This window comes from Vibrio sp. V04_P4A5T148, assembly GCF_963875605.1.
Classification (GTDB): Bacteria; Pseudomonadota; Gammaproteobacteria; order Enterobacterales; family Vibrionaceae; genus Vibrio; species Vibrio anguillarum.
On record NZ_CAWNMS010000058.1, the window covers coordinates 24,605 to 81,455 of the forward strand.

61 protein-coding genes and 1 pseudogene (1 of these 62 only partly in view) are annotated in these 56,851 nt (G+C 45.3%); 31 read left to right on the forward strand and 31 right to left on the reverse strand.

Going from position 1 to position 56,851, the window contains the following annotated elements:
• The coding region (locus AACT18_RS12265) for a M66 family metalloprotease (protein ID WP_254920011.1) at positions 1–1,675 on the reverse strand (1,675 nt) is incomplete at its 3' end.
• 619 nt (positions 1,676–2,294) lie between these two features.
• Between AACT18_RS12265 and AACT18_RS12270 the strand changes: the two genes are divergently transcribed.
• Entirely contained in the window at positions 2,295–3,494 is a 1,200-nt protein-coding gene (locus tag AACT18_RS12270) for an HNH endonuclease signature motif containing protein (RefSeq protein WP_094125733.1), read from the forward strand.
• Between the two features lie 89 nt (positions 3,495–3,583).
• Here the strand turns inward: AACT18_RS12270 and queD are convergent, their stop codons facing one another.
• Complete coding sequence (queD, locus tag AACT18_RS12275; RefSeq protein WP_010320709.1) at positions 3,584–3,943, reverse strand: 6-carboxytetrahydropterin synthase QueD; 360 nt, start codon at positions 3,941–3,943, stop codon at positions 3,584–3,586.
• A gap of 305 nt (positions 3,944–4,248) precedes the next feature.
• Here queD and AACT18_RS12280 point away from each other — a divergent pair, with 305 nt between their 5' ends.
• From AACT18_RS12280 to AACT18_RS12290, 3 genes are all read left to right on the forward strand, one after another.
• Positions 4,249–5,880, forward strand: coding sequence for a methyl-accepting chemotaxis protein (locus tag AACT18_RS12280; RefSeq protein WP_017048608.1), 1,632 nt, complete (start codon positions 4,249–4,251; stop codon positions 5,878–5,880).
• A gap of 154 nt (positions 5,881–6,034) precedes the next feature.
• Positions 6,035–7,435: an asparagine--tRNA ligase gene (gene asnS / locus AACT18_RS12285; RefSeq protein WP_026028293.1), complete on the forward strand. Its 1,401-nt coding sequence runs from the start codon at positions 6,035–6,037 to the stop codon at positions 7,433–7,435.
• Between the two features lie 246 nt (positions 7,436–7,681).
• A complete protein-coding gene (locus AACT18_RS12290) occupies positions 7,682–7,981 on the forward strand; it encodes a hypothetical protein (RefSeq protein ID WP_017043621.1) in 300 nt (99 codons plus the stop codon).
• A 65-nt stretch (positions 7,982–8,046) separates the two neighbouring features.
• On the opposite strand, the gene AACT18_RS12295 is transcribed toward AACT18_RS12290, so the two are convergent.
• Genes AACT18_RS12295 through AACT18_RS12335 form a run of 9 tightly spaced genes read right to left on the reverse strand, consistent with a single transcriptional unit; the run spans position 8,047 to position 16,861 of the window.
• Entirely contained in the window at positions 8,047–9,120 is a 1,074-nt protein-coding gene (locus AACT18_RS12295) for a protein-glutamate methylesterase/protein-glutamine glutaminase (RefSeq protein ID WP_013856766.1), read from the reverse strand.
• 34 nt (positions 9,121–9,154) lie between these two features.
• The gene (locus AACT18_RS12300) at positions 9,155–9,673 is read right to left on the reverse strand and encodes a chemotaxis protein CheD (RefSeq protein WP_094124926.1); all 519 of its coding nucleotides are present in this window, start codon (positions 9,671–9,673) and stop codon (positions 9,155–9,157) included.
• The gene (locus AACT18_RS12305; protein ID WP_094124927.1) at positions 9,673–10,551 is read right to left on the reverse strand and encodes a CheR family methyltransferase; all 879 of its coding nucleotides are present in this window, start codon (positions 10,549–10,551) and stop codon (positions 9,673–9,675) included. The genes AACT18_RS12300 and AACT18_RS12305 overlap by 1 nt, the downstream gene beginning before the upstream one ends.
• A complete protein-coding gene (locus AACT18_RS12310) occupies positions 10,535–11,083 on the reverse strand; it encodes a chemotaxis protein CheW (protein WP_228209078.1) in 549 nt (182 codons plus the stop codon). The genes AACT18_RS12305 and AACT18_RS12310 overlap by 17 nt, the downstream gene beginning before the upstream one ends.
• A 15-nt stretch (positions 11,084–11,098) precedes the next feature.
• Positions 11,099–12,718 carry a methyl-accepting chemotaxis protein gene (locus AACT18_RS12315; RefSeq protein ID WP_094143476.1) on the reverse strand — a complete coding sequence of 540 codons (1,620 nt, stop codon included), beginning with the start codon at positions 12,716–12,718 and terminating at the stop codon, positions 11,099–11,101.
• 35 nt (positions 12,719–12,753) lie between these two features.
• Entirely contained in the window at positions 12,754–14,949 is a 2,196-nt protein-coding gene (locus tag AACT18_RS12320) for a chemotaxis protein CheA (RefSeq protein ID WP_094124740.1), read from the reverse strand.
• Positions 14,950–14,966: 17 nt separating this feature from the next.
• Positions 14,967–15,278 carry an STAS domain-containing protein gene (locus AACT18_RS12325; RefSeq protein WP_013856760.1) on the reverse strand — a complete coding sequence of 104 codons (312 nt, stop codon included), beginning with the start codon at positions 15,276–15,278 and terminating at the stop codon, positions 14,967–14,969.
• A 9-nt stretch (positions 15,279–15,287) separates the two neighbouring features.
• Positions 15,288–15,671, reverse strand: coding sequence for a response regulator (locus AACT18_RS12330; RefSeq protein ID WP_013856759.1), 384 nt, complete (start codon positions 15,669–15,671; stop codon positions 15,288–15,290).
• Between the two features lie 17 nt (positions 15,672–15,688).
• Positions 15,689–16,861: a methyl-accepting chemotaxis protein gene (locus tag AACT18_RS12335; RefSeq protein ID WP_094124739.1), complete on the reverse strand. Its 1,173-nt coding sequence runs from the start codon at positions 16,859–16,861 to the stop codon at positions 15,689–15,691.
• 862 nt (positions 16,862–17,723) lie between these two features.
• Between AACT18_RS12335 and AACT18_RS12340 the strand changes: the two genes are divergently transcribed.
• The 3 genes from AACT18_RS12340 to AACT18_RS12350 all read left to right on the forward strand — a co-directional run bounded on the left by AACT18_RS12340 (position 17,724) and on the right by AACT18_RS12350 (position 21,798).
• On the forward strand, positions 17,724–18,914 hold the full coding sequence (locus AACT18_RS12340) for an amino acid aminotransferase (protein WP_088721173.1): 1,191 nt from the start codon (positions 17,724–17,726) through the stop codon (positions 18,912–18,914).
• Positions 18,915–19,183: 269 nt separating this feature from the next.
• Positions 19,184–21,073 carry a putative nucleotidyltransferase substrate binding domain-containing protein gene (locus tag AACT18_RS12345; RefSeq protein ID WP_094125481.1) on the forward strand — a complete coding sequence of 630 codons (1,890 nt, stop codon included), beginning with the start codon at positions 19,184–19,186 and terminating at the stop codon, positions 21,071–21,073.
• 5 nt (positions 21,074–21,078) lie between these two features.
• Complete coding sequence (locus AACT18_RS12350) at positions 21,079–21,798, forward strand: 3'-5' exonuclease (protein WP_202599105.1); 720 nt, start codon at positions 21,079–21,081, stop codon at positions 21,796–21,798.
• A gap of 123 nt (positions 21,799–21,921) precedes the next feature.
• Here AACT18_RS12350 and AACT18_RS12355 read toward each other — a convergent pair whose 3' ends face one another.
• Together AACT18_RS12355 and AACT18_RS12360 are read right to left on the reverse strand one after the other, a co-directional pair.
• Positions 21,922–23,805, reverse strand: a complete 1,884-nt coding sequence (locus AACT18_RS12355) for a methyl-accepting chemotaxis protein (RefSeq protein ID WP_094125482.1) — start codon at positions 23,803–23,805, stop codon at positions 21,922–21,924.
• A gap of 198 nt (positions 23,806–24,003) precedes the next feature.
• Positions 24,004–25,581, reverse strand: a complete 1,578-nt coding sequence (locus AACT18_RS12360) for a BCCT family transporter (protein ID WP_017044778.1) — start codon at positions 25,579–25,581, stop codon at positions 24,004–24,006.
• 393 nt (positions 25,582–25,974) lie between these two features.
• On the opposite strand from AACT18_RS12360, the gene AACT18_RS12365 reads away from it, so the two are divergent.
• On the forward strand, positions 25,975–26,451 hold the full coding sequence (locus AACT18_RS12365) for a MarR family winged helix-turn-helix transcriptional regulator (RefSeq protein ID WP_010320725.1): 477 nt from the start codon (positions 25,975–25,977) through the stop codon (positions 26,449–26,451).
• A 78-nt stretch (positions 26,452–26,529) separates the two neighbouring features.
• On the opposite strand, the gene AACT18_RS12370 is transcribed toward AACT18_RS12365, so the two are convergent.
• Entirely contained in the window at positions 26,530–26,919 is a 390-nt protein-coding gene (locus AACT18_RS12370) for a MarR family transcriptional regulator (RefSeq protein ID WP_161439660.1), read from the reverse strand.
• 199 nt (positions 26,920–27,118) lie between these two features.
• On the opposite strand from AACT18_RS12370, the gene AACT18_RS12375 reads away from it, so the two are divergent.
• A complete protein-coding gene (locus AACT18_RS12375; protein WP_013856748.1) occupies positions 27,119–27,784 on the forward strand; it encodes a DUF2982 domain-containing protein in 666 nt (221 codons plus the stop codon).
• Between the two features lie 47 nt (positions 27,785–27,831).
• Here AACT18_RS12375 and AACT18_RS12380 read toward each other — a convergent pair whose 3' ends face one another.
• From AACT18_RS12380 to AACT18_RS12410, 7 genes and pseudogenes are all read right to left on the reverse strand, one after another.
• Entirely contained in the window at positions 27,832–28,488 is a 657-nt protein-coding gene (locus AACT18_RS12380; protein ID WP_010320728.1) for an MBL fold metallo-hydrolase, read from the reverse strand.
• 75 nt (positions 28,489–28,563) lie between these two features.
• The gene (locus tag AACT18_RS12385) at positions 28,564–29,106 is read right to left on the reverse strand and encodes a YcbK family protein (protein WP_017044782.1); all 543 of its coding nucleotides are present in this window, start codon (positions 29,104–29,106) and stop codon (positions 28,564–28,566) included.
• 220 nt (positions 29,107–29,326) lie between these two features.
• Positions 29,327–30,889 (reverse strand): L,D-transpeptidase family protein, encoded by a 1,563-nt coding sequence (locus AACT18_RS12390; RefSeq protein WP_094146654.1) that lies wholly within the window; start codon positions 30,887–30,889, stop codon positions 29,327–29,329.
• Between the two features lie 143 nt (positions 30,890–31,032).
• Entirely contained in the window at positions 31,033–32,130 is a 1,098-nt protein-coding gene (locus AACT18_RS12395) for a DUF1513 domain-containing protein (protein WP_176428333.1), read from the reverse strand.
• Positions 32,120–33,157 carry an imelysin family protein gene (locus tag AACT18_RS12400; protein ID WP_019280958.1) on the reverse strand — a complete coding sequence of 346 codons (1,038 nt, stop codon included), beginning with the start codon at positions 33,155–33,157 and terminating at the stop codon, positions 32,120–32,122. Before AACT18_RS12400 ends, AACT18_RS12395 begins: the two co-directional genes overlap by 11 nt.
• 9 nt (positions 33,158–33,166) lie before the next feature.
• Positions 33,167–34,354, reverse strand: a pseudogene (locus AACT18_RS12405) (di-heme oxidoreductase family protein); the annotation flags it as partial.
• A gap of 185 nt (positions 34,355–34,539) precedes the next feature.
• Complete coding sequence (locus AACT18_RS12410) at positions 34,540–35,280, reverse strand: XRE family transcriptional regulator (RefSeq protein ID WP_094130305.1); 741 nt, start codon at positions 35,278–35,280, stop codon at positions 34,540–34,542.
• Positions 35,281–35,461: 181 nt separating this feature from the next.
• On the opposite strand from AACT18_RS12410, the gene AACT18_RS12415 reads away from it, so the two are divergent.
• The 16 genes from AACT18_RS12415 (at position 35,462) to AACT18_RS12490 (ending at position 45,389) form a co-directional block, all read left to right on the forward strand.
• Positions 35,462–35,686, forward strand: coding sequence for a helix-turn-helix domain-containing protein (locus AACT18_RS12415; RefSeq protein WP_094130302.1), 225 nt, complete (start codon positions 35,462–35,464; stop codon positions 35,684–35,686).
• Between the two features lie 2 nt (positions 35,687–35,688).
• Positions 35,689–37,737: a transposase domain-containing protein gene (locus AACT18_RS12420; RefSeq protein ID WP_094143296.1), complete on the forward strand. Its 2,049-nt coding sequence runs from the start codon at positions 35,689–35,691 to the stop codon at positions 37,735–37,737.
• Complete coding sequence (locus tag AACT18_RS12425; RefSeq protein WP_094143298.1) at positions 37,734–38,666, forward strand: AAA family ATPase; 933 nt, start codon at positions 37,734–37,736, stop codon at positions 38,664–38,666. The genes AACT18_RS12420 and AACT18_RS12425 overlap by 4 nt, the downstream gene beginning before the upstream one ends.
• A gap of 2 nt (positions 38,667–38,668) precedes the next feature.
• Complete coding sequence (locus AACT18_RS12430) at positions 38,669–39,067, forward strand: hypothetical protein (protein ID WP_094143300.1); 399 nt, start codon at positions 38,669–38,671, stop codon at positions 39,065–39,067.
• Positions 39,064–39,282 (forward strand): hypothetical protein, encoded by a 219-nt coding sequence (locus AACT18_RS12435; RefSeq protein WP_094130290.1) that lies wholly within the window; start codon positions 39,064–39,066, stop codon positions 39,280–39,282. Before AACT18_RS12430 ends, AACT18_RS12435 begins: the two co-directional genes overlap by 4 nt.
• Positions 39,282–39,533, forward strand: coding sequence for a hypothetical protein (locus tag AACT18_RS12440; RefSeq protein ID WP_094143302.1), 252 nt, complete (start codon positions 39,282–39,284; stop codon positions 39,531–39,533). Before AACT18_RS12435 ends, AACT18_RS12440 begins: the two co-directional genes overlap by 1 nt.
• The gene (locus AACT18_RS12445) at positions 39,530–40,168 is read left to right on the forward strand and encodes a DUF3164 family protein (RefSeq protein WP_094143304.1); all 639 of its coding nucleotides are present in this window, start codon (positions 39,530–39,532) and stop codon (positions 40,166–40,168) included. Before AACT18_RS12440 ends, AACT18_RS12445 begins: the two co-directional genes overlap by 4 nt.
• Before the next feature lie 10 nt (positions 40,169–40,178).
• Positions 40,179–40,382, forward strand: coding sequence for a hypothetical protein (locus AACT18_RS12450; RefSeq protein WP_094143306.1), 204 nt, complete (start codon positions 40,179–40,181; stop codon positions 40,380–40,382).
• A 147-nt stretch (positions 40,383–40,529) separates the two neighbouring features.
• Complete coding sequence (locus tag AACT18_RS12455; RefSeq protein ID WP_094143308.1) at positions 40,530–40,748, forward strand: hypothetical protein; 219 nt, start codon at positions 40,530–40,532, stop codon at positions 40,746–40,748.
• The gene (locus AACT18_RS12460) at positions 40,748–41,422 is read left to right on the forward strand and encodes a hypothetical protein (RefSeq protein ID WP_094143310.1); all 675 of its coding nucleotides are present in this window, start codon (positions 40,748–40,750) and stop codon (positions 41,420–41,422) included. Before AACT18_RS12455 ends, AACT18_RS12460 begins: the two co-directional genes overlap by 1 nt.
• Positions 41,409–41,606, forward strand: a complete 198-nt coding sequence (locus AACT18_RS12465) for an SEC-C metal-binding domain-containing protein (protein ID WP_094143312.1) — start codon at positions 41,409–41,411, stop codon at positions 41,604–41,606. Before AACT18_RS12460 ends, AACT18_RS12465 begins: the two co-directional genes overlap by 14 nt.
• A 126-nt stretch (positions 41,607–41,732) precedes the next feature.
• The gene (locus AACT18_RS12470; RefSeq protein WP_094144265.1) at positions 41,733–42,809 is read left to right on the forward strand and encodes a nucleoid-associated protein; all 1,077 of its coding nucleotides are present in this window, start codon (positions 41,733–41,735) and stop codon (positions 42,807–42,809) included.
• The gene (locus AACT18_RS12475) at positions 42,796–44,250 is read left to right on the forward strand and encodes a hypothetical protein (protein WP_094144264.1); all 1,455 of its coding nucleotides are present in this window, start codon (positions 42,796–42,798) and stop codon (positions 44,248–44,250) included. The genes AACT18_RS12470 and AACT18_RS12475 overlap by 14 nt, the downstream gene beginning before the upstream one ends.
• 145 nt (positions 44,251–44,395) lie before the next feature.
• Positions 44,396–44,671 carry a hypothetical protein gene (locus tag AACT18_RS12480; RefSeq protein ID WP_141138397.1) on the forward strand — a complete coding sequence of 92 codons (276 nt, stop codon included), beginning with the start codon at positions 44,396–44,398 and terminating at the stop codon, positions 44,669–44,671.
• A complete protein-coding gene (locus AACT18_RS12485) occupies positions 44,668–45,129 on the forward strand; it encodes a regulatory protein GemA (RefSeq protein WP_141138128.1) in 462 nt (153 codons plus the stop codon). Before AACT18_RS12480 ends, AACT18_RS12485 begins: the two co-directional genes overlap by 4 nt.
• Positions 45,114–45,389 (forward strand): hypothetical protein, encoded by a 276-nt coding sequence (locus AACT18_RS12490; protein ID WP_094143101.1) that lies wholly within the window; start codon positions 45,114–45,116, stop codon positions 45,387–45,389. Before AACT18_RS12485 ends, AACT18_RS12490 begins: the two co-directional genes overlap by 16 nt.
• 134 nt (positions 45,390–45,523) lie before the next feature.
• Here the strand turns inward: AACT18_RS12490 and lysC are convergent, their stop codons facing one another.
• From lysC to AACT18_RS12540, 10 genes are read right to left on the reverse strand one after another with little or no spacing between them, the layout of a single operon-like run.
• The gene (lysC, locus tag AACT18_RS12495; RefSeq protein WP_176428317.1) at positions 45,524–45,850 is read right to left on the reverse strand and encodes an Rz1-like lysis system protein LysC; all 327 of its coding nucleotides are present in this window, start codon (positions 45,848–45,850) and stop codon (positions 45,524–45,526) included.
• On the reverse strand, positions 45,792–46,154 hold the full coding sequence (locus tag AACT18_RS12500; RefSeq protein WP_094143099.1) for a hypothetical protein: 363 nt from the start codon (positions 46,152–46,154) through the stop codon (positions 45,792–45,794). The genes lysC and AACT18_RS12500 overlap by 59 nt, the downstream gene beginning before the upstream one ends.
• A 1-nt stretch (position 46,155) precedes the next feature.
• A complete protein-coding gene (locus AACT18_RS12505) occupies positions 46,156–46,695 on the reverse strand; it encodes a lysozyme (protein WP_094143097.1) in 540 nt (179 codons plus the stop codon).
• The gene (locus AACT18_RS12510; protein WP_064626333.1) at positions 46,692–46,952 is read right to left on the reverse strand and encodes a hypothetical protein; all 261 of its coding nucleotides are present in this window, start codon (positions 46,950–46,952) and stop codon (positions 46,692–46,694) included. Before AACT18_RS12510 ends, AACT18_RS12505 begins: the two co-directional genes overlap by 4 nt.
• A gap of 24 nt (positions 46,953–46,976) precedes the next feature.
• The gene (locus AACT18_RS12515) at positions 46,977–48,143 is read right to left on the reverse strand and encodes a baseplate J/gp47 family protein (RefSeq protein ID WP_094143095.1); all 1,167 of its coding nucleotides are present in this window, start codon (positions 48,141–48,143) and stop codon (positions 46,977–46,979) included.
• A 1-nt stretch (position 48,144) separates the two neighbouring features.
• On the reverse strand, positions 48,145–49,176 hold the full coding sequence (locus tag AACT18_RS12520) for a phage late control D family protein (protein WP_094143093.1): 1,032 nt from the start codon (positions 49,174–49,176) through the stop codon (positions 48,145–48,147).
• Positions 49,167–49,385, reverse strand: a complete 219-nt coding sequence (locus tag AACT18_RS12525; protein WP_094143091.1) for a tail protein X — start codon at positions 49,383–49,385, stop codon at positions 49,167–49,169. Before AACT18_RS12525 ends, AACT18_RS12520 begins: the two co-directional genes overlap by 10 nt.
• Positions 49,382–49,780, reverse strand: coding sequence for a phage tail protein (locus tag AACT18_RS12530; protein WP_094143089.1), 399 nt, complete (start codon positions 49,778–49,780; stop codon positions 49,382–49,384). Before AACT18_RS12530 ends, AACT18_RS12525 begins: the two co-directional genes overlap by 4 nt.
• Position 49,781: 1 nt before the next feature.
• Positions 49,782–50,369 carry a hypothetical protein gene (locus AACT18_RS12535; RefSeq protein WP_094143087.1) on the reverse strand — a complete coding sequence of 196 codons (588 nt, stop codon included), beginning with the start codon at positions 50,367–50,369 and terminating at the stop codon, positions 49,782–49,784.
• Positions 50,366–51,004 carry a hypothetical protein gene (locus tag AACT18_RS12540; protein WP_094143085.1) on the reverse strand — a complete coding sequence of 213 codons (639 nt, stop codon included), beginning with the start codon at positions 51,002–51,004 and terminating at the stop codon, positions 50,366–50,368. The genes AACT18_RS12535 and AACT18_RS12540 overlap by 4 nt, the downstream gene beginning before the upstream one ends.
• A 139-nt stretch (positions 51,005–51,143) precedes the next feature.
• Here AACT18_RS12540 and AACT18_RS12545 point away from each other — a divergent pair, with 139 nt between their 5' ends.
• The 6 genes from AACT18_RS12545 to AACT18_RS12570 form a co-directional block, all read left to right on the forward strand.
• Positions 51,144–51,695, forward strand: coding sequence for a phage protein Gp27 family protein (locus tag AACT18_RS12545; RefSeq protein ID WP_094130239.1), 552 nt, complete (start codon positions 51,144–51,146; stop codon positions 51,693–51,695).
• The gene (gene terL / locus AACT18_RS12550) at positions 51,692–53,344 is read left to right on the forward strand and encodes a phage terminase large subunit (RefSeq protein WP_094130236.1); all 1,653 of its coding nucleotides are present in this window, start codon (positions 51,692–51,694) and stop codon (positions 53,342–53,344) included. Before AACT18_RS12545 ends, terL begins: the two co-directional genes overlap by 4 nt.
• Positions 53,345–53,352: 8 nt before the next feature.
• Positions 53,353–54,075: a phage baseplate assembly protein V gene (locus AACT18_RS12555; protein ID WP_094130233.1), complete on the forward strand. Its 723-nt coding sequence runs from the start codon at positions 53,353–53,355 to the stop codon at positions 54,073–54,075.
• A 121-nt stretch (positions 54,076–54,196) separates the two neighbouring features.
• Positions 54,197–54,538: a GPW/gp25 family protein gene (locus AACT18_RS12560; protein ID WP_094130230.1), complete on the forward strand. Its 342-nt coding sequence runs from the start codon at positions 54,197–54,199 to the stop codon at positions 54,536–54,538.
• Between the two features lie 72 nt (positions 54,539–54,610).
• Complete coding sequence (locus AACT18_RS12565) at positions 54,611–56,404, forward strand: Ig-like domain-containing protein (RefSeq protein WP_094130227.1); 1,794 nt, start codon at positions 54,611–54,613, stop codon at positions 56,402–56,404.
• Positions 56,405–56,412: 8 nt separating this feature from the next.
• Positions 56,413–56,851, forward strand: the 5' portion of a protein-coding gene (locus AACT18_RS12570; RefSeq protein WP_094143083.1) for a phage major tail tube protein. The gene runs 74 nt beyond the window's last position; only the first 439 of its 513 coding nucleotides appear in the window; it begins with the start codon at positions 56,413–56,415; its stop codon lies beyond the right edge, outside the window.

Here is a 56,851-nt window from a genome sequence, read left to right on the forward strand (position 1 = left end):
ATTTCAGGGGCCCTTTCTTTGCGGTATTTTTTTGCAGGGTTTTTTTCCCGCCACCGCCACTGCCGCCATGAACCACAACTTGAGCTAAATCTGTACCTTCTTTGGTATACACCCCGACGTTGGTGTGTGCGGTAATGTGGTTGTAGCGGCGGTTGTATTGCTGCGAATAACCCGCACTACTCTCAATGCCGACGTTGGCGTTGTTAACACCTGTAGAGACCAACGCTTTACCGATCGCTTCACGCATATCGCCGCTGTGCCAACCACCCGTACTCGCACTCTTATCGGTGTACACCACACCATTTGGCATAGTGACAACAGGAAAATAAGCAGGAGTGTAGTCAGCCATCACCAATTTAGACGCGGGTATTTTTTGGAAATAATCCGCGGCCAAAGTTGGAAGATTTTGAATCATCGTATTGTGGTTACGCGGTTGAGTCAGCATGCCCATGTCGATATTTTGAATCACCAACTCAGGCGCACCACCAAACTGGATGTCTCCTTGGCTGAGTACACCTTCACGGCCTAAGTTGTCGGTCAAGCGCAGTGAGAGCTCCGGCTTCATCCAGTTCCATTGCAGCGGCAGTGACCAAGCGTGATGAGAGAACACCACCTTCATACGGCCATTCTCTGGCTGATCCGATGCGGCCAGAGCACTGGGCGGCAGCATCAAGGTGGTGTGCACTAATTCGCCATCGAGGAACACTTCGGCGCGGACTTGGTTAATCTCTTCCCCTTGTTGCGGGGTAAACAGCAGCATCGCTTCACGGTTCATGATCACGTCCAAATGACCTTGACCAGTTAACTCATTGCTATTCGGCGCGACTGATGTATGGGTTTGAGTAATGCCCAACCCACCCTCTAAACTGCCTTGCAAATGGTTCGGGGTTGGGATTTCATCGGCAAAACCGACTCGAGCATCTTGAGTAGTAAAGCGCACAACCTTGGGCTCAGCACAATCCACTGGATTACACGAGTTCAACACCATCTCATATGATGTGCCTGGCTTAAGGTCACCGATAAAAAAGCCCGCAGAAACCAAATCATAGCGGCGAACATCCTTCGCATCACTCAAATTGGTTAAGGTGAGCTGAGTCTTATCGGCTTCATTTTGCCCAAGCCAGTCAAATGACACACCGACATCAGACAGGCTCGAGACGGTTAACGAGGTAATCTCTGGCTTCACTAACGCACCACAATCAGAGGTTTCGGTACGATAGATGACATCACGTTGCCAGATGTAGCTACCATCGGCGCGCTTAGACCCGTGTGCCGCAGGAATGTATTCGACAAAGCAGCCTTGCTCGTCCGATTCGTAAACACCAAATTCGCGGCTCATCAGATAAAAACCGCCGTCGTACACCATGAATTCCCAACTCTGATCGACAAAATCGATCACATTGCGATAAGGCGTATCATCGCCACTTTGATAAGGTATAAAGGGGAATTGCAGATCATTTTTGTAACTAAGCCGATAATCGAAGCCTTTATAGTGGATCCAACGCTCACCGTTGCGTTCAAACACCCCTTCTCCACGTTCGGCGGTCGCTTTAATCGATTCTAACCGCTCGACGATTTTTTCCCCGATCTGGATCAAGGTGAGCTCATTTTGCGCCCAAACGGGTGCGCTTCCCAGTAGCCCTGCTACCAGAAGCGTTAATGGTTTCTTATTCATCATTGGATTGCTCATTTTAGTTTATAGTGACGTGCTTGAATTTCAGCAGCAGCAACCCACGAAATCTGCGCTGGTTAAGCAACAATCGATTCCGGATATAGACAACTGGGTTACCGATTCATTATTAGTTACCTAATTTCATTTCGATAGAATCACTATGTCCGTAACGAGATAAGGGTTCCAACCCAATGAAGTTGACGTCTTGAAAGTGAGAATTCACGCGAAAAAGTGTGCAACAAAATGCATACAAACAATAAATAATTTTATTAAAATCAATCAGAAACAATGATACTTAAGAATATAACACGCACACCGAAAGAGAATGATTACGATTGTTCATGAGCATTGAGAGGATTAAGCGATCAACTTTTTTGGCAATTTTATCGCACAGATATTGACTAAACGGCAGCGTGTCAGTCGCGGTAAGAAAAGAGATTGTATATATGCAGACTGCGTAGGTTTTTATGAACACCTTTTTGCACAGCCTTCTGAACGTGAGATCTCCTGCATAAATAATGAAACATCACATACATAACAAATTAAAATGCGATATAGGTTTAATTTATTGACTGAGCAAATGGTTATCTTAGTTGCGATTTAACTATCCAATGAGAAAATTATGACAACGAAAATTTCATACCTTACCCTACTGGCACTGCTTTGCTCTCCCCTTACCAGTGCGCAGACAGAAAATAGTAACGCTGAGCAACCATCAAGCCATGTGACATGTCGCGCTCACAACCTGACTCTGAATTTAACCACCGATCAATATGCTTCTGAAACAAGTTGGGAAATAAAAAACAGCCTCTCACAGGTTATTTATGCGGGTAATAATTACTCAGACTCCACATCTTATAGCCAAGAAATATGCTTATCGGATGGTGAATATCAATTCACCATCCATGACAGTTATGGTGATGGTATTTGCTGTGGCTCTGGCAATGGTCTTTATTCCTTAGCCAAAGGCTCGGAAATACTGGCTTCTGGTGGAGAATTTCAATACAACCAATCAAACAGCTTATTACTTGGTGAATCAACACCTCCCGCTAACCATGACTATTATCAAGCCGCGATAGGAAAAACAGGTTTTGAACTAAAAACGGCCTTATACAACATCATAAAGAATCATAATAGCCGCGGTTATTCCGCAATTTGGACACTATTACAAAATGCAGACATAGATAACTACTATGAGAATGACGGTTCAATGTTAGATATCTATTCTGAGAAACCTGACAACAACGACAGTGTTAGTTTTACTAAAGTCAGCGATCAGTGTGGTCAGTATCGACGAGAAGGCGATTGTTACAATAGGGAACACTCATTTCCTAAAAGTTGGTTTGGGGGCAGCGTTGAGCCAATGAATTCCGACGGTCACCACTTGTTTGCCACTGATGGTTTTGTTAATGCAAAACGCAGTAACTGGCCATTTGGCGAAGTTGGTCATATCACTTATACCTCAAGTAATGGTTCAAAACTTGGCAGTGCAAGCAATACGCTAGGTTATAATGGCACCGTATTTGAGCCTATTGATGAATTTAAAGGCGATCTAGCGCGCGCCTATTTTTACATAGCAACCCGCTACGAGAACCGTATCGGCAGCTGGCAAGGAAATACTGACAACGCTGATGCCATACTTGATGGTACTAGCACGGTGGTTTTTGAAGCTTGGGCTCTGGCGATGCTAAAGCGTTGGCACCAAGAAGATCCTGTGAGTGCTAAAGAACGCCAGCGCAATGACGCCGTTTATCAATTTCAAGGTAACCGAAATCCCTATATCGATCATCCTGAATATGTAAGCCAAATTTGGGGTTATTAGGCTCTTTATATTGGGTAAGTAGATAGGCGCGGTGATAGTGCCTATCTACTTGTTATTTATTGCTTGTTGTTGGGAATTGTCTGCTGGTATTAGCCTTTATAAATACAACCCGCCGTGCAGGTTTCTTTTATTTCAACTTTGCTGAGCAGTGGTAAGCTTGGCTTTAATTGTTGCCAAATCCATTTCGCAAGCACTTCACTGGTTGGGTTCTCTAACCCTTCAATGTCATTCAAGTAATAGTGATCTAAACGATCATAAATAGGTTTAAATATCGCTTTAATTTCAGAAAAATCAATCACCCAACCAGTATGAGGATCGACCTCACCTTCTACATACAGACGAACTAAAAAAGAGTGCCCATGTAAACGGCCGCACTTATGCCCTGCAGGTACATGAGGTAAACGATGCGCGGCTTCAAACATAAACTCTTTGTATAATTCTGTTTTCATCTTGGTTCTCAAGCTTTTAAAAGAGAGGCAATACTAAGGAATATAGACTCACGAAACAAGTTTCTAGGCAGCTTTGTTTACATTGCAAGACAGATGAAACCGTACAATTTATCACGGTGATACAACGGAAAATCCCACGCCTTTGAGTGATATTTCAAGCATTAATAGGGAATCATGACGTGCCACATCACATTTGTTAAACCTATAATATGTATAGGGTCACACTCCAAAGACTACAACTTTTGCACTAGTGCATATTAACGCTATATTTACACTGTCACCCTCTCAATAATAATAAAATTATCATGAACTCAACAATTACATCTAAATTGCTACTTACGCTCATCACCGTTTTTGCTTTTGTATTAACGGTATCAACCAGCTATCAATATATACAACAACGTGACCTGCTCAATTCGGTGTTGAGCGAGCAGTTACACGATAAAGCGAGTAACTACTTTGATAGCCTCAATATGATGATGTTGACTGGTACCATGGCTCAGAAAGAGACCTTACGCCAAAAGGCACTCGCGCAAGATGGTATTGAACAGGTGCGAGTATTACGTTCAGAGGCGGTCAGTAAACTTTATGGTCCTGGAAAAGAAAATCAACAGCCAATGGACGAGATAGATAAACGCGCACTGGCCGGGGAAACCGTCATTGAACCATTCAATGCTTCCTGGGGGAAAGGATTAGTCGTCGCCTTACCGATGAAATCAAGCCTAGATTACCGAGGCACAAACTGCGTATCTTGTCATATGGCGGAAGAAGGAACCGTTTTAGGAGCTATTCGTCTTGAATATAACCTGAGCCATGTAAACCAAATGATCAGTACTCACACTGTCATTGCCGTTATTATTATGGCTTCCATTGCCTTTATCGGATTTATGATCACGCTTTTTTTGATCCGCAAGATGATTGTTCGCCCTATCCAGCATACGTCACGATTCATGTGTGAAATCAGTAAGAGCAAAGATTTATCAAAACGGCTTATCAGCACCAAAAAAGATGAACTCGGACAACTCGCGGTCTCCATCAACTCTTTAATGGACACGGTTTCGGACAGTTTGGCAAAAGTGCAAGAGACCTCTCATTCGCTTGCCGATTCAGCAAACCAGTTAACCGACGTAGCACAAACAACCAACCAAGCGGCAAAAAATCAGCAGCGTGAAACCTCTGACGTTCAGCTCAATATTGAAGAGATGCAATCTCAACAACAGACGGTTAATCAAGCTACCGTTGATGCATCAAAGCTTATCAAACATACCGCTAATGTCGCTCAACAAAGTGCACAGCAAGCACATACAGCTAGCGCAGATATCAAAGGTTTGGTAAGCGATATCGAGTCCGTGAAAGATAAAATTTCTGAACTTAATAATCAGACAGGGCTGGTTTCCTCCATTCTTGAAACGATTAAAAGTATCGCCGAACAAACTAATTTGCTGGCTTTAAACGCGGCGATTGAAGCAGCACGAGCGGGTGAACAAGGAAGAGGCTTTGCGGTCGTGGCCGATGAAGTGCGAAAACTCGCCTCACGAACAGCAGAAGCGACTGGAAACATTGAGAAAATCATCGCTCAATTCCAACGTGACAGTGAAACATCGCTCGCCTCAGTTGATTTGGTTTGCTCACATGCGCATCAACGTTCAAATGAAGTCGAAGTTTTATCTTCCGCAATGAGTAATGCCGTACAAGAGATGCAGCAGGTGCTTGATCATGCAAACAATATTCAAGATCAAACACGAACGACCACACAAGTCAGCCAAGAAATTCAAGGGAAGATCGAAGTCATTACTCGACATGCTGATGATACGTCTCAATCGGCAACGCAAACCCGAGAAATCAGCGTCAATTTAAAACAGCTATCGCAGCGCTTAGAAACATTGATGAATCAATTTACGCTTTCTGCTAAGAATTCGGCCACGAATCGACAATAAAGGTTGATGCGAACGAATTGACAGGTAATATGTGCCATTGAATTAAAAAGTAATAAGCAACCCAATGTTTCGCTTGTTTTTTGTCCACTTTATAGAGTGAGAATACCTTTGAACATTGGGTTGAATTTTTACCTCAATGGAGACTATATCAAACATGACTTACGCGCCTGTAACAGACGTATTGAGCGGTAAGCTGGCCGTTGACAGTGAAGTGACTGTCCGAGGCTGGATTCGTTCTCGTCGTGATTCCAAAGCTGGAATCTCTTTTCTTGCCATTTATGACGGCTCTTGTTTCGACCCGATTCAGGCCGTGGTCCCTAATAATCTGAATAATTACAATGACGAAGTGCTAAAGCTCACTACTGGCTGCTCTGTCGAAGTAACAGGTAAGATTGTTGAGTCCCCTGCTTCTGGTCAAGCATTTGAACTTGCAGCAACTGAGGTGAAGGTTGTTGGCTGGGTTGAAGATGCTGAAACCTACCCAATGGCAAAAACTCGCCATTCAATTGAATATCTTCGTGAAGTGGCGCATCTTCGCCCACGCACCAACGTGATTGGCGCAGTGGCTCGTGTACGCAACTCCCTTTCTCAAGCCATCCACCGCTTTTACCACGAGCAAGGTTATTTCTGGATGTCAGCGCCGCTGATTACCGCTTCTGATGCAGAAGGTGCGGGTGAGATGTTCCGTGTTTCAACGCTGGATTTCGCTAACCTTCCTCGTACTGAGCAAGGCAATGTCGATTTCAATGAAGACTTCTTCGGCAAAGAGACATTTCTTACAGTTTCAGGACAGTTAAATGCCGAAGCGTATGCTTGTGCATTAAGCAAAGTGTACACTTTTGGCCCAACGTTCCGTGCTGAAAATTCAAACACGAGCCGCCACCTTGCAGAATTTTGGATGGTAGAGCCAGAAGTCGCGTTTGCTGATCTAAACGATGTCGCGAAACTGGCTGAAGATATGCTGAAGTATGTCTTCAAAGCCGTTCTTGAAGAACGTCGTGATGACCTTGAGTTTTTTGCTTCGCGTATCGACAAAGAGGCAATTACTCGTCTTGAGCAGTTCGTTAATTCAGATTTTGCGCAAGTAGACTATACCGATGCTGTGAAGATCCTAATCGATTCAGGTCGTAAGTTTGAATTTGATGTTGAATGGGGCATTGATCTTTCTTCTGAACACGAGCGCTTCCTTGCTGAAGAGCACTTCAAAGCGCCTGTGATCGTCAAGAACTACCCTAAAGACATTAAAGCATTTTACATGCGTCTAAACGACGATGGTAAAACTGTCGCTGCAATGGATGTTCTTGCCCCAGGTATTGGTGAAATCATCGGTGGCTCTCAACGTGAAGAACGTTTAGATGTTCTTGATGCGCGTATGATTGAAATGGGCATTGATCCTGAACACATGAGTTGGTATCGCGACTTACGTCGTTACGGTACTGTACCACACGCGGGTTTCGGCCTTGGCTTTGAGCGCTTAGTATCCTATGTGACCGGTATGGGCAACGTGCGTGATGTGATTCCTTTCCCACGTACACCACGCTCTGCAAACTTCTAAAAATCAAACACGATTTTTGTAAAAACCACCGACGTTAAACTCGGTGGTTTTTTTATTTCCCCAACAATCAGTGTTCACTCTCAATAACAATAGAGTGAATTTCAAATAAACATGAGATCAAAATCACCTCAATTTCATCTTCCTTTGTTACATTTAGTTCAATTACATGATCATGTTCACTCTATTGTGCTATGCAACCGAGTTACATTAACCACGTATTCAGATCGATCCATGGCGAGAACTTATATGAAAAAAAATGATGTAGATAATTTGCAGTACAATGGTGAAACAAACGGTGTTCATGGCTGGATGACCCCTTCAGGTCAACCTTACTACTGGCATCCTGATTGGCTTCATATCGCAGAAGATGCTACTGGCTTAAAGCCTAAACAAGCGTTAGATGTGGCAGAAAATGAGCAAGCAACAAAAAAACATGCCGTGTCGGCTATTTTGAAGCATATCAATCAATGGGCTTCAGAAAAGCTCGCCGAACACCCTGAAATAGAAACCGAAGCCATCGAATCTCAAATTGGCTTAAAAAAGTAACTACTACGACTTGTTGGGAGCGTCTCAACAAGTCGGTTTCAACTAAAAATAAATGAAGATCTGATCTATAAGTGCCTCGATGAAGCTCGTTGCAATATTTCCTGCGCTATTTGATTGAGTGGTAGCACCGAACAAGCACCACCACGTTCGATTGCCTCTTTGGGCATACCAAAAACGATACAGCTTGCTTCATCTTGTGCAACTGTATAGGCACCACTTTCTTTCAACTCATGCAAACCTCGTGCGCCATCATCTCCCATTCCCGTCAAAATAAAACCGACAGCGTTAGGGCCTACATGTTTTGCCGCTGAGCGAAAAAGTACATCGACTGATGGTTTATGCCTGTTAACTGCGGGGCCATCTTTGATTTCGACTTGATAATGTGCACCACTTCGATTCAGTTGCATGTGACGGCCACCTGGAGCGATCAATGCCAACCCCGGAAGAACTCGATCGCCATTCTTTGCTTCCCTGACCTCGATTTGACAAAGCCCATTGAGCCGATCAGCAAACATCGCGGTAAATTTTTCGGGCATATGTTGCACGATAACAATCCCCGGAGAGACTGCTGGCAATGCTGTTAAGATTGCTTCTAAAGCTTGTGTCCCACCTGTAGATGTGCCGATCACGACCACTTTTTGTGTGGTCTTCAATGTTAATGTCGAGTGATTCGGATTCGGCATTGTTTGCTGTACTTTCTTGAGTACATGAGGTTTGGGTTTAACAATATTTTCTAGCTTTGCTTGTGCGGCGGCGCGCACCGCACTTAACATTTCCTGCCGACTTTCTTGTAGAAAATCTTTCAACCCTGCTTTGGGTTTAGTGATAATCGTCAACGCACCCGCTTGCAATGCTTGCATAGTCACTTCCGCACCACGTTCCGTCAGTGTAGAACAAATGATGACCGGCGTCGGATGCTCCGCCATCAGTTGCTTGAGAAACGTAATACCATCCATACGAGGCATTTCTACATCTAAAATAATCACATCTGGCCATTGAACAGCCATTTTTTTTTGAGCGAATATGGGATCAGAAGCGGGAGTAAGCACTTCAATATCAGGTTCATTACTCAACAAAGCGCTGATCACTTGCCGAACAACCGCGGAGTCATCCACGATTAATACTTTTATTTTTTTCATGTAATGCCTCTATAAGTCGACACTCAATGGCTGATTAATAAGCTACCTCTCTTGCAGAAGATCGCCCATATTGAACCCAAACATCACCATTTTGGACATCAAAAAATACTTTACGATAACGCTTTCCACCCACATCATTGCGGCTTACTTGAAAACCGTGCTCTTTCAGTAACTGCATACCCAGTCGCACATTTTGTTGTGCAACATTTATCGAAGCGACTTTACTGTAGTGACCTGCAAACATAGTGCTACCTCCAAATACTTTAACAACACATTCCTTAGGATTGATTTGATGTCGTCGGCACTGAAGGGAAAAGTACGCCACAACATCGCTAGCATAATAGCCTTCAGGTTGTTTGGCCTCTTCACCTAGGGCGGATCGCTGGCTCAACAGATAATGGCACATACCCACTAACTGCGTTTTTGGATGCCATAACGTAATGGCAACGCACGAACCCAGCAGCGTATGAATCCAACCTCTGTGATGACCAAAGAATATCTCGCCAGGCATCAAGTTCATAGCCTCTGTTTTAGGTAAAAATTCGTTCGCCATTAATCACGAATCCCTCGTTTTTGATAGATAGACGGCTGCAGTAATTGCAAGTCATCGCAGTTGAGTCCGTTTAATGTTTCAGAGTGGCCTATTAATAAAATACCGCCACTTTTTAATCGGTTCGTAACGTTACTGATGACTCTTTGTTTGGTATTTTGATCAAAATAAATCATAACATTACGTAAAAAAATAAGATCAAAGTGACCAAGTTCATCCAACTGATTTTGTAAGTTCGCTAATCCGAATTTCACTTTTTTCCTTAATGAATTAACGATTTTCAATGTGTCATGCTTGGTATCAATGCCTTTTCGGCAATACGTTTTGAGATAGGCTTTCGGTATATGTTCATGGCGTAGCATCGGATAAATACCTTGTGATGCAATTTGCAACACTTGACTATTGATATCGGTACCAACTATTTGCCATTCTCCTTGGTAACGGCTGTCTAATAACATTGCCAGAGAATAAGCCTCTTCACCTGTCGAGCTTGCTGCGCTCCAGCAACGGATCTGTTTTTTACCCCATATAGTGAAGAGATGGTGCTGGATGTAAGCAAAATGGGCCTCTTCTCTGAAAAAGTACGTTTCATTGGTGGTCAGCAAATTGATGACTCGTTGCCGCTCAAGTTTGCGTACTTGCTGATCGCTAAATTTCGTCAAATACTCAAAATACTCCCGATATGAACTTATACCGAGCTCTCTTAAGCGCCCGCTTAAACGCCCAACCACCAACGCTTTCTTACTGGGTGTTAGTGCAATACCTGCAGATTGATATATCCAGCCACGATACAACTCAAAGTCCGCATCACTGATGATAGACATTTGCTCCATGGCTGAATTCCCAAGTTGCTGAGATTTGTGCTTAACTTGCAAGTTCATTCTGCTCTTTGACCTGTTCCATCATGGCCAACTCTTCAACAGATAGGACTTTATCCTCCGCTAAAATAATGACAAACTCTTCATCGAATTGAGCCATACCACAAATAAATTCGGTCCGGATCTTGGTACCAAAATTAGGGGCAGGTCTCATAAACTTACTTGATATTTCAATGACTTCAGAAACACTATCAACCATAACACCTAGGTCTTGACGTTGTTCTTCATTCGTCACTTCGATAATGACAACACAAGTCTTTTTATTCACTTCTTGCGGTTTAAGATAAAAACGCCGAGCTAGGTTGACGACAGGTACCACTTCACCACGCAAGTTAATAATGCCTTGAATGTAGTCAGGCATCATTGGCACCTGAGTTACTTTGCCATACTCTAATATTTCCTTAACATGCAAAATCGCAAAGGCGTACATTTCACCATTGAGCTGAAATGTTAAGTACTGTTGATCTTGTGCTAATTCTGTATTGGACTTAGCCAATATCATCGAGTTAGCCTCAACCGGGATAAGATTAGCCACATTCACCTCCAGCCACTAAAAGCGCACATACTCAGGTTCATCGTCCATAGAGACAAACTCAACATCTTTCTTCTGTTTAGGGCGTTGCTGCTCGTGGTGAACTGAAGATTTATTTGCTGCTTCACGGCGATTATTTTCTGTTTTGAAGAAGGTCATTAGTTGCTGGAGCTGCTGTGCTTGGCTGCTCATCTCTTCAGAGGTCGACGCAAGCTCTTCTGATGCGGAAGCACTTTGTTGCGTGATACTGTTGAGCTGTTCCATCGCTTGGTTAATTTGTGTTGCTCCGGTTGCTTGTTCCATTGAAGCTGCGTTGATCTCTTGCACTAAATCGGATGTTCTTTGAATAGAAGGCACCATTTCATCCAGCAGTTTTCCGGCTTGTTCCGCTAAACCAACGCTATTTTTAGCGACCTCACCAATTTCTTGAGAAGCAACCTGACTGCGCTCTGCCAATTTTCGGACTTCGGCAGCCACCACTGCAAAACCTTTACCATGCTCGCCAGCTCTAGCAGCTTCGATTGCGGCGTTGAGCGCAAGTAAGTTAGTTTGATAAGCGATATCATCAATAATACCAATTTTCTCAGCTATCGATTTCATCGCTAACACAGTTTTAGCTACCGCTTCTCCACCTTCTTTCGCTTCTTTAGCCGCTTTGCCTGCCATGCTATCGGTCACTTTCGCATTTTCAGTGTTTTGCGCGATTGAGGCTGACATCTGCTCTACCGACGAGGTAGTCTGTTCAACACTGGCCGCTTGTTCGCTCGCACCTTGACTTAAGTTCTGAGCGGTAGCTGAAACTTCTTCGGATGCCGAAGCCAATGCATTACTTGAGCTATTCACTTCACCTACGATGTCTGACAACTTGGCCACCATTTTTTGCATGGCTTCAAGCAAGCGACCCAATTCATCGCCTGACTTAACTTCAATTTTACTTGTTAAATCACCTGCTGCGAGTCGGTTAGCCAACGTCACTGCTTGCTCTAAAGGATTACAGATCCCGCGGATCAAGGTAACCGCAAATCCAATGCCAAACAGTAACCCAAATATAATTGATCCAATGGCGAGCATTTGTAAGTTGTCATAAAGCTCAACTTCTTGATTATAAACATTCTGCGCTTCATTAGACTGCAGTTGAATTAATGTATTTAATGTTTTTTCAACAGGTGAATAGAGTGGGCGCACTTTATCAACCGCAAGACGTGTCGCCTCATCGATATCCAACCGTCGTAAAGCCTCAATTGTTGGTTGCAAAGCTTGTTCAACGAAGGCTTTGTTCTGTTCTTCAAATTGTTTTGCAAGGGCCTCCTCTTCTTGAGTTAATCTAGTTAATTTATATTTTCCCCATGTTTCATCGATTACTTTGAGATGATTCTCGACGGTCTCGATTTGGGCACGAATAATATCCGCTTCAGGGTAGAGTTGTGAAAATGCTAGCGCAATTCGATTGTTCAAAAAACGCGTTTTGATATCACCTATAGATAACGCTGGTACAGTGCGGTCATAGTAAACCGTTTCTAGACCATGCAATGTTTTTTGCATGCCATAAAGCCCTAGTGATCCGACAATAATGAGTAACAAACTTAAGATGCCAACTAGCATGCTTAGTTTGAATTTAACTGAAATATTTTTAAACATAGCCTATTCCTTTCTGACAATGTAATTGAGCCAAGTTAGTGCATTGCCAATAAGCGATGCTTCGACTCTTCCTTCATAATATGTTGCGATAAACTGGCGATATCTAAGATAAGAGCAATATCTCCACTGCCCAAAATAGTCGAACCGCTGATTCCTTTAACCCGTGAAAAAATCGGCCCAAGTGGCTTAATTACGGTTTGTAATTCCCCCAACAAATTATCCACGATCAAACCAGCACTTTGCCCCGCACTACTGACCACCACCACATTTTGGCGTTTTGAGCGACGCGCAGTGAGGTTAAATTGCACTCTTAAATCAATTAAAGGCAGCACTTGTCCCCTGAGATTAATATAAGGTTTGCCTTGGCCATCTTTGAGCCACTGGTCATCAAGTTCGACGCATTCTTGAACGGCATCCAACGGCACAACGAAGGTTTCGCTACTCACTTCAATTAGGAAACCATCAATGATCGCGAGTGTGAGCGGCAATACAATGCGGATAGTTGTTCCTCGATTAAGTAGGCTGTGAATCTCTACTCGACCTCGCAAATCGGTAATATTTCGCTTCACTACGTCCATACCGACACCGCGACCTGAAATATTGGAAACCTGCTGGGCCGTTGAAAAGCCGGGCTCAAAAATGAGCTGAAAAATCTCGTCATCGCTCACGAGTTGGTTTTCATCAAGTAGCCCTTTTTCAATCGCTTTTGCGCGCAATTTTTCGCTGTGGAGCCCTTTTCCGTCATCGCTCACATCGATCACTATATTGCCTGAGTCATGGTAAGCATTGAGCGTGATGGTGCCGTGAGAAGGTTTACCATTTGCGACACGCTCTTCCTCTGTTTCAATGCCGTGGTCAATCGCATTGCGCACTAAATGCATCAAAGGATCGCCAATTTTTTCAATCACTGATTTATCTAATTCGGTATCCGCACCGGTAATCGTGAGATGAATACTTTTGTTTAGCTCCTTCGCCATATCACGAACAACGCGTTGAAAACGGGCAAATGTCGCACCGATAGCCACCATTCTAAGCTGTAGTGCCGCGTCTCTGACTTCTTCGAGAAGGCCATTGAGCCGTGCAACAGATTCAATCATTACATTTTCGCCAATTAGCTCCGCCTGTAATGCACTGCCGGCACCTGCGGTGACCAATTCCCCGACTAAATTAATTAAGGTATCTAACTTTTCAGCATCCACTCGCAAGCTTTTTTGCTCTTTGGTTAGCGCCTCTCGGGCTTTACTTTGTTTATCGACCGCCGCATTGAGTACGGGTGCTAATTGAGCATCAGCCTGAGTGATAATTTCACCTATGGGTATCGCGTCCGAACTCGCTTCTCGCCGCTCACTTTGTTGCTGCAATGCACGCTTCAATTCAGTCTCAGTGAGCGCGCCACAACGAACTAATATTTCGCCAATTCTATAATTTTCATCGGGCATTGATTGAATGTGATCAATGAAGTCACCCACTTTGGCACTGGGTGGAAAGATGCGAACGTCACCTTCTTCACGAATGAATTCAAACACGTCTTCGATTTGTTGTTTAGATGCCGGCGAATAGAAACGCAGTTCAAAACCCAAATAACAACATTCCGGATCAAAGTTGTGCCAATCAGGTAATTTTCGGTCGACAGCCTCGATATAAATAACCTCTCCCAGCGTAGTTAAATAAGAAAGAAAAGAGAGCGGATCCATACCATCTTGGAATGCATGAAGCGGGAAAGTTAAAGAGATATGCCAGCAGAAATTGTCGAGTGTGGTGTGATCAGGTTCAGATTCCGTGGCTGGTGAATGACTTTCTGGCTCAGATTGACCTAAAAACTCAGACAATCGGGCCCCTAAGCGCTGTCCGGTAACGTCATCTTCTGATGACTCTTGCCCCGTTTGAGCATCATCAATCAAGCTCACCATGTGATCGCGGCACTCAAGCAACAAGGAAATATGCTTTTCATGCAACTTAAGTTGTTCTGAGCGCAATAAATCAAGCAAGCTTTCTACTTTATGAGTAAAACGAACGATCTCATTTAAGTTAAATATCCCTGCTGAGCCTTTTACAGTATGCGCTGCTCGAAAAATTGCGTTTAATCGCTCATTTAAGCCATCAAGATTCCCGCTATCCAGTTCAAGAAGGTCAGATTCCATCCCTTCAAGCAACTCCCTACTCTCATTAAAATAAGTTTGGAGCGCCGCAGCCATCATTTCGTCCATAGTATCTCCCTGGGGCTTCGTCATTAGCTTGTCACTTTGTCTTATTGTGAACTCGAAAGAACGATAGGGTCATGAAACCATCCCACTAGCCCCAGTTTACCCAGCACATCCACCACGACTTCACTGTGATGAATCAGTTCACATCCCTGTTCTATTCTTGCTTTTTTAAATGCCATCAATACTTGTACGCAACTGCTGTCCAGAGCAGTGACTTGGGAAAGTTCAATGGCGATCTTCTCGCTATGAGACACAAAAGGGGTCAGCTGCTCAAACAAATTTCGAGCCTCATAAATCGTCAGTTCACCGTCAAGTTTTAACATTAATTGCTCATCGGTTTGGTGTGGAGTCAGCATAATCCCCCCTTAGGCTTGGATCAGTTTTGCTACGGCGGCAAGCATCTGTTCAGGTGCAAAGGGTTTTACAACCCAAGCTTTCGCACCCGCAGCACGACCCTGTTCTTTCTTCGATGCCTCAGATTCAGTTGTAAGCATAATCACCGGCGTAAATTTTGTGTCTGGCCTTTGCTTCAGCTCTTTAAGTAAGGTAATGCCATCCATATTCGGCATATTTACGTCGCTGATGACCAAATGAACACGATTCCCGGCCAATTTGGATAATGCATCTTTACCATCATGAGCTTCGATCGTCTGATAGCCTGCTCCTTTTAAGGTCATACTCACAACCTGCCGAATTGAAGCCGAATCATCTACAACAAGTACCGTTTTGTTCATCACAGAGTTCCTCATTTATTCATTTACGGTTCTCAAAAGAAAGTAATGTCCGTGCTAGTCACCTTGCTTTTCACCTCAGTAACCTTGCCTTTGTGGCTTTCATGCTGTTCTATCATGGTGTAGTTCTTGGTCATTTTTTCCAGCCATTTTTGCGGGGATAATTCGCCTGCGATCGCATGATTGCTGTCTTGTTTGAGCAGCTCTAATGAGCCACTGAGTTCTTTGAGATTGGTGCTGATTTGCTCTAATATTTGGCTTACTCGGTCTTGAAATTGCAATTTCACAATCACACTACTGATTGTTTCCTTCACCGAAAATGCATCTTCTTTTAACCGCTCAGACTGTTGCTGTAAGGTTTGTGCCATATCTTGGAAGTGGTTAATGACATAATCGATACGCTGCTCGGTTTGTTCCATTTGTTCACTCTCAGCCGCAATAGCCATTTCAGCCGTCTTAAATGTAGTATTAATCGCATCACTGACAACGTTCACTTTCTCCGTCATGCTGCTAGCGATCTCCCTTGAACGCTGTGAAAGGTTACGCACTTCATCGGCCACCACTGCAAAACCTCGACCTGCCTCTCCTGCTCTGGCTGACTCAATGGCAGCATTAAGCGCTAATAAGTTGGTTTTTTCAGCAATGCCCACCACATCGGTTGCCATTTTTTTTAAATCGACTGTGTATTGATCAAGGCTGCGCATTTCATCAAGCATATGCTCTCTTGTCTTTTGGCTTTCTCTAAGCTCATCAACCGCTTTAGAAAGCATGGCTCGACAACGCTCAATTTCGCTCATTAAATTACGCTCATCTTTTAAGGTTGAGCCTTGCGAGAAGGAGAGTGCTTGTGAAAGCTGCGTGACAAGATCACCAAATTGCTGGCTCAGTTGAGTAACAGAATCGGTAAGTTGCACATTGGCTAAATCAATATGACGAGACCACACTGGCAGAGATTGAGCAAAGAGAGGCTCTAAAGAATGATATCCATCCAGTTGGATCTCTTGTGTTTGAGAGAGGTGTTCAATTGTCTTTTTTTGCGCTTTGACTTGGGAAATGAAGGATTCGTAATTCCAAATTGCATAGCTAACACTAGCAAAAGTCACAAATAATAGAGCCCAAACACCAAAATGTGTTGGCTGTGGCATAAGAGCAACTATCGACAATAGCACTAAGGGCACGTAAACACGTACCAGCCTAATGAGGAGCATGATTTATTATCCTTTAGCCATAAAACACTGACGAAAGCTATGACGTTATGTAAGAAGTTGTTATGCAACGCCTGGAGCTCATAACTAAAGATAGGAAAGCTTGGAGGAATCTGCAATGTAGTCGGCAGATGTAATTTTACTTTTGTTGTTTTAGGTAATTTTAAACAGTCCACTCTTATCAATCAGAGTAACGATTGACTTTCGTTAAGTTCGGCTGAGTAACGTCATTGAGCCCTCTCCTCTGTACTCATAACATGACGCACTGATCGGATCACATTGGCTTTATTTTATTTAGCTATCTTTCCTAGAAATACATCACTAGAATCCATCGCTTTTCTGATCCTCCGCACATCGGTTAATCACGAAAACACAACATTGAACGAATTTAATCACCTAAACTTAATCATCACATACCGAAATGAAATCAAATTCATGAATAATACCAAGCGAAGCAACAGCCATCATTCTACAGGGCGAAGCGACACATTTTGACCCACAAGTCGTAGAGGCTTTTTTGAGTGTTGAACAACAATTTGTCGCCATTGCCGCTCGCCATCAGGATAAACATTAATCTCTTATTACAGTAACTCCTCCGCTCAATGGCAAAATATCGTATTTGATGATGAATTTTGCCGTTGAGCTGACTACTTCTCAAAGTAAAACCTATTTAATCTCCCCGCCTGAAAACGGTGGATGATAGAGTTTTTTTAAAAAAATCGCCTTTTTACTCATGATTCTTAGCCAACACAAATTATTTTCAGTTTTTCTGTTTTGTGTGTTGTAACGGATATTTCATAAAGGTATAAATACCTTAATTTTATGTTTCTAAAATCCCTTCTAACACTTTACATGGATGATGATTATGTTTGAAAAAGTTGTCGCAGCTCCGGCTGACCCTATTCTTGGTTTAACCGAAGAGTTTAAAAAAGATCCTCGCACTGAAAAAATTAACCTCGGTGTTGGTATCTACAAAAATGAAGCAGGTGAAACACCTGTTCTTGCGACAGTAAAGAAAGCGGAAGCGGCGTTGCTTGAGTCTGAAAAGACCAAATCTTATCTCACCATTGAAGGTACTGCTGAATATGGGCTCGCGGTACAAAAACTCCTGTTTGGCGATGAATCTGAGATTGTGACGCAAAAGCTCGCAAAAACGGCGCAAGCGCCGGGTGGTACTGGTGCACTGCGTGTAGCTGGTGAATTTATTAAGCGTCAAATCGGCGACGTGAAAGTGTGGATCAGCAACCCAACATGGGCAAACCATCACGGTGTTTTTAATGCGGCTGGTTTAGAAACCACGCAGTATTCGTACTACAATGCCGAAACGAAAGATAAAGATTTCGCAGCGATGCTTACCGATCTTGAGCAAGCTCAAGCGGGTGATATTGTTCTTCTACACGGGTGCTGCCACAACCCAACTGGCATTGATCCAACCGATAAAGAGTGGGAAACGTTAGCAAAATTAGTCGCTGATAAAGGGCTTCTTCCTCTGTTTGACTTTGCTTATCAAGGTTTTGCGAAAGGTGTTGAAGAAGACGCACAAGGCCTACGTACTTTTGCGAAATACAATAAAGAGATCTTAGTGGCGAGCTCATTCTCTAAAAACTTCGGTTTGTACAATGAGCGCGTGGGTGCGTTTACCATCGTTGCTGGCTCAACAGATGTCGCTGAAACAACTTTCTCACAAATCAAAGCGATCATTCGTTCCATTTACTCAAACCCACCAGCGCACGGTGCTGCGGTCGTTACTTATATCCTCAACAACGCCGAACTGCGCGCAGAATGGGAAAACGAAGTGACAGAAATGCGTGAACGTATTCAAGAGATGCGTGAGCTGTTTGTTACCACCCTAAAAGCCGAAGGTGTGAAGGCTGATTTTAGCTTTATTGAACGTCAAAATGGCATGTTCTCTTTTTCTGGTTTGAACAAGGAACAAGTTGCTCGTCTGAAAGATGAATTGGCAATTTACATCGTCGGTTCCGGCCGTATCAGTGTGGCAGGCATGACGAAATCGAATATGGGCCCACTGTGCAAAGGTATTGCAGCGGTTCTATAATCGATAATGATAAGAAATAGACAACAATAGCCGCCACTTGTCGGCTATTTTTTTATCTTCAATTCACTGAAATGGCACTTGATTCACATCGAAGCGCGTACACTTTCCCCTCTTGCCTGCAAAGCACGTTCTTTTCATGTACTATAACTCTCTGAATCCTATGTCCAATGCCACCGATGTAACCGGATCCCTTTGACCAGTTACATCGTTTAGCTGGCTCACGACGTCAGAATCCCACAATATGAACTCCGAAACACAAGGAAGCCTCCATGGAAGCAGAATTAATTGAAATCAAGAACTTCCTTGCTCAGTATCCACCGTTCAATGAACTACCTGAAGAAACACTGATCGAAGTGACGCAGAGCGTAGAAATCTCCTATTTTCGACAAGGTACACCCATCATTCATTTTGGTGATCATATCCAGGACTTGTATTTGATCCGCAGCGGCGTCGTCGAGGTGTACCGTCGCAAAGGCGAATTATACAACCGCCTAACCGAAGGCGGTTTATTTGGTCAAATGGGGCTATTGACCAATAACCGTGTTCGTTTTCCGGTCACAGCGATTGAAGATACGCTGGTTTATTGTATTCCAGAGGCAAGGTTTCAGGATTTATATGACAACTATGATTCCTTTGCTGATTTTGTTGAAGTGCAAGATAGCGCGCGCCTTCGCCAAGCCGTACTGAGTAAAACAGAGCAGAATGATCTCACCACCTCGAAAGTGCGAACCTTACTCAGCCGAGAAGCCCCTTTCGTTTACAAAACAGAAACCATTCAACATGCGGCGATCAAGATGGCGGAAGAGAGTATCTCTTCACTGCTGGTGATTGACCCTGATATTTTGCAAGAGAGTGATGACGATAACAGCCCGGTAATCGGCATCCTGACTGACCGAGATCTCTGCACGCGTGTATTAGCCGTTGGCATCGATCCTAATCACCTCGTCACGGAAGTGATGACAACGGAGGTTATCTCATTAGATCATAATGCTTATGTCTATGAGGCCATGCTGAAAATGCTTCGGTACAATGTTCATCATCTTCCTATACTCAAAGAAAAAAAGCCGATCGGTATCATTGAAGCGACCGACATTGTTCGCTACGAATCACAAAACTCATTGCTGCTCGTCAGTCGCATCTTCCAGCAACAAAGCGTTGAAGAGTTAGCCACACTGTCGCACCAAGTCAAAGACAGTTTTGTTCGTTTAGTCAATGAAGATGCAAACTCACATATGATCGGCACGGCGATGTCAGTGATTGGCCGTAGCTTTAAACAAAGAATCATTGAACTTGCCGAAGAATTACTAGGCTCGCCGCCTATTCCATACTGCTTTTTAGCCTTGGGTTCTATGGGCCGTGATGAACAGTTAATTGTCACGGACCAAGATAACGCTTTAATTTTGGACGATAGCTATGAAGAAACACAGCATGGTGCTTATTTCGAAGCGTTCGCCAAATTTGTCTGCGACAGCTTAGATCAATGCGGTTACAGCTACTGTACGGGGGACATTATGGCCAGCAACCCGATGTGGCGTATGACTCGTAAAGAATGGGAAGCCTGCTTTGCCGATTGGATAGATAACCCTAACCCTAAGGCGCTATTGAATGCATCCATCTTTTTTGACTTATACGGAGTGTGTGGCAGGACCAAATGGGCAGAACAACTGAATGGGTTTATTGTACGGCGAGCACGCAAAAATAATCGGTTTCTTGCATGCCTTGCACGAAATGCACTGAACCGCACGCCACCATTGGGGTTTTTCAAAGACTTTGTGATGGAAAAAGATGGACGACACAATAACACCATCAATTTAAAACGTCGCGGCACTGCACCGTTAGCGGATTTAATCCGTGTGCATGCATTGGCTGTCGGTTCACGCTCTACCAACTCGTTTGAACGTTTAGATGACATCATTGAAGCCGGAATTCTACCCAAAGGACGGGCGCAAGATCTGCGTGATGCAATGGAGTTTATCGCTATGGTACGCATTCGCCACCAAGCGGCTGACGTTGAACAAGAAATAGAGCCAGATAACAATATCGAGCCAGAAAACCTATCCGATTTTGAAAGACGCAACTTAAAAGATGCGTTTCAAATCCTAAGCAATGCGCAAAATTTCTTGAAATTCCGTTATCAAGCCAGCAATAACTTTAAGTGAGAGTGATGATTAAACAATGGTTTCAAAAACCGAGCATCGATTGGGTAGCAAAATATGCCAATAAGCAGTCGTTGGTTAACCATCCGTTACTCAAAGATTTTTATTCAAGGCCGATTGCTAAGGGTTGCACGCCAATCGATGAAATAGAGTTTGTCGCTTTAGATTTGGAAACAACGGGTTTAAGTGCGCAGCATGATGACATTATCACCATTGGCTTGGTGCCTTTTACCTTAAACCGTATCTATCTCAACCGCTCTAAACATTGGATAGTTCGGCCACGCCAAGCGTTAAAAGAGGATTCGGTGGTTATCCATGGCATCACACACAACGATATTTTAGATGCGCCAGATTTGGCAGAAGTGCAGGAGTCAATACTGAAGGCCTTATCTGGAAAAATTGTTGTAGTCCATTACCGTCATATTGAACGTAGCTTTCTCAATCAAGCATTAAAAGTGCGATTGGGTGAAGGCATTGAGTTCCCTGTGATCGATACTTTGCAATTGGAAACGGAAATTCAACAACGGTTACATGGAGGTTTATGGAACCAGTTAAAAGGGCAAAAACCACAATCAGTGCGTTTAGGGCAAGCGCGAGCGCGTTATGGGCTACCAGCGTACACCCCACACCACGCTTTAGTTGATGCTATTGCCACCGCGGAATTATTCCAAGCACAAATCGCTCATCATTTTGATCGGCAGCAAAGTGTCCGAACGTTGTGGCTATAACTTTTTGATTATCCTTTCAAGGGATTCTTTCAAGGTTTAGTACCGTGCTCGACACGAGCAAAAAAAGAGGAACCCATGTTAGGTTCCTCTTTTTAATCACATCTCGGCTTTTACGCTTAGAACTTACAGCTTAAAGCGACGAATTTCATTTTCTAACTGATGCGAAAGCTCAGAAAGTTGTGATGCTTGTGCGGCTGCTTCATGCGCTTCTTGTGCAAGATCGTTAGAAACATCGCGGATCCCTTCCGTATTACGAGTAATTTCCGACGTCACAGAAGCTTGCTCTTCAGCGGCCGAGGCAATTTGCGTCGCCATGTCACTGATGCGCTCAACTGAATTATGAATTTGCATCAAACTTGCTGCAGCGGCGTTCGCATCATCTACGCTGGTTCCAGCAAGCATACGGCTATCACCCATAATGCCAACCGCTTTACCCGTCGTTGATTGCAACGTTTCGATCATCTGCTGAATTTCTTTTGTCGAAGCATGTGTACGTTGACTAAGCACACGAACTTCATCGGCAACCACCGCAAAGCCACGACCTTGCTCACCAGCACGCGCCGCTTCAATCGCCGCATTCAATGCTAGCAGGTTAGTTTGCTCTGCTATGTTTTGAATAGTCGCCAGAATCGTATTGATGTGTTTACCGTGTGCTTCCAGCTCAAGGATAACATCAGTGGCCACTTGAACTTCTTGAGCCAGATTTTGAATCGAACCTTGTGTTTGTGAAACTTGATTCGAACCATGCACGCAAGCCGTTACCGCTTCGCCAGAGTTCTGAGCGGTATGATCTGCGTTACCGGCAATCTCTTGTGTAGCTGCGGCCATTTCATTGATGGCCGTAGCCACCATATTAATTTCATCTTGTTGTAAACGGATACGCGCACTACGCTCTTTGGCTTGAGCGGCCGTCTGTTTTGACTGTTCAGACAACGCAGCAGAAACAAAGCTGAGCTTAGAAACCATGGTGTGCATGTTACCGACAAAGGTATTGAAGTTTTGTGCTAATTGCCCAACTTCATCATCACTTCTTGGTTCAAGACGTTGAGTTAAATCACCGTCTCCGGAAGCAATTTCCTCTAAGGCCTTGGATACTCGGCTAAGATCTCTAAACAAAAAGCTCACTAACCAAGAGACGATTACAATCACAGCAATAGTAATCACAAGCGCAGTCACAATCAGGCCGGTAAGCAAAGATGTATGCGCTGCTTCTTCCGTTGCACGATCCATTTGGATAGCGAAAATCCAATCGGTTTGCGGCACTTTGGCGAAGTAAAATAGCTTATCAACACCTTGTAATGACGCGTCTTCAACGGTACCTGAAGCCACTGCTTGCTCTATCATGTTCATCGTCAACGTCTTCGACAATGACGACACTGGTTTTAATAAGAAATTTTTATCTGGATGCGCTAAAAAGGTTCCATCTTGCGCATCAATCAACATCGCGTAGGCGTTTTTGCCCGCATCTAAACTGATGACATCTTGGATCAACTGATCGATTAACACATCGGCACCAACGACGCCGACAAATTGCCCATTGCGACGCACAGGCTCTGCAATTGTCACCAACAGTGCATTGGTGATCGCGTCTTTATAAGCGGTGGTGATAATTTGTTTATTCGCTGAAACGGCATCTTTATACCAAGGGCGTTGGCGAGGATCATAGTCAGCACGGTTACGCTCAGGGTGTGAACGATACATCTCACCTTGCGGTGTACCAAAGAAAATATCATCAAAGCCACCCGCTTTGCGAGCTTGCTGTAAGAAAGGGACGACATCATCTTGAGCGGTGTAGTCATTAAAAGCGGTTGAGATCTCTTTACGGACCACAATCCAGTCCGAAATGCCTTTCGCAGCGGCAGCTGACAAGCTTTCTGCCCGCGAATATACGCCATTTCGAGTTTGTTCAAAGAGTTGATCAGCGGCTAGCCAAGTCAACGCGCTCGCCATAACGACGACGGCAGAAAGACTGGCACCGATTAGCTTTTGCTTTAAGGTTAATTTCATTGGTTTGCAGAATGTTAGATACAGGAACGGAGGCGAATATTAACCAGATTTAACACAAGATGCACGAAATATATGTCGAATTCTGACACAAGATAACCATTTGCTTTTCTTAGTATTTTAGCAAAACACTCTAATGACGATCGTCAAAAAAACATCAAAAAAGGCGACTTTCGTCGCCTTTTCAAATCAATGTCGAAATTAACGTTTCAAGAGCTCGGTTCGCATTCCTAACAGTAGGCTCACACACATCAATAGTAAGACGATGGTAAATGGCAGCGCCGTTGATATTGCCGCAGCCTGCAACGCTTCAATAGCATTGGTGCCACCAATCCATAACAAGGCTACGGCGATAGCGCCTTCCATCAACGCCCAGAAAATACGCTGTAGGACAGGGGCATCCACTTTGCCTCCAGCAGTAATACTATCAATAACCAGTGACCCTGAATCTGATGAGGTGATAAAAAATACCAACACTAACACAACCGCAATCACTGAAAGTAAGGTGCCATAAGGCAGCGCATCAAACATTTGGAACATCGCCAGTGGCACTTCGGTCAAACCATTCGCGCCTAATTGGCCAACATTGTTGATAACTTGATCAATCGCCAAACCACCAAATACAGACATCCAAATCAAGGTAACAGCAGTAGGTACTAATAATACGGCGGTGAGGAACTCGCGGATAGTACGGCCTTTTGATACTCGCGCAATGAACATTCCAACAAATGGTGACCATGAAATCCACCAAGCCCAATAGAACACTGTCCAACCTTGGAACCAAGCCTCATCAGTTCGACCGTGCGGGTTACTGAGTGGGATGATATTTTCAATATACGCCATTAATGTGGTTGGAATGGATGAAAAGGTTACGGTATAGCCAATCAGTGCAACCAAAATCAGCAGCAAGAACGCAACGATCATATTGATGTTACTGATGACTTTGACACCACCATCAATACCACGCACCACGGAGACCACTGCCAATAAAGTAACGACGGTAATCACGACAATTTGTAAGCCCATTCCGGCATCAATGCCAAAAACATGATGGATACCACTAGCCGCTTGTTGCGCACCCAGCCCTAATGACGTTGCTAAGCCAAATAATGTTGCTAATACAGCCAGAATATCAATGATATGCCCTGCCCAGCCCCAAGCACGATCGCCAAGCAACGGGTAAAAAATAGAGCGAATAGAAAGCGGAAGCCCTTTGTTGTAAGTAAAGAACGCCAGGGAAAGCGCTACCACACCGTAAATGGCCCAAGGGTGTAGACCCCAATGGTACATGGTTGCACCTAATGCTAGTTTAGCCGCTTCGGGTGTGTTGGCTGCAACACCTAAGGGCGTCTCATACCAACCGGTAAAATACGCCACAGGTTCAGCGACACTCCAGAACATGAGACCAATACCCATCCCTGCGGCAAACAGCATAGAGAGCCAAGAAATAAAAGAGTAGTCTGCTGTCGCCTCTTGGCCACCTAAACGTATTTTACCAAAGGGAGAAACAATCAAGCCTAAGCAAAACAGCACAAAAAGATTACCCGACCAAATAAACAGCCAGTCAAAAGTGCCAATAATTTTCCATTTAACGCCATCAAGCACGCTCTTCGCAACCTCAGGATCAACGACTAAAGCGGCGACTAAAAATAGCGCAATAAATCCGGCGCTAAAGCCAAACACTGGGTTATGAACATCAAACCCCCACTTTTGCACGTTATCTTGCCCGACGGTGTAGTCAGTACTGTCAATACTGTACTTATCAATACCTTTTGTCATTTTACCTCTCTAGAAATCTAGACATGATTTTTCAGTTGAGATTAATAACCATGAGAACGAAACAATTTTAAGACAAAAACCAAAAATAACTTCGTACTCATAGCAATTTATTTTTTCAATATGCTGAATACCCTACCAAAATCACAGAAAAAATCCACTAAAAAGCAACATAAAATGCCATAAAAGGCAAAAAACAAGGCTTAATGGTTAAACTTAAACCAATTTAGGGTGAAAATCGAAAACAAAAACATTCGAGCACTAATCATTTTACATCTCAACTTATACACTCATCATCTTAGACCAAAACAAAAGAGGTCGAATGCTACTTTTCAAGTGAAAAGAACTGCGCTATGGTCCCCGCTTATTAATAACTTTCTTTTTGGGACAATGAGTTTGGAAAAACATGAAGAAGTTTTGATCTCAATTCGACAAATTATTCGCGCAATTGATCTGCACTCTAAAAAACTCAATAGAGACGCTGGACTTACTGGTCCCCAGCTTATTTTAATGCGCTCAATTCAAACCCTTGGTGAGGTGACTATCCGCACATTGTCGGATCATACGAACATGAGCCAGGCCACTGCCACCACCATTTTGGATAGATTAGAGCGCAACGGATACGTACAGCGAATTCGCAGCAATACCGATAAACGAAAAGTGCACGCCCATTTAACGGACGAAGGTAAGAAGCTGCTAGAAAAGGCACCGCAACCATTGCAAGAAAGCTTTGTCGAACAATTTAGGCAGCTTCAAGAGTGGGAGCAAAGCTTGTTGCTCTCATCAGTACAACGTTTATCTTCTATGATGAATGCCGAAAACATAGATGTCGCGCCGATGCTCGAAATTGGCTCTATTACCAAAGAAGAATAGCTTTGATTGCATTTTAAAATTTGATCGTAAAAAAGCCTCGGAGCTACCGAGGCTAATTCATTCACAACGAACAGCAGATTAAATGGCTTTATAGATAACTTTGTTGCCTGCTAACTGCTCTTTCACTACCAGATTTTCTTCTACTAGTTTCTTGAGTGCGCCAGTGGCCCAAGCGGCAGCTTTCGCATCTTCTTGACCAGCACTTAAGCCGATCGATTTAGGATTCATACCTTCTGTGTGGTTAGCGACGATATCTAAAACCTGTTGCTGTTTTGGCGTTAACGCAACATCCACTTTTTTAGAGTTCGCCGCCGCTTTCTCCACAACTACTTTTGTTGCAGCGGTTTTTGCTACGGTCGATTGCGCTGTTACAGGCTTTGCTGATTGAGAGGCGATCAAGTTTGCAACAGTCGCTTTAATACGCTTTTGCAATTTTGCCTGCACCTTACGCTTATGAGCAAGTCTCATCGAATATTTCTCCATTTCACTGCGTTTCAAGCAGTGGTGAAAATTTGAAGCGCGTTTTATATCAAAAATCGTCCTCGATTTGTAGGGCATAGCACAGATTGAGGGGCAAAAACGCATTTTGATGCGGTAACTGACTACAATTTATACAGGTCGCAACAGCCAACAACGATGCTGTAGCTCGAAGGAGTTTCACTGGTTTATGCACACCCAACATTTGTCTAATACGCGCTTTTCTCTGCAATCACCTGTGGTTAAATGGATCAATACGACTTGTATCATCGCTTCAATTTGCATTGTCATGTTCTCATCCAACATTATTCATGCGCTGCTGTTAGTAAGTGCACTGGCAGTGACTCTAATCACCTTCTATCTTTTGATTTTGAAAGGAAAAGTTAGCTACACCCTAACCGCTACCCATTTTCAGCAGCATCTCTTTAAAGGAGGTTGGGTCGTAAAATGGAACAATATCAGCCGCATTGGGGTATGCAGTTATGAATATCATGGTTGGCACCAACCTTTGCCTTGGATTGGGATCAAACTGAAGGATTATTCACCTTACCTTGAGAGTGTATGTCCCAGAATCGCTAGTGAGATCTTGCTCAGCCAGCGCGCGCTGCTCTACTTAGGAGCAAAACAACAGCGCAAAGAGACTCAATTTGAAGATTTGGTACTCGACAACGCACCTTACACTGCGCCAAACGGTAATTACTATCATGGTCTTATGGCAATGTTAGCCAATCGGATGCGCTATCAACGGCAATTTTTTGATTATGATATTTTTATCTCAGCGCACGATCTGGATCGTGACGCCGAGGCGTTTGTGGGGCTGATTCGGCGCTACCTCGCGGCGGCCGAACCAGACTAAGACATAGTTTCATGGGCGCAAAAGGAACACTCTGAGCCTAATCAAGATCAATACAGGGGCATTTCATCTGCGACATAAGGGTTATTGGCACGTTCACGACCAAAAGTCGATTGCGGACCATGGCCGGGCACAAACGTCACATCGTTGCCAAGTGGCCATAGCTTAGTTTTGATCGAGTGAATAAGGGTATTGAAATCACCTTGCGGGAAATCCGTACGGCCGATACTACCGTTAAACAATACATCACCAACAAACGCCAATTTCGCTTGCTGGCTAAACAGCACTACGTGGCCGGGCGTGTGGCCGGGCGTGTGTAATACTTGTAGAGTTTGAAGGCCAAACTTCACTTCATCACCGTCATTAAGCCATTGGGTAGGTTCAAAGGCTTCCGTCAGTGGAAAACCAAACATTTGGCTTTGACCTTCGAGGCCTTGTAGCCAGAAGTTGTCCGCTTTGTGTGGTCCAATAATATCGACGCCGCCCAACTGCTGCGCCAGCGGTTCGGTTCCACCGACATGATCTAAATGACCATGAGTAAGAACCAAACTGACCACTTTTACCCCGAGTTCATTGATCAACATCACGAGCTGTTTCACATCACCGCCGGGGTCAACCACGATCCCTTCCATGGTGTCATCACACCAAACGATAGAGCAGTTTTGAGAGAAGGAAGTGACGGGCACCACTTGATACTTTAACGACATACTAAAACCTTGTTCGAATTCGCAGTTGGCCGAACTATGACATTGACACTTTCATTTGACAAGTCACGAACAGCCTTATGACCAATGACGTACAGGCCCAGTATCAATGTGCACAAAATCACTGCTAGGATAATAACCAACACCGCCAGCGCCCAATTCGATCGCCGCTTCGCGTACTTGACTCAACTGAACACCATCTAACCGAAAATCAATTGCTTGGCCTAGCATATGGAAACTTTTCTTAGCAACCCCAGAGGAGTGAGTGCGCAACATTTCATTGGTGGCAGGAGATCGATAACCAGAGATGATTTGTACTTCCGCTTGCGTACCAAGTAGAGATTGAATTTTCGATATTTGGTCAAATAGATTTTTGTCCATTGGATGGACTTCGTTGCGGCGGAAATCACGGCAAATATGGTTGAGCCGATCAAGCTCAGATCGAACATAACGAACACCGTTGAAATAACAGGTTTCAAGTGTTTCACCGGTATGTAAATTATTCATCGCGAGTATGCGAGAGGTTTCAGGGTACGATGCCAATACTATCTGGGGGGCACACGCCGCTACAACTACACCACTACCAGCCAATTTTATAAAATGACGACGAGAAACTAACAAGGTTGGATACCTTCACAACTGAATTTATTTTCAACAAGCCCGGACACTACCGGACTCCATTGTGAAGATCAAATGCATAAATTGTGCTCGAAATGCTCAAGAGAGAGCCACAGCATCGTTACTCTTTGAACATAAAAGAGATCTTTATTAAGTCATTTTTTGGTAAATTGAGAGACGCATCCCTGCTTACTTAGGTGACCACTGTTTTAGCGGTATCCATTCACCCATTACTGGTGCTGAATGCATCATAACGATAGATATCATCTCGGTAATGCAGTTCCCCACCTTCATACCAAACGGTTTGATAGATGATGTGTACGGGGATGCGCTGCTTTAATGGGATCGTGCCATTCGTAGGCCCTTCTTTACCCGTTAATTTATCACCATTAATACCTTGGGTTTCTAATATCATCGAAGCAAACTTATCGGCATTTTGTACTCGAATACAACCCGAACTAAAGGCTCGCGACGTATTATTGAATAGGTATTTACTCGGCGTATCATGTAGGTAAATCGCTCTACGATTGGGCGTATTAAATTTATACAGCCCTAACGCATTATCTTGCCCGGCTTGCTGACGCATTCGGTAGGGAAAAGAGGCCGGATTCACCGCAGACCAGTTGATGTTGCTTGGGTCAATTTGATCGTTCGAGCGCCAGCTCGAAACAATATCAATATTGTGTTGACGCAAATAGTTTTGATCTTTTTTTACCATCGGCAGAATATCTTCAACCATGATTTTGTATGGCACATTCCACGTCGGGTTTAGGATCAAAGAATCCAATTTGGTGCTCATGAGTGGCGTTTTGCGTGAAACTCGGCCCACCACCACTTTAGACTGAAAGACTTCTTTACCTAAATACCAGTAACGCATATCAAAACTGGGAACGTTGACTACGATCTGTGTCTCTTTTGATTCTGGCCACAAACGAGTTCGCTCTGCATTTAATGCCAACATGGACAGACGTGCCTGCAAAGACAAATTTAACCACTTTAAGGTCTCGGGGCCAATCATGCCGTCAGCTTTTAAACCGTGCATCGCTTGAAACTCTTTCACAGGTTTGACCAAGCTGTTGTCATACCAAGTTACGTCGTCACGCACTGTGCTAACATTGCTAACATCGATATTAACTAATGATAAGCGAGCAATAAGCACATTACGTTGTGAGAGCTTATCGCCGGGTTTTTTTAACCCTTTTTGGCTGTACAACAAGAGCGCTGCATTTTCAGTACTGAGCAGAAAATCATAGGCGTGTAGCAGTTGATCATAAGCCGCGTTGTTCGGCGCATAGCCATTGAGCAGATCGCCAATACTGTTAACTTCTACCGCAACATGAAGGGCGAACAAGGCTTCTTGGCTTGGCGGAGCAATGGCAGAGTTGAGCTTACTTTCAAAGAACCAAGCCATACCCACTTTGGGCGCTTGCTCAGCATAACTCAAATACAAAAGTAAGGTATCGGTCGCCAGCAGATCGTATTCGTTGAACGCTTGCTGCTTCCGATACGCTTTCATTTGCGCTAACTGGCGTGAAAATAAAGGGCTAAACCCCGCTCGGCGAATCACTTCCAATTGATGTTCAAATTGACGAACAATCTGCTCATCTTGCCAAATGCGCCGATTCTCATTCTCTTGGTAAATTCGTTCGACTAAATGCGGATATTGGATAAAAGATTGCAACGAGGCATTCTCTTGCGAGACAGCAAAAGGCTGTACCTTCTCGGCAGAGTAAAGAGAAAAGCTACTAAAAATCAATAATAAAGCAAATAGGATGCTTTTACTCATTCCGATCTATCCAACAACGCTGATTCACGTTTCAGTATGGCAAAAGAAACGGCTATCTGCTAAACGTTGTTGTCGATATCAACAATATATTCATAAACTCTCATGCAATGAGAATTATCATTAAACAAATTTAGCTCGCTTACTCAGCTTTTTTGGCGAGAGTAATCAATGGCAGACCAGTGATTGTCCCATTGAACATTACTACGCGTGCGTATTTCAGGTTGAGGATAAGGTGAATTAACGACCAAGCCAGCTCCTGAACTGACTTGGAACTGCTGATCTTGCACTACCACGCCAGAAGCATCCGGCAAAGAGGCCAACTCAACCAGTTGCAGTGTCTCTTTTGACCAAATACCGTAACAGTTACCTCGTGGAGAAGTCGCTAAAATCCATTGGTCGGTCGCCGCAATACTGGCAATGTAATGGTTGAATCTTGCCCATTGTTCAGGCTCTGCCAAGAGCGGAATGAGTTCGCCACCTTGGTGATGTAGCGCTACCAAAGGTGGATACTCTTCCGGCTGACCTCGGTATTGTTGGCCGCACAGCACAGTATCTGCACCATCATGAGCAAGATGGCGGATGCTCAAATGGTGGTCGTTCAATATCCGTTGCTCAAGCATTTCTCCTTGATGAGAAAGGTAGGTCAAGCTTGGCATCATGCTCTCTACGTTGAGTGGCTCTCGGCCGAAGGTATGCACCCCACCCACTCCAATCGCGAGCCGGCCATCTGGCATCACAATGACTTCGTGAGGGCCAATACCAAAACCACTGAACTCAGCCACTTTTTGGTAACTGTGCTGCACATCATACACACCAATAATGCCGCGACTTGTCGCTTTCTCGCCTTCGGTTGCATAAAGCCACGCACCATCATTTGAGTAAACGCCGTGCCCATAAAAATGTCGCGTGGGTTGCGCAAGTTGCAATTTGATGGGTTCTCCATTTTGATAGTTCAACACCATCAAAAACTCACCGGGACGACGGGCAAAAGCGACCGCATGCGTCAAGGTAGGGTGGATAGCAACACCATGTCCCCTTGCAGGCAAAGGTAATTGGTGAATCGCTTGGCCTTGAGCGTCGGCTACAACGGCGCGAAACTGCGAGCCTTTATGAATAGCGCAACCAATCAAAGCGGGTTGTGGGCCACGGCGCGTAGTAGCGCACCCCAGCGGCAGCAGGGGCGCTGATGCGCTCAATAACGCCGCTTTCAGTAGCGTACGCCTTGTTAGATCAGTCACCATCGGTTGCATTAAATCCTATCACTACACCTAGCTCTACCGCGACTTCATCATGCAGTAAATAATTGAGTTGTTCGAACTTGTTATAGAGCGCAAGCACCTCGCGGTAGCCTGTTTTCGTTTGCAATAAATCAAATAAGCTGGCCGTTTGTGGCCACGTTTCCAACATCAAGGATAAATGTGCTTTTACGCGTTCGGCCATGGCGACTTGATCTCTTTCCCGCAACATCTGATCTAAACCGTCTTTTGCTAAATAGAGTGCTTGCATCGCTTGCACATTCTTTTGCAGGTTATTCAAAGAGACTTTGGCGCGCCACGATTCTGAAAAATAAGGGCGTGGCTGGCCGATATTGGCTAAGGGGCGGCTCAGTTTTTTCATGCTGTAATCAAGCTGATTGGAGAGCAGCGCAATGTATTCGGCTTGCCAAGCGCTCAGATCCAGCATCAACCATGGATTCTGTTGCCATTGCTCAGCAATCAAATGAGATTTCGTCGCCAAATTCGCGCTGATCGCTTGTCCAATCATACAACCAGTTTCTACTTGCTGGTTTTTCAGAAGCGGCGATTGAGCATCGTAGAGTAACCATTCCAATGCGCCAATCCCCTGCACTGTGACACTCTGGTTTGCAATCTGCTCCTCACTCCAGTGCTTGCCACTGCTCGCTAACAGGCTCATTTTTCGCCCGGTAGTGTCTTTTTTATCTGGCCAAAATTGTACGTTCCAACTTTGCTCGAGTGCTTTAGCTGGCCCTCTCTCTTGCCCTTGTAAAAACATCCACGCCCCAATAGTTTGCTGCCACTGTTCTTTCAGCAAGGGCAATGCGATATCGCCCAGCTGACATTGCTGATCAAATAATTGAGCAAGCTGGTGCGATTGTTGAGCAAAACGCTGCGCCGCAGCAAATTCAACCTCATAAACACCTTGGCTAACATGATTGTTTTTTTGTGGCTCAAGCGCTGATTTCGGCGTGGGTTGGCAAGCCGAAAGTACGCTGGTAACCGCTATCGAAAATAACAGAGGAAATTTCATGCTCGCACCCTATAAAGAATTAAGAAAAGCGATCAACGCGTTGCGTTCGCTGGCATTGAATTGACGTACTTTCTCTTTGGCACTTTGCGCTTCACCACCATGCCAAAGTACCGCTTCCATGAGATTACGCGCTCGGCCATCATGTAAAAAATAAGTATGGCCGCTCACCTCTTGCGTATAGCCGATCCCCCACAAAGGCGGGGTACGCCACTCTTGTCCATGAGCTAAGGCCTCTGGACGATTATCGGCTAACCCTTCGCCCATATCATGCAGTAGTAAATCACTGTAAGGATGGATTTCTTGCTCTGACAAGGCTGGGCGGTCCGTTCTTTTTACCGTTTTGAGGTTAGTACGGTGGCAACTCTCACAGCCAACTTGTTTGAACAATGATTGACCCAGCTTCACTTGTGGATCGTCGACATTGCGACGCACTGGAACGGCTAAATGCTGAGAATAGAATTCGACAAAATCAAGAATGTTGTCACTGACCTCAGGGTCGCCGCCGTTAGGTAAGGTTTGACAGAGTGTTTGCTTCTCGGTGCAGTTTTCTTTTGGGAATAAACGGCTGGTCAATCCTAAATCGCCGTTAAACGCCGCGGCATTCTGTTGCATTAAACTAGGCTGCCCGGCTTTCCAACCAAAACGCCCGATGGCAAAATCTTTTTTTTCTACATCCCAAACACGGTTCACTTTGCCAGAGATACCATCGCCATCACTATCTTCAGGGTCTGCCATTGCTAATAAGCTGGCATCAGCAATGCTTTCAAGTAGGCCAAGGCCAATCATTGGCGGGGCGACACGCGCCGAAAACTGGGTGTCAGGATGCATATCACCATAACCAAGTTCAGTAATTTTTAAATTAGGTTTGCGTAACATCACTTGGTGGCCATCCGTAAAAGCAACCGCAACCTCTTGATAAGCGATTTGGATTTGTCCTTCTGCTTTTTGATCGGGCAAAGTGAAATCTTGTAACTGTCCACCATAGACGGGTTCGGGGATCCCCCCTTCTTTGGCATAGATCGCTTTTTGTTCATCCGTCACCGCTGGAATACTCAGGCGAACCAACATCGAAACGGCCTGTGTGTCATTTTTTTCTGGCGGATGGCCGCGACCATCTTTGATGTGACAATTTTGGCAACCATTGGTGTTAAAAAGCGGCCCTAAACCATCTCTTGCATCGGTAGATGATGGCGCTGGTGAGAGAGAGAATTATAAATTAATACAAAAGAGAAAGTGAGTTATACATACATAACTCTTTGAAAATAATTAAGAAAGGATGGATTTTAGCCCTAAAGTGAATTATTCAAGATCTTAGGGCTTTTATGAAGAGATCATAGTTAATAGTTAAAACAGATCAACATTGTTGGTAAATGATCGTTAAATTATGCTTTCTTCGCTCGCTGCAACACTCGCACCATACGTCCAAGAAGCTGGAAACGGCCTTCAAACTCTTTACCGATAAAGAACGGGCTGTATGCAGTGTTATCACTCGTGACATGGTAGCCGCCACTCGCAAAGTCATACTGAACGCGTTTCACCATTACTTCATCATCAATTCTAAACACACACACACCATCACGAGCCTGTTTAGGGTCGTCTACTACTTCCACCAGCATTAGGTCTTCATCCATAAGCGTAGGCTCCATAGAGTCGCCGTACACTTCTACCACTGTTAGATGTTTACCATTCAAGCCTTGTTTGATTAGCCACTCACGTGAGAACTCAAACTTAGCCACTGGGTTTTCTGAAACCACCAAACAACCTGCGCCCGCACTCGCTCTTAAGTCATATTGGACAACCTCTACACTACCTTCGCTCATGGGTTTACTAGCAACTTGCACTATTTGTGTATTGGCACCATTACCTGTAGCCAACCAATTAAGATCTACTTTAGCGGCATTCGCGATCGCATCTAAGATCTCTAAATTTGGAGTAGTTTCCCCTTTTTTATACTTTCGTATTGTTGCCTCAGATATGCCGCACTTTTGTGCGAATGACAGATTGGCTTCTCCTGCCATAGCCTCTTCAAGTCTTTCTGCGAAGCGGTTTTTTATATCATCACGAAAAAACCGTTTTTCTTCATTTTTTTCATCGTTAGTCTTTTCTTTGTAAGTATCTGACATTTAAGAGTTTTCCTGTAAACAAACACCAAAGCACGACGCTCGAATAAAAAACCGATAAAAACGCCTTGACTCGTTAAATAGTTCGATCAATTATTAAGTCAACGCACTAAGTTTCGAATTTAAATTCTATTGGTTAGTTTGATGACTAATCAGGTTATCAAAAAAGGTACAGGAGATCATTATGTCGAATGAAAAAAATGACATGCATCGAATCGACATTGTTGCCGCTCTGCATAAGAAAGGGCTCACGGTTAAAGAGCTATCAATCAAATCTGGATTAGCTCCTACAACACTCTCCAATGCACTAAATCGTCCGTGGCCGAAAGGTGAAGGGATTATTGCTGATGCTCTTGGTATTAAGCCTTCAGATATTTGGCCTAGTCGTTACATCAACAAGGTGGCGTAGTCATGTATGTAACAGCACAAGAATGTGTAGGTTTAATTGGCATGCCAACCATGGTTCACAATGTTAGGAACAGATTGAATAAGTTGGCTAGCTACAATCAAAAACGCAAACGCCAAGGTTCAAAAGCTTTTGAGTATCACATTGACTGCTTACCTGAAGAAACGCGTTTGTATCTATTGCGTGATATTGCAAAGCAACAAACCGAACAAGCAGAAAGCAGCCGTAATGCTCGTCAGGTCGTCACTCCTGCGTCTGATGAACTGTGGCTTGAGTATGAAGAAGCCACCGACCATAAGCGCGAAAACACCAAGAAGAAGTATGAGTTGTGCATGCGCGTCAAAGCCTACGTTGAGGCTGGCATCAGCATGCGTAAATCCATGGCTCGTGTCGCGGAGGAGTCTGGCGAGAAATACTCCACATTAGTGTGCTGGTTCTACAACAAGCCAGGTTTGCAAACCAATAAAATCCCTGTTGAAGATTGGCTTCCTGCTCTTTTGGATCGACAAGGTGTGCACGGTAAACGTGTGGCTAAGTTGTCGCCTGAAGCGTGGTCAATGTTTCAAGCAGATTATTTACGTCCTGAGAAACCCACCGTTTCAGAGTGCTACAACCGCATGGTTAAAGCTGCTGAGCGCGAAGGTTGGGAAGTTCCAAGTCTGCATACCATTCGCAGCCGAGTGAATGATGATATTCCTTATGAGTTACAAGTGTACTGTCGCGGCGGTCTGTTTGCTGCTAAGCAAGCATTGGTTCCAGCACAGCGTCGAACTCGCTCAGGAATGCATGCCATGCAGCGTGTTTCTGGTGATGGCCACGAATTCCGTATTCGTTGTCATTTAGAAGATGGCACGGTGATTCGCCCCACGGTTTGGGTATTCCAGGATGTGTACAGCTCCATGATTACTGGCTACGCCATCGATGTCAGCGAAAACACAGAAATGCTTGGGATAGCCCTTTTCAACATGGTTTCAAAGTTCGGCATTCCTGAAGTGTTTGACCTTGACCGAGGTTCAGTCGCTTTAAGTGAGGCGATGACAGGTCGTACTTCGCGTCCGAAAGCCACAGGCAAAGGCAAGCTAGAGCACAAGAAGTTTGATAACGCAGAGATTGAAGGTGCCATCACAGCTCTGGGTTCAAAGGTTAACTGGACTCGCGTTGAAGATGACAACGTCGGTCGTAAAGGTAACGCACGTGCCAAGCCTGTTGAACGCTTGTTCCATTCTAAAGGCGGCATCGGTCAGTTTGAACGCCATCCAGCTTTTGCGGGTGCTTATGCCGGTGAATCTGCCACCAGCAAGCCTGCGAACTACGGTGAAACCACAGTGCCTGTTGAATTGGTTGTTGAGCTGTTTGCCGAGTGGGTTGCCGATTGGAATAGCCAAGAAGGTCGTCGCAGTGAAATGGCTCGCGGCATTCACAGTTATCAGCAGGTGTTTGAACAAAGCTATCGTCAAATCCAAGTGCGCAAACCCACCGCAACCCAATTACGTTTGTGCCTGCACCGTACTCGTAAAGGTGTGAAGGTTCACAATGGTGGTCTAGTCGAACTTAACGCAGGACGCTACAGCAAGCATTTGGTGAACCGCTATCGCAGCCCATTGTTGTTTGAGTACATCGGTCAAAGCGTCCACCTACGCTTCAATCCTTATGACCTAACAGGTTGTGTGTATGCCTACAGTGAGCGTGGTGAGTTCATTGGTGAAATCCCACTTTATGCTGATGTGGCTTATGACGATTTAGGCGAAGCGCGTCGTCAGAACTTGTACCAAACCGAAGGTGTTAACCATGCCGCTTGGCTGAAAGAGCAAATGGTCGAGTTAACGAATGAAGACCTCGCACAGTTGGCACGTAGTCATGAGAAGCCAGAGCCATTAGGTGGAATGGTTCCAAGCATTACTCAAATGACGCCAGAACTACCAAGAACACCAGAGCAACACCAAATGAATACCAGTGACTTTGATGGATTGTTTGAGAAAAAAGCCGTGGGTGCGGATTTTGAACCTGCGATGGATTTAGACGCATTTATGCAGCAGTACGGGAAAGCGAAATGAACCACATTATTCAACAAGTTCTAACGGTTAAAAGCAGTGAAAAACTGAGCAACCGCAAGATTGCTAAAGAGTCGGATATCGACGAAGGCATTCTTAGCAAACTGTTCAATAACAAGCCTTATACGGGTGACACCGAAGCTCAGCTTCAAAAGCTTGAAACGTGGTTGAACACACGTGGTACTCAGGTTGAAGAGTTTGCTGATGTGTCATTACAAGAGCCTGAATTCCTGATGTTGCCAACTTCTGAAACCATTTGGAAGTTGATGGATTTAGCTCGCACTATGCGCCGTTGGTCGATGGTGTATGAAGGCTCAGGTATCGGTAAAACCGTGACCGCAGAAGAGTATCAACGCAAGCACAACAATGTATGGATTGTGACGGCTTCAAACTTGTGCAAATCAGCAAGAGCAATCCTGTCTGAGCTTTGTGAAAGCATGAATATCAAGACCTCAAATATGACGGTCTACCGCATGCAAAAAGCGATTGCACAAGAGCTGGATGGTTCAAATGGCCTCATCATCATCGATGAAGCGCAATACCTTTCTGACGATGTGCTTAACGGTCTGCGCATTCTGGCAGAACGCAAGTGTGGCGTGTTCCTTCTAGGGAACGATGTGGTGCGTACTCGCATGAGTGCGGCTCGCTCTCAAGTCAATATGAACCCGATTTGGAGCCGAATGATCCGCCCTACATGCATCAAGGTTGCATCAAAGGAAGATATCAAAAGCTATATGCAAGCTTGGGGCATTCAAGACCAAGAGTTATTTAAAGCGGCGTACGCCATTGTGCCGAAAACGACAGGTCAACTTAGAACACTCGCCGACATGATCATGTTAGCCAGTTCGTCAGCATCACGAAACCATGAGCCGTTGACACCGAAACACATAGCAGCTGCTCATCACTACTTAAAGGAAAGTATAGGAGTCTAGTTATGGCAGTAAAAGGAAGTGAAACCATAGAGATTGTGCTGACCATTATGCGTCAGATTGGGGACAGTTCAGCGGGTCGGATAGCCATGAATCCAGCTTGTCATGTTAGTCAGCCTGCCGTGAAAAACGTTTTAGCTCAGATGAGCAAACATCACGTGGTGCTCATCGTCGGTAAAGAGAGGAATAGCTATGTGTATCGGTTAACAGGGATTCCGCCCTATGCGCCCTGCGAATGCTGTGGTTGTCGTATTCCACGCTGGAATCTACGTGATGATAAATGTGCTTATTGCCAGAGAGGTAACAAAGGCGTGAATCAACAACTGTTGTCGGATTTCGAATTTTTAAACAACCCCGCTTTTACATTGATAACGCAAGTTTTTCGTCCATTGGAGGGTTTATGAACCGAATGAAAATTGATGAGTTCGTGTGGCTACACGGTGGCCGAGTTATCAGCCGCAGACCTAAAGGTAAAGGTGAGCTGGTAATGAGTGATAGCCCTTTACTGATTGTTGATGAGGACGTGAAGAAGTTCGATATCAACATGTACAGCCAAGGGATTAAGCGCCACATGCAAGCCGTCAGATTGAACAACAGCATTATTTATTGGGAGGCGTAATGGCACGAATACTCAATCAAGAAATTAGGCTCGAAGTGATTGTTCGCTTTGGTCCGAATAACCAAAACGGCATCGGTGAATTCTTTATCTCTGATTGCCGTGCGGAAGCGATCACACAAGTCGATTCAGCATCCGCAGTCACTGCCTTTGGTGCAAGAGATATCGCTTATAGCGCAGTAAACCAATTTTTAAAACAACAGAACGAGCTTATTAAAGCTGAACATTTTGTAAAAACAGGAGCACCATTATGAACCAAACCACTCAAACAACTGAGAAACCAACTCGCCCAGCAGCACCAGAAGGCTTTGTATATAACGCAGAAGGTAACCTTATCGCACAATGTAATATTCCGGCTCATGAGCTGCGTAAGGACGCGTTTGTGACAGGTTTACTGAAGCAAGTGAAAGAGCAACAGAAACTACTTCAAACGTTCAAGGTGAATTTGATGCAAGCTTTTGAAATGTTCCGCGTTGAGATGCTGGACAAATACGGTACTAAGCTGCATACACGGGGCACTGGCGACAATGTGGCGATGTTTAGCTTTGATGGCACATACAAAATTACTTACAAAACCGCCAAACTGAAAACCCTTGGTCCTGAGCATGATGCCGCTCGTCAGTTAGCACGTGACTATTACAACAGTCAAAAGGACAAACTACCGCATGATGTGTTAATCGCGGTTCAAGACTTCTTTGTTAACGATGCCTCTATTGCAAACACCATTAGCTTTATTGGCAAAGACTTCCAAGACGAAACGTTGCGTAAGGCTCAGGAAGCCGCAAAGGAGTCACTGCTTATCATTGGTAGCAAGTCGTACTTCAACTTCTACGAACGCGACGAGCAAGGCGAATACCAACAGGTTCACTTGAACTTCAGCAAATTATAAGGATGCCACCATGGATATAGTGAACTCGCTCATTAATACCAGCGTCTCTGATGCTAAAAGCTCACTGGAGTGCATGCTCGCAAGTAATCCTCAAGATGAAAAAGAGTTAGCACAGAAGGTATTAGACCGCCTTGGTAAGCCAAGCATGGGATGTGGAAATATGACTCGTATTTCCATGCTAAGGACCATCGTCCATAAAGCAGAACAACAGTGACTCGTAACGAGTAAATACACCCAATAACCAACCTATTAAATACAGGCAAGCGACGCTCCACGCGTACCCGCTTTGGCTTCGCTTTGCCTTCGCTTTGCCTGAATTTAGTGAAACGTATATTCAAACCCGATTTAAAGGTATTTCAAAATGGATATTCAAACAGCTCAAAAGCTATTTCCAATCGGTCAGAAAGTTAAGTATTTCCCAATATTGAGTGTTGTCGATTGTTTCCATGTTGGTGAAGTAACAAGTGATCCATGGGAAATCTGTGGCGAAATTGTTGTTTCTATCACAGGGAAGTCTGGCGGCTTATCAGTTGAACATTTGGAAGCGTTTGAAGATGTTGATGGAAAGGATACCAACTAATGACAAACAAAATTCTTCAAGATGCTGCCATCCGGTTCTGTCGTCCAGACTTAATTGAAGGTCAGCTCTATCAGTTCAAACTTAATGGTTATTCGTGCAGTGGCGTGTATCTGGAATCGGACAATAGCAACGATGATGGTGCTTTTTATTGCAATGGAAAGGCCGTCTGCAAAGTTTCTGAAGCTGACCAAATCAAACATATGATTGATTCTGCTATCCATTCATCGCACATGATGTATCGCCATCTTGATGAGGCTTTGCTTCGCGAAGTGATGCTCATTATTCAGAACGCCGTTGAAACAGCTTGCTCTAAAGATTCGGATGAAGCAGTCGACGGCTTAATTGATGCACATGAGGCTATTTGCAAACGACTCTCTCAAACTCAAGGAGAACAGCATGACTCGCTACAAACGCCGTATCCGCACCTATCAGCACCAACGTTGCCGACTGTGGTTTTGCTTGCACAACCCGCTAAACACACCGTCATCGATTTAGCGACGGGTATTCGCATTCGTTCAGAGTGCAATATTAAGCAGCCTTTTGATGTTAAACGCAGCATCAAATCTATTGGGAGTCGAATCTACAGCTGTATTCAGATTAGCGATTTCGAGCGCGCTGCCCGGCTTCATAAGGTCTACTCAGCTTTGAAGGAGGTCTCTGATGGACATCATTAACCCGGAAGTCATGGAGCCGTCTCTCACCAGTGATGGCATCACTGATGAGCAACTGGAAGAATTAGTACGCCTCATCAGCAAGAAACGTAACCGCAATAAACCTTGCATTTGTCGCTCTGGTAAAAAGCTCAAGCATTGCTGTTTGAGTAAAGTTATTGTTTTACAACAAAGCAAGAAGGCCTAAACTAGTCAAGCAACGACTTAAATACTATGAACTAAATCCACCTTTTATAGGTGGATTTTTGTTATTAACTAAGCTTCATAGTAGTATCAGATCATCGTATTTAGTATTGCAATACAAGGAAGCCTAATGGCAGCACCACAACGCCCACTCGTCATTAATGAATCAATGCGTGATAGCATCGAAATTCATAATTTTATTTATCATATTCTACTGAAGGAAGCTGAAGAAGTAGACTACTTGAGCGAAGTCGTTCTCACGAACTCTCAAAAATATTTTTTCAGAGACATGATCGCTGAAGCTTCAAGAGGGACTAAGTATGATTTCATCGACCGAGAACATGGTGATGTCGCGCTAAACTGTCAAAGTATCCTCGATAACAGGAGCAATGATAACTTTGTTGAATGTAGTGAAAAGTTGGCTCACGCATTCAAGGCACAGCACGACAAACGCATGGCAAATGGTATTGTTGTTGTCACTTGTTTCAGTATGGTGGTGAATACTGAACGTAAACGGTTTATTGCACTCCTCAAGTTAGATTATCAGTCAGTATTACGACAAATTAGAGACCCAAACAACCCTAAAAAAGTGTCTTTTCAAGAGATTACTGAGTCTTTGATTGAAGACAAATCTGCCATTCAGAAGCGTGCTGTTATTGACGTAGGCAGTTCTTTTAACTGGGATGTTATTGCCGTCGAGCAAGGAAAATCATCATCCAAGCAGGACACTGATGACGCTCTAGGCACTCACTTTAAGAATTTTTTAAACATTAAATTGAAAGAAAGCAGTTCAGCTTTAACTCGGAGTGTTATCAGTCATTCTAAAACATGGGCTTCTAAGCAGGAGGGACTATCTCCTTCTGATGTGAAAGCAAGAGTGATTAATTACTTGGAAGCGAATGATGATCTTATTGTCACTGTTGATGACATTAGGGATATCGTTTGTGTTTCTGATAGTGAGCAAGACACTAATACCTTAAAGGCTAGTTTCAATAGCTACATGGATGAAGTAAACTTGAGTGGTACATCATTTACCTCTAAGTCTCAAAGCATTCCTAAGTCTGAGAAGAAGAACAAATTGCAGACAAACAAGCATGTAACAATCACCTGGGAGGGCGATATGGATAAAGCGGGTATAAAAAAAGAACAGGTAGGAGATACCGTTAGGATAGTAATAACGGCAAACAAAGTAGATGCAATCTATTAATCAGTTATGTCAGCTATTAAATAAAATTGAAGGCCACTTAAGCAAGAGCGAAAACACTACGTCGTTCTATGTTGAAGGGGCCTTCAATGATGCATATGAATCTATCTACTCGATCGCTGAACTTGCTATTTCAGAAGCTGACTTCCTAAAAGAATTCATTACTCTGTTTATCGATGATGAGCGCATATGCATACTAGAGTACCCAGCGTTTTGTGCGGAGGGACGTTTCCCGGCAGAATACAAACTAACGGTTGACACAAAAGATTTAGTTCAAAGCCGTTTTTCGGGGAGCGGTGACATTGACGAATACCTATTTACTTCTGTCGAAGCGTTTCAAAGAAACCAAGCGGAGCTTGGTCTTTTGACCCCTCTGAATAAAGGGACTCTTACTGAATCACGTAATACTCGCATTCATGTATGTGGTTTGGTCAAAGCATTTGGTGGGCCGCAATTAGCCGTTATTCCTGTGGGTGATAATCCAATAAGCGAAAACGATTGGTTATCGGGTAGTTCTTTACCTTCACAAGAAAAACTACTCAAGCAAGTTCATATCGTTTCTAGAGATAATATCCAACTTGACCCCAAATGTGTTCAGCTTTCGTGGGGAGATTACGCACAAGAGATTGCTCAACCGTTTCGTTTAGCTTATGCACAACATTTATTGGTTTCATTGAGTAGTGTTTTTTACTCAGTTGACAAAGTTCACTTTAAAGGTGTCAAACACATAGAAGCCTCGATTTGTAACACAGAAAACCTCGATATCACGACAGATTGGCTAAGTGCCCTACAACAATCTGTGATGTGGTGCTACAGCATGGAGGATCCTGATGTTCCAATTCAACTTTTTATTGATCGTTTGTCCCTTGAGTACAACGGTAATAGCTTGTTGGGTATAAGCACAGAATCTTTAACTAGTTGTTTAGAGCAAGCTAAGAATAATTACAAATACGTAGTTGCTAAAAGAAGCGATGACTATAGGAAAGAACTGAAAGACATTTACTCTGACGTAAAAACAGTAACGGATAAATTTGCAGAAAAAGCAGCGTCTTTGTCGGGTGAGCTGCTCAAATCACTTATGGCTATTGCTTTTGTATTCACTGTCGGAACAATGTCAAAGGCGATCGTTCTGGGTGATCTTCTGCATTCCAGAGAAAGCCATATTTTGTTTAAAATTATTGGCCTATACCTAATTTTTAGTTTTATTATTCGTTGGTTGAATGCAAGCTCTGAATTAAAAGTCTCGGAACAAGCACTCCGTAGTTGGTCAAAAAAACTTCACAACCATATATCAACGCAAGATGTACAAGATTTAATTAACTCTCACACAAGATGGTCTAAATATTTTTACTACGCTTCATTAGCTATTGTTACTGGCGTACAAGGTACTATCGCATTAGCTGCCTTTTATATCGAAGGTGTATTGTGGTATTTAAATCTATAAATACTGTCTTCGTTAAGTAAGCCCTGAAAGTTGTACATCCGACGAGTAAGGGTTTTCTTTTTTCCCCTCAACTTTTTCTTACAGACGTTTCCAAATGCATAAACTATGACCAAACACTTTTTGTTAGTGAGTAACATTTATGGTCATGTCTTCCATTCGCCTTGGGCGACCTAAAGTCGACAACCCCAAATCTCAAGCAGATAGAACCCGTGATAGTCGCTTACGTAGCAAGGCGTTAGGCCGTGTTGAACGTAAGTTTGTTCTCGATGCCGACAGTGCTGACCTCTTTGATTCGCTGCGCGAAAACGCTGGCTTCTCTACCAAAGAAAAATCAGAGTTTTTAGCGGCTCTATTGCTTCGTGTGGCGAATAAGAACTGGCTCGGCAAACCCTTCACCTTACCGATTGAGGAGGCGCTATGAAGATGAAAATTAACCGCCATGCTTATTATGGTTTGGTGCATAAAGGGGTGAAAGCGCTGCTACTCGATCGCATGGGTTTCTTTGATGACGATGAGTACCGCAACTACTTAGGTATCCAAACGGGCAAAACAAGCTGTAAGGATTTAACCGATGGCGCACTGATGCAGTTAGTCAACGAGTTAAAGCAGCAAGGTTATTTGGAAGACTCGCCTAAGTTTAAAAAACGCTTGGGTGGCAGCTCATCCAATCAGCCATCCAGTAAGCAATGGGCTAAACTGGCAATATTAGCAAAATCTATTGGCTGGCAAGGGCTAGATGACCCTGCGCTTGATAGCTTTGTAAAGCGCACCATTAAGGTGGAGCGTGCTCGCTGGCTCACTCGTGACAATATTCGTCCGGTGATTTTAGGACTTGAGCGTTGGATTGCGGGTAAGGAGGCGTCATGTCACGGAGAGTAAAGTTTCGGGCAGAGCCGCGTTATGAAGTGTTGAACCCTCAAACGCAAGATGAACTAGAAGCGCTATTGCTTGAGATGTATCCCGACAACCGCATTGCTGCAAGTCAGTTTCAAGCGGCTCTCAATCAAGTCGATAAAGCGATCATTAAAAGCGATTTGGGGATCCGCAATTGGTACACACCAAAAGAGTTAGCCGAGTACCTATGGAGAAGGAGTAATTACCATGCAATCGAAACCGATCCGTATGCTTCCAGCTTATGAGGTCTTTAATAGCTGCACTCGCACACAGCGCAACCATGTGCGAGATGGCTACTTCTTTGCCTCCAAATTGCAAACCTGGTTTGTGTTCGTCAAAGACAAGGGCGAAGTGGCCAATGGTAAAGTTGAGGAACAACTCAGTCTGTTTGGGTAACCGGTTGTGGAGTTTGAATGGCACTTGATTCCAGCTTGGAACAAGCGTCATTTTTATTGGTGTAACCGTAGAAGGTGCGATTGCGCTCAAGCTTACAGGCGCACAACCGAAAGTACGTTAACCACACTTCATCGCGGCTGGCCGCTTCACCATAGGTCTTTGGCTTTTGATTAAAAGGCTGCTCACATTCAATCAGGTCGCTACTTGGTGGTATCTGAATCACATCCTGATACTCATAACGAGTCACAACCTTAGTATCCTGACACCCAGTCAGCAGGATAAGCGATAGGCACAGTGCTGCACGTTTCATCTTTGAGTTCCTTTTCTAATTGTTCAATGCGGTCGCTTAGCCGAATGCGGGCATCACGTTCTCGATGCGACGATTCGTCAGCGGCTTGCTGCGCCTTGCTTCGTTGGTCGGTTAATTCAGAGATACGCTGGGCCAGTTGATTGTTGGAGGTCTCCTGACTGGTGATGGTCTCGTTCAAGGTGTTATTGCTGGCCTTTAGCTCACTGGTGTAACCAAACAGCTTGTAGTTCACCAGTAAGCTCAGGATGAGAATGGCTCCCGCTACCCATAGTGCGGTGCGTTTGAATTGGCTCAGAGCACCCATGTTATTGCCACCCGTTTAAGCAGATGTTCATCTCTTTATCACGTCGTTTGGGGATGCCTGGGCAGTCGTTCTCTTCGATTCGGCAGTCCTTGCCATTGACATACACCCATCTTGGATACTGTTGGCAAGCGCCAAGGTTGTCGCCTTGGTTAAACTTTCGAAGCAGCGTTGAGGTCTGAAAGTTTCCAGCCCCTAAGTTAAAGACAAAGCTCACCATCATGTCGTATTCCGCTTGGCTCGGGGTTTGGGTAATGTGCTTTTTCACCACCTTTTCGGCTGTGGCCACGTCTTTAACAAAGTACTGGGCGACTTGTTCGTTCGTTGCCTTATCACCTTGCTTCACGCTTGACGTGTGCCCTAAGCCAATCGTCCAGACATCCGCGCTGCATTGATAAGCTTTGGCTCGGCAACCTTCTTCATTGGCAATGTGGCGAAGTCCGTTCTCACTCACGCTGAGTTCGTCATCGATGTTGAACACAATCGCCAGAACCGCAGTCACAGAGCAGACGATGACTTGGGTCGCTTTACTTTTCAGGTTCATGAGGTCTCCTCCGACTTCATCATGGTGTCATCACCCGCTTGCAGGCGAGCCAGTTTGGCTTTGTTTAATTGTGTCGCCACTGCGTAATGGCGAATCGCCATGCAACCCGACACAATACCCACGGCAATGGCGACCAGTTGCGCCACATCGTTAACCCCAAAACTGACAATCGTTGCAGCGACGGAGGTGCCGACTTTCTTGAGGCCCGCTAAATCAGCCAGAGACATCAAAGCCGCTTTAATTCCAGTTTCATTCATTGTTTTTCTTCTCTTTTATTGTTTTTATTCAAATGTTTGCTGGCTGTTTTCGCTCACAACCTCAAAGGTAAAACTCTCTAATGTGATGAGCGGCCGTTGTTTTTTCGTCACACTCTTGGTGTCAGTGATAACCGTGCCTTCACTGTCTTTCACCGTGCCTTTGGCGAGGTAAACCCCTTCAATGCGTTGCGCCAGTGAGGTTAAAGCCGCAGGCACAATGTCGCGCCCGTGCTGGGTCTTCCACGCGTTGATTGCGGCTTCAATGTTCGCTTTGGCCGTGCTTTGAATGGATTCAGCCAGTGACGCGTAATCACTAAAGATTTGCAGGTGAAAGCTGGCGGTTGCGGCCACATCCTCTGCGTCTACGACGCGTACTAAGTCTCCCATCGGAACACGCTTTGCCCCTGAGCATTCCGATTTGATCAAGTCTTTGATGGCTTGATTCGGCAGCGAGCCGTCTTGCAAAATGGCGCTGATCTCAATTTCATTCGGTGCGGGCGTCCAGACTGAGACGTTCTTAATCGACGAGCTGCTGGAGCGTGCAAAATACTCATACGCTTCATAGGGGCCAGCCACACTGAACTTGGACGGTGATATATAGATGCGATAAGCAAAGGCATCATTGTCTTCAATCTCCGAACCACCTTGTGTGGTCTCGGTATTCGTCACGCTTTCAAGTGCGGTTAATGGCTCAACAGCTTGGTTAATTTGTCCAGGCAAGAAGCCGTTACCTTGAATACCGGCTTTAATGCATTCCACGTTTACATTGATAGTGAGTATGCCGGCACTGACCACCGTATCTTCCAATGCTTCAAAAATGGTTTGGTTATCCACCGCAATCACTTGATAGCCTTGGGGAATGACAAGCCCAGTATGCAAGGAAAAGTTAAACGCCATTACCGTACGGGCCTTTGAGGCTGGCAGTCGTTCGGTTTCGGTCAGTAGTCCGATGTTGTCCAAGCGTTCATCTTCAGCAAACGGAAGCAAGTTCTGTTTGCTTTCATAGTTGATGAGCGCTTTGAGTTCGTTCTTCTCGTAGGCAATCTGCTCAAGGTGGAAGGTTTCGGGATCATTAATGCCAGGATAGTGACCAGTGCCTTCTTGATAGCGAGCCTTCAAACTGGCAAGGTCAGCGTCATAGTTCACATCAACCAGTTTCGGCTCTGGTATGTTTGGAAATCGGTTTGTCATATCAGCTTGCTCTTGATAGTTGAGCGCTGGCCGTCCACGAACGACCACTGATGGAGGTGCTGACTGTGGTGGGTTTCCAGCGGTTTGGCACTTTGCCAAGGTTTAAAAATTCAATCAGGTGCGCGGTGGTCAGCATGGTATTCACCACCGACATTCGGCCTTTTGCGCCTTGCTTACCGTCTGCACCGTTTTGCAAATAGGACTCGGCGTACGCTCTGGCGTCAGCCATGGATTTCACGTTGTCGATGTTATGCAGCACTTTGACCCTGTCGCCTGTGGCGGTGGCATCACCGGCTCGATAGCTGAACAGCTTCTGTGCTTGTTGGTCATAACCATTCACTTCCACGGCAACATACTTAGAGCGAGCGCTGTCAGGCAGATTAAGAGAGGTCAGAATGCTACGATTGAGGGTGTCGATTTGAATCACATCAGACTCAAAACTGCCCATCACAAGATTCTTTCCTTTGATAGCCATCGGCACGCTGGTTTGCTCAGACAGCCTGGTTAAGAACGCGGGCGTACTCTCGTCACGCTGCTCAATGCGATCAAAACGAAAGTCTGGCGTGTCAGGCGCTTTGATAAACGATAGGCCACTGTCTTTTGCCCAGAACTGAGCAACGCGCTCGAAGGTCACGTTCTCTTGTACCAGACATTGCTGGTTATCAATAAAGCCACGCTCAGCAGCTGGCGGCTTGGCGTTCGCGCCGACCATCACATCATCAGGACCAATTTTGAACGACACTTCATCGATACTGAACTCACCCCATAACCATTCATGACGTTGACCTTGCTCATCTAACCAACCGATACCGGACTTTAAGGTGTCGCCTTTGGTTGGATACCACGTATCGCAAAAACGTCGGTCTTTGTTAAACAGCGTCAAAGACAAGGTATCGGTGCCCGTTTGCTTGCTCTCCATCACATCGGTGTAGGTCATCGACTTTACATAGCGGCTAAGCTCTGCGGTCACATCCTTTCCTGCCCAATGCAAAATAGCGAATGGACGAATAAGCCCTGTTGCGGTTATGCCCATGGTGGCGTCTCCACACTGACGGTGTTCACCACTTTCACCGCAGGGATGTTGACGGTTTCGCCTCCGCTGAAAGTAAAGGTGGTCATGGCGCGGGTCAGCTCACGGTTAGCATCAAAGAGCGCATCGACGAGTGCTTGGTTGGTCGCACTATAGGCGCGATAGCAAAGCTGCTCCCAGCGCTCGCCTTGACGAGCAATTAAGGTGTTCATGTACGTACTTCCACAATATCCAGTTGATAGTCCACGCTGGTCACTACGCCGCTAGGTAGAGTTTGAACATTGGTGCGGTTGATTTTGCGAATACTGAATCGGCCCTGCACGATTGAGCCAACCACCAAAGCGCGTGGCACTCCACTTTCTCCCATCTGCTCCAATTGCTTGGTCATCTTGGTGATGTCCACAAAGTGGTTGTTGAAGGTCAGCTCCAGTGAGGCGGTGTGCTCATCTTCGCCCATGTTCTGGTGCGCGGGATAACCGTTAACGAGATCTTGTTTGTTGATCTTAAAGGTGCGCGAGTCGCTGATTTTGTTTGGTGTGAAGCGACCTTTAAACACCAAGTCGCCAAAGCCGCCCCACTGGGCATAGTTTGCTGATTGCTCTGCCATGTTATTGTTCCTCGTCACTGATGGTGTGGCTTTCGCCAGTTAATTCACTGTGGGCGGTAATTTCGGTTACTTCAGGGTTGGTAAACTGCTTGTGCACGGTCAGCTCTAATGTGGCTTGCCAATCTTCACGCCAGACAAACAGCTCGTCTTTGTGTTCAAAGTCATCGTCACGTTTCGGCTCACTCCAGCTCGAACCAATTTTGCGAGCATCTGAAATCTCTGCATCACCTTTAATGGTTAACCGTTCACTGAGTCCGCCAAATCCAGGCGGCAACGCCTCGCCAATGTCTTTCAACACAATCAAGTCGTTGGCGAGAAAGTCCGTCATGCACAGGTTGAGCTGCATCTGCTGACTGGATAAGAAGCACTGCGTGTTACCACCACTGACACGTGCAGAGATCACCACATCCACCAACATTTCATAAGGAACGTACGAGCCTTGAACTGCAAGGGGTAAGCGGTTCAAACCACGAATGCCGTTAAACATCACGCGCACTTCTTTTCGGGCGATGGCATTAGACGGTTCAACCACCGCCTGCATGCCAAGCGCCTCTTCTAACACTTTCTCTAATGCTCGAATGACTTTCATTGAATTGCTGCCTTTAACTGCTCTAATGCCATCTCTCTTTGCGCTTGCTGCTGCTCAGGGCTTAAGTACATAAACTCGCGGCTGGCGATTTTGACCTGGGGCGTTCGGATATACAGCACATAGAACACGCCTTTATCCGCACCTTTGTTGTTTCGGTTCGCTTTAGTTTTCACTCGCTGACCAAAGGCTTTTGCGCCGAGTGGCGCTCGCCCCATAATCGAATGAGGGCGGTAGAAAATCTTCCATCCTTGCCGCTCTAAGCCTTCTAAGGTCTTACGCACCCCATACACCTCAGTGCGTTTTTTCACTTGCTTGTTCACTGGAATGGCGAGCTGTCTGGCTTTCTTGGCCTTAATCACGCCGCCATTGTTAATCAGCGGTGCATGGGCTTTGTTTGTCCCCACGCGGTATTCGTCTTTGCCTGCTTGATACGTCAACGATGCATAGGTCTCGCCCGTATCAAAGAGCGGTTTCGCGCCTGCGTTCTTGGTGTTTTTGGTCAGCGGAGAGTTGGCTTTAAAGGTGCCGTTCTTCATGTTGTCGCGCACACACTGCAACCCAAATGGAGCCAGTATTTCTGGCAGTCCATCAATCGCTTTGGTGGTGTTATGCAGCGCATCCAGAAAACCTTTCATTGCTGATGTGCTCCGTTGAACTGTGTTTGAACCCTGATTGAATTCTGCCTTTTATTTAGCTGACATCTGCCGAACGGAAGTTAATAAGACCTCCAAGGGATAAGCTTCAAACTCACTAAAATAATAAGAAGGAAACCCCATGGCCCCACGCTCAAAGGTGGAATTGCACGGGCTGCTTGAGCGCGTCATTGAGATGTACACCGTAGACAAACTGAATCTGGATGAGATAGCTACCCAGCTTAAAGAAGATGGCTTTGATATCTCCCGTTCGTCAGTGCATCGTGTTATTCGCAGTAACCAAGAATTGATTGAAGAGCAGCGTCTGGTTCAAGAGCAGGCTGAGGTCTTTCTAAAGGAATTCAAAGACAGTCCAAACACCGATATTTCAGAGCTGAACTTACAAATCATGCAGCGCTACATGTTTAAAGTGCTGCGTGAGTTGGAGTTTGGTCCTGAGTCATTTAAAGATCCCAATAAGCTTGCCAACCTGTTGGCTCGTCTGTCCGATGCGCAGGTCAACCTTGACCGTTTGAAAGTCGAGTTTCGTAAAGGCGTCGATGCGGCGAAAGCGGAGTTTGAAAATCAGCTCACTGATATGCTCAAAGAGAAACACCCAGAGCTGTTGTTTGAGCTGGTGAGCATCATCCAGAAAATTCGTATTGAGCAGAAACCCAAACGAGGCCGTCGATGAGTGGCCTGTTTGAAGGTTTGTCTGATGCGGATTTAGAGAACATTCGTGACAGCGCCAATATTGCGGCTGAAGACAAACGCATTGCCAAACAAAGTAAGGCGCAAGAAGCGCGAGCGTTAGCACGTCAAGAGAAGGAAGAAAAAGCCCGCAAAAAACGCCGCGCTAAATCCAAGCATGACTTTGCTTACTTCTGTCAAACCTACATGCCTGATGCGTTCACGCTGGCGTTCAGTGAATATCAACTGGCGCTCACGCGTCTTGCGGCTAATCGAAATCTTAACCGTCAAGATGAAGCGCTGTTTAAAGAACTCATTGACCCACGCGATCATGGTTTTATTAAGCAGCCCATCAGTGGTGAATACGAAGGGATTCTTGACATCGAGCCACGTGACCACGGTAAGACCACTCGTAATACTCAGGCGATGCCGTTATGGCTTGCGCTCAATCACCCTGGTTCGTTCATTGTGATTTGTGGTGCATCGGCTGATAGCGCCAAAGAGATGATGGACGCCATCAAAGACGACTTAGAAGATAACGAACTTATCCTGGACGACTACGGCGAGCAGCGAGGCAACACCTGGACCAAACGTAAGATAAAGCTCGCGAATGGTTCATCCATTGTTGCGGTGGGTCGTGGTCAACGTCTTCGTGGTATCAAGAACAAATACCAGCGTCCGACCCACATCATCTGTGATGACTTACTCGATGATAAAGAGGTGGAATCGCCCACACTACGTCGTCAGGCTGAACGTTGGTTTAAGCGCGTGATCATGAACTTGGGTAAAGGCGCACTGACCATCATTGCCAATACCATCATGCACCCTGACGACTTGCCGTCACGCTTGTTAAATCAGATTGAAGACGGTCGTCTTCCAAACTGGTTAGGTCTGCGCTTTAGTGCCATTACGCCTTCAGGGCGTCCACTGTTCCCGTCTCGCTGGAGTTTGCAAGACTTAGAGAATAAGCGGATAGCCTCCGGCAGTGCGTGGTGGACGGAATGGATGAACCGACCCATTGCCGATGAAGATGCGGACTTTAAAGAAGATTGGTTTATCTACTTCAAGCCTTACGAACTTGACCTTCGAGACTGCACCATTGGCATGGCAGTTGACCCTGCTACGGGTTTGAAGAAAGGCGACTGGTCATTTATTGCGGTCGTGGCTCGCCACAAAATTACCATGGTGGATCATGTCCTCTTTGCCAAAGGTTGGAAGGAATCGGACTTGCAGTTTGCTCAGCGCATTGTGGATGTGTATCTGCAACATCGACCGTCTTTTGTGATGTTTGAAACGGTCGCCTTCCAGAAGATCTACAAAAAAGAAGTGATGCGTTACGCCAAGAAGAAAGGTGTGCGTCTTCCGGTTCGTGAGTTCAAAGGCGGCAACAAGCAGGTACGGATCAAGTCTCTGTCTTCACAGGTGGAGAATGGCCTCATTCAGTTCTTAGAAACCCAAACACTGCTGCGTCAAATGTTCCTAGAGTTTCCACGTGGTCATGATGATGGCCCTGATGCGGTAGAGATGGCCATCAGTGGATTTGAATCCGGTTTTGTTGGTGGCGCAGTGCCACAAACACCAAGGCCTATCCGCACTGCCGCGCAGGCGCTGTCTCGATTCGGCGGTGGTGCGTTAAGCCGGATATTGCGTTAGGAGCCAATATGTTCAATAAACTGGCAGAGATAAAAGCCAAACTGAGTGATGTACTCTCAATGCTGCGTAAACTGGTGTGCATTGGGGAGGTCAGCATCGTTGACGCGCATCTGCGGCGCGTGAAGGTCACTTTCCCTGGGCTGCGATATCCCGAATCAGATTGGCTTCCTGTTCTGGGGATGCGCAGTAAAAGCGTCAGCATTTCGTGCAACTTTGAGGTTGGTGAGCAAGTGCTGTGCCTGTTCATTCCCAGTGGCTCGATGATGTCCGGCTTTGTGCTTGGCTCAATGGCCAACAAATCAGCAAAGCCTTATATCGCGAACATCGATAAGTTTGGGGTTCAGTTTAAAGACGGCACGCTTTTAGAATATGACCAGTCAACCCAAACGGGTGTGCTCAAGATTGGCGGTGGAACACCAGCCATCACCGTCAATCCCGACAAAGTATTGATTGATGCCAAACTGGAAGTAACTGGAGCCACCGAGCTTCTTGATACGCTCAAGGTCGTCAAAGCCACCACCTTGATGGATACGTTGACGGGAATGAAAACGGCCACCTTCACCGGTTTGGTGGGCGCGGCGGGTTACGGCAGTACCACTGGAGGAGCGGCAGTGATGAGCAGCGGCGCAATCATGCAAGGCTCAGTCACCATTAATGGGGTAACGGTCGCTGTGATTAGCCATACCCACAATGACGCTGAAGGCAGACCAACCTCCGGTGCAAATCAATAAAATAACAAAACGCTCTCAGAGCGATTCTAAGGGCGTTTAATTTCAATCTGGTGTGAATGTTCGAATATTTTTATTCAAACTCATTCAAACCGGATTTCAAACGAATTCAAACGGGGTACGCATGACCTACTCACTCAAATTTGCAGCAAGCGGGCGAAATATCGATTTGGTGTCCGATATTAAGCAGTCGCTTTTTATGATTGTGTACACGGGGAAAGGTGAACGGATTTACATGCCGGACTACGCGGCCGATGCATTAGAGTATGTTGATAAGCCTCAATGGGAAGTGCAAGGTCTGAAAGTCTCGATTGCCGAAGCTGTGGCAAAGTACGAGCCTCGCGTTAGGCTGGAAAGCATCATCGTATACCAAACCGATTTGCCACAAGGCATCATTGGCATTAAACTTTCTTGCCAAATTCTCGCCACGGGTCAAAGTGAAGTCTTCGATTTCACCAACGCCTAACCCTGCCGAACGGAAATTATCCCTATAGAAATCTCAGATACTGACTCCACTGATTAACAGGAGACAGTATCCATGGCCGAATTACTTCACGGCATCCGAACCATCGAATCGCTCACAGGTCCCATTTCGGTCATCGAAGTGTCGTCCAGTGTGATTGGTGTGTTCGGAACCTCTGAGTTGGCAGAGCCATTAAAGCTCTACCACACCACCAATTACGACGACGCGAAAAAAGTCTTCGGTGAAGGCACGTTGAAAAATGCCATTCGTCGTGTTCACAATTATGTGCCAAGCAACTCCATTATTGCCATCCCTCTAGGTAAAGACAGCGACTTCCCTGAAGTCGAAGAGCCTGCTGTCTCTGGCGTAACGATGAGCACGTCTAGCACCTCAATCTATATTGATGATGGTGCAAGCTTGCCTATCTCAATTTCAAACCCTCACGCCTATGACATTGCGTACAGCTCAGACAATGAAGCGATTGCGACCGTTGATGCGGTAACGGGTGTTGTCACTCCCGTGCAAGCAGGCGTTGCCAACATTACCGCATTAGTCACCTTTAACGATGGCGAGAATGATGTAGACGAAGCGCATGTCTATGGCGTGACGGTCGCTCAAACCAACCCGAGCGCAGGCAAGGTGATGAGTCCAGCAACGTTGGGCGATTCTGTAGCGACCGCGTTCTTAGGTGCTGACTCTCAACCAAACGCGTTAATCAACCCGTACGAGCAAACCGCTGTTTGGTCGATTGTTGATGAAGCCATTGCTTTGGTCGATAGCAGTGACGGCACCATTACGCCTTTGTCTGAAGGACAAGCCGTGGTCACGGTGACGCTCGCACCGAAGAGTAACTACAGCTACACCAACGATAACGATGTCACCATCAATGTGGGTGACGTAGCAGGCGTTGAGCTGACTTATGTACTGACAGTTTCTCGCGTGACCGATGCGCTGCTCGCGAAATTCATGGAAGCGCTGCCGCTGCTTCGCAAAGCAAAACAGACTTATGGCTTCTCATCCAAAATCAACATGGCTCCGGGCATCTTGCACAAGGATGGCGCGATGGGGCTTGCGGTTGCGGCTATCAGCACCCTTCGCGGTATTTGGGTGGGTGATATGCCTGAGCATATTTCAACCCCAGAAGAAGCTTACGCGTGGAAACAAAAGTACACCTCACAACGAGCGTATGTTGGTTGGCCGCGTCCGAAAGTGCTGGCTGAAGATGGCGCAACAGTTGTGGATTGGTACGCGCCAAGTCTGTGCGGATTGATTGCTCAGGTAGACCGTGACCAAACCGAGCAGAACATTGTGCCGGAGACGGGTTACTGGTGTTCACCATCGAACTATGTAATGGCGGATGTGATTGGCCCATCGATTGAGTTGGATTACATCCCAAGCGACCCATCGTGTGATGTGAACTATCTCAACGTGAATGGCATTACGACGCTGATGAACCACGGCGGTTGGAAGAACTTTGGTAACTACTCAACCGCGTTCCCAGCCAAAAGTGATTACCTGTCGTTTCTTTCGGTGCGCCGCACTGCGGACATCATTGAAGAGAGCATTGAAGATGTCACTCGTCAGTTCTTGGACTTTCCAATGTTCACCAGTCCCACCGATATTGCCAACACCACGTGTGGCCGCGTGAAAGATACGGTGAACGACTATCTGCGTTCGAAAGAAGGTACCGCTTTGGTGTACAGCAGTGTGTCGATTGATGCCGGTGATAACCCGCTCACCAATCTGATGCTGGGCAAAATTAAGTACCGCTATCGAATGACGCCGCCTGTACCCATGCAGAGCGTCGAGTTTGTCGCTGAAATTTACGTTGAAGGCTTGGAAAGCGCCTTTAGCAAACTGATTGCGTGAGGTAAGTCATGGCAGAGAAAAGTGTAGTCTGGCGTGACCAGATGACGTTCATCAATGAGACCCAATACGTTGGACGTGTGAAAAGTGCGAGCGCGGATTTGCAACGTAAGATGGCCACCGTGGGCGGCTTAGGTGGTCTGGGTGATGTGGAAGTACCCACTGGCAAATACGAAGCGCCAACGGCAACCATCGAGTTTCAGTCGGTCGCATTAGGCGATGTGAAACAACTGACCAATAACGACGGTTGGATAAAGCTGCGCATGACGGGCCAAGTCAGAATGCTGGATTCTGACACGGGCACAAAAATCATTGATGCCGGTATCACTCGTATTCATGGCTATGTGAAGAATCCGCCAGTGCCTGGATACAGCGATGAAGGCTCACCGTACACCGCCAACATTGCTGTGCACTTTATTGAAATCAGCAATACCTCGGGCCGTGTGTTCA

Excerpts from the sequence above, each read along its gene's own strand:
- AACT18_RS12300 (WP_094124926.1), bottom strand. The coding sequence starts at position 9,673 with ATGGCGAACGAATTTTTACCTAAAACAGAGGCTATGAACTTGATGCCT.
- AACT18_RS12510 (WP_064626333.1), bottom strand. The coding sequence starts at position 46,952 with ATGAATGAAACTGGAATTAAAGCGGCTTTGATGTCTCTGGCTGATTTA.
- AACT18_RS12520 (WP_094143093.1), bottom strand. The coding sequence starts at position 49,176 with ATGGGCATAACCGCAACAGGGCTTATTCGTCCATTCGCTATTTTGCAT.
- AACT18_RS12410 (WP_094130305.1), bottom strand. The coding sequence starts at position 35,280 with ATGTCAGATACTTACAAAGAAAAGACTAACGATGAAAAAAATGAAGAA.
- AACT18_RS12325 (WP_013856760.1), bottom strand. The coding sequence starts at position 15,278 with ATGCTGACTCCACACCAAACCGATGAGCAATTAATGTTAAAACTTGAC.
- AACT18_RS12330 (WP_013856759.1), bottom strand. The coding sequence starts at position 15,671 with ATGAGGAACTCTGTGATGAACAAAACGGTACTTGTTGTAGATGATTCG.
- AACT18_RS12475 (WP_094144264.1), top strand. The coding sequence starts at position 42,796 with ATGCAATCTATTAATCAGTTATGTCAGCTATTAAATAAAATTGAAGGC.
- AACT18_RS12485 (WP_141138128.1), top strand. The coding sequence starts at position 44,668 with ATGAAGATGAAAATTAACCGCCATGCTTATTATGGTTTGGTGCATAAA.
- AACT18_RS12465 (WP_094143312.1), top strand. The coding sequence starts at position 41,409 with ATGGACATCATTAACCCGGAAGTCATGGAGCCGTCTCTCACCAGTGAT.
- AACT18_RS12420 (WP_094143296.1), top strand. The coding sequence starts at position 35,689 with ATGTATGTAACAGCACAAGAATGTGTAGGTTTAATTGGCATGCCAACC.
- AACT18_RS12320 (WP_094124740.1), bottom strand. The coding sequence starts at position 14,949 with ATGACGAAGCCCCAGGGAGATACTATGGACGAAATGATGGCTGCGGCG.
- AACT18_RS12350 (WP_202599105.1), top strand. The coding sequence starts at position 21,079 with ATGATTAAACAATGGTTTCAAAAACCGAGCATCGATTGGGTAGCAAAA.
- AACT18_RS12560 (WP_094130230.1), top strand. The coding sequence starts at position 54,197 with ATGACCTACTCACTCAAATTTGCAGCAAGCGGGCGAAATATCGATTTG.
- AACT18_RS12305 (WP_094124927.1), bottom strand. The coding sequence starts at position 10,551 with ATGAACTTGCAAGTTAAGCACAAATCTCAGCAACTTGGGAATTCAGCC.
- AACT18_RS12535 (WP_094143087.1), bottom strand. The coding sequence starts at position 50,369 with ATGAAAGTCATTCGAGCATTAGAGAAAGTGTTAGAAGAGGCGCTTGGC.
- AACT18_RS12555 (WP_094130233.1), top strand. The coding sequence starts at position 53,353 with ATGTTCAATAAACTGGCAGAGATAAAAGCCAAACTGAGTGATGTACTC.
- AACT18_RS12400 (WP_019280958.1), bottom strand. The coding sequence starts at position 33,157 with ATGAAATTTCCTCTGTTATTTTCGATAGCGGTTACCAGCGTACTTTCG.
- AACT18_RS12355 (WP_094125482.1), bottom strand. The coding sequence starts at position 23,805 with ATGAAATTAACCTTAAAGCAAAAGCTAATCGGTGCCAGTCTTTCTGCC.
- AACT18_RS12395 (WP_176428333.1), bottom strand. The coding sequence starts at position 32,130 with ATGGTGACTGATCTAACAAGGCGTACGCTACTGAAAGCGGCGTTATTG.
- AACT18_RS12335 (WP_094124739.1), bottom strand. The coding sequence starts at position 16,861 with ATGCTCCTCATTAGGCTGGTACGTGTTTACGTGCCCTTAGTGCTATTG.
- AACT18_RS12290 (WP_017043621.1), top strand. The coding sequence starts at position 7,682 with ATGAAAAAAAATGATGTAGATAATTTGCAGTACAATGGTGAAACAAAC.
- AACT18_RS12345 (WP_094125481.1), top strand. The coding sequence starts at position 19,184 with ATGGAAGCAGAATTAATTGAAATCAAGAACTTCCTTGCTCAGTATCCA.
- queD (WP_010320709.1), bottom strand. The coding sequence starts at position 3,943 with ATGAAAACAGAATTATACAAAGAGTTTATGTTTGAAGCCGCGCATCGT.
- AACT18_RS12435 (WP_094130290.1), top strand. The coding sequence starts at position 39,064 with ATGAACCGAATGAAAATTGATGAGTTCGTGTGGCTACACGGTGGCCGA.
- AACT18_RS12295 (WP_013856766.1), bottom strand. The coding sequence starts at position 9,120 with ATGAAAAAAATAAAAGTATTAATCGTGGATGACTCCGCGGTTGTTCGG.
- AACT18_RS12515 (WP_094143095.1), bottom strand. The coding sequence starts at position 48,143 with ATGACAAACCGATTTCCAAACATACCAGAGCCGAAACTGGTTGATGTG.
- AACT18_RS12450 (WP_094143306.1), top strand. The coding sequence starts at position 40,179 with ATGGATATAGTGAACTCGCTCATTAATACCAGCGTCTCTGATGCTAAA.
- AACT18_RS12415 (WP_094130302.1), top strand. The coding sequence starts at position 35,462 with ATGTCGAATGAAAAAAATGACATGCATCGAATCGACATTGTTGCCGCT.
- terL (WP_094130236.1), top strand. The coding sequence starts at position 51,692 with ATGAGTGGCCTGTTTGAAGGTTTGTCTGATGCGGATTTAGAGAACATT.
- AACT18_RS12525 (WP_094143091.1), bottom strand. The coding sequence starts at position 49,385 with ATGAACACCTTAATTGCTCGTCAAGGCGAGCGCTGGGAGCAGCTTTGC.
- AACT18_RS12490 (WP_094143101.1), top strand. The coding sequence starts at position 45,114 with ATGTCACGGAGAGTAAAGTTTCGGGCAGAGCCGCGTTATGAAGTGTTG.
- AACT18_RS12390 (WP_094146654.1), bottom strand. The coding sequence starts at position 30,889 with ATGAGTAAAAGCATCCTATTTGCTTTATTATTGATTTTTAGTAGCTTT.
- AACT18_RS12565 (WP_094130227.1), top strand. The coding sequence starts at position 54,611 with ATGGCCGAATTACTTCACGGCATCCGAACCATCGAATCGCTCACAGGT.
- AACT18_RS12445 (WP_094143304.1), top strand. The coding sequence starts at position 39,530 with ATGAACCAAACCACTCAAACAACTGAGAAACCAACTCGCCCAGCAGCA.
- AACT18_RS12455 (WP_094143308.1), top strand. The coding sequence starts at position 40,530 with ATGGATATTCAAACAGCTCAAAAGCTATTTCCAATCGGTCAGAAAGTT.
- AACT18_RS12430 (WP_094143300.1), top strand. The coding sequence starts at position 38,669 with ATGGCAGTAAAAGGAAGTGAAACCATAGAGATTGTGCTGACCATTATG.
- lysC (WP_176428317.1), bottom strand. The coding sequence starts at position 45,850 with ATGAAACGTGCAGCACTGTGCCTATCGCTTATCCTGCTGACTGGGTGT.
- AACT18_RS12460 (WP_094143310.1), top strand. The coding sequence starts at position 40,748 with ATGACAAACAAAATTCTTCAAGATGCTGCCATCCGGTTCTGTCGTCCA.
- AACT18_RS12280 (WP_017048608.1), top strand. The coding sequence starts at position 4,249 with ATGAACTCAACAATTACATCTAAATTGCTACTTACGCTCATCACCGTT.
- AACT18_RS12470 (WP_094144265.1), top strand. The coding sequence starts at position 41,733 with ATGGCAGCACCACAACGCCCACTCGTCATTAATGAATCAATGCGTGAT.
- AACT18_RS12380 (WP_010320728.1), bottom strand. The coding sequence starts at position 28,488 with ATGTCGTTAAAGTATCAAGTGGTGCCCGTCACTTCCTTCTCTCAAAAC.
- AACT18_RS12270 (WP_094125733.1), top strand. The coding sequence starts at position 2,295 with ATGACAACGAAAATTTCATACCTTACCCTACTGGCACTGCTTTGCTCT.
- AACT18_RS12425 (WP_094143298.1), top strand. The coding sequence starts at position 37,734 with ATGAACCACATTATTCAACAAGTTCTAACGGTTAAAAGCAGTGAAAAA.
- asnS (WP_026028293.1), top strand. The coding sequence starts at position 6,035 with ATGACTTACGCGCCTGTAACAGACGTATTGAGCGGTAAGCTGGCCGTT.
- AACT18_RS12340 (WP_088721173.1), top strand. The coding sequence starts at position 17,724 with ATGTTTGAAAAAGTTGTCGCAGCTCCGGCTGACCCTATTCTTGGTTTA.
- AACT18_RS12545 (WP_094130239.1), top strand. The coding sequence starts at position 51,144 with ATGGCCCCACGCTCAAAGGTGGAATTGCACGGGCTGCTTGAGCGCGTC.
- AACT18_RS12540 (WP_094143085.1), bottom strand. The coding sequence starts at position 51,004 with ATGAAAGGTTTTCTGGATGCGCTGCATAACACCACCAAAGCGATTGAT.
- AACT18_RS12480 (WP_141138397.1), top strand. The coding sequence starts at position 44,396 with ATGTCTTCCATTCGCCTTGGGCGACCTAAAGTCGACAACCCCAAATCT.
- AACT18_RS12375 (WP_013856748.1), top strand. The coding sequence starts at position 27,119 with ATGCACACCCAACATTTGTCTAATACGCGCTTTTCTCTGCAATCACCT.
- AACT18_RS12500 (WP_094143099.1), bottom strand. The coding sequence starts at position 46,154 with ATGGGTGCTCTGAGCCAATTCAAACGCACCGCACTATGGGTAGCGGGA.
- AACT18_RS12505 (WP_094143097.1), bottom strand. The coding sequence starts at position 46,695 with ATGAACCTGAAAAGTAAAGCGACCCAAGTCATCGTCTGCTCTGTGACT.
- AACT18_RS12360 (WP_017044778.1), bottom strand. The coding sequence starts at position 25,581 with ATGACAAAAGGTATTGATAAGTACAGTATTGACAGTACTGACTACACC.
- AACT18_RS12530 (WP_094143089.1), bottom strand. The coding sequence starts at position 49,780 with ATGGCAGAGCAATCAGCAAACTATGCCCAGTGGGGCGGCTTTGGCGAC.
- AACT18_RS12315 (WP_094143476.1), bottom strand. The coding sequence starts at position 12,718 with ATGTTTAAAAATATTTCAGTTAAATTCAAACTAAGCATGCTAGTTGGC.
- AACT18_RS12370 (WP_161439660.1), bottom strand. The coding sequence starts at position 26,919 with ATGAGACTTGCTCATAAGCGTAAGGTGCAGGCAAAATTGCAAAAGCGT.
- AACT18_RS12440 (WP_094143302.1), top strand. The coding sequence starts at position 39,282 with ATGGCACGAATACTCAATCAAGAAATTAGGCTCGAAGTGATTGTTCGC.